This window comes from Campylobacter coli LMG 9860 (assembly GCF_000254135.1).
Lineage (GTDB): Bacteria > Campylobacterota > Campylobacteria > Campylobacterales > Campylobacteraceae > Campylobacter_D > Campylobacter_D coli.
On record NZ_AINS01000047.1, the window covers coordinates 1 to 44585 of the forward strand.

At 30.1% G+C, this 44585-nt stretch carries 44 protein-coding genes and 1 pseudogene; 19 read left to right on the forward strand and 26 right to left on the reverse strand.

From position 1 onward, the window contains the following. Positions 1–56: 56 nt before the first annotated feature. Both CCO88_RS10660 and metK read right to left on the reverse strand, forming a co-directional pair. Complete coding sequence (locus CCO88_RS10660) at positions 57–215, reverse strand: hypothetical protein (protein ID WP_002782163.1); 159 nt, start codon at positions 213–215, stop codon at positions 57–59. Positions 216–426: 211 nt separating this feature from the next. Continuing rightward, positions 427–1626: a methionine adenosyltransferase gene (metK, locus tag CCO88_RS06905; protein ID WP_002777165.1), complete on the reverse strand. Its 1200-nt coding sequence runs from the start codon at positions 1624–1626 to the stop codon at positions 427–429. Positions 1627–1777: 151 nt separating this feature from the next. On the opposite strand from metK, the gene sstT reads away from it, so the two are divergent. Genes sstT through aat form a run of 13 tightly spaced genes read left to right on the forward strand, consistent with a single transcriptional unit; the run spans position 1778 to position 14006 of the window. After that, entirely contained in the window at positions 1778–3001 is a 1224-nt protein-coding gene (sstT, locus tag CCO88_RS06910) for a serine/threonine transporter SstT (protein WP_002786260.1), read from the forward strand. A 5-nt stretch (positions 3002–3006) separates the two neighbouring features. Then, the gene (locus tag CCO88_RS06915; RefSeq protein ID WP_002777170.1) at positions 3007–3888 is read left to right on the forward strand and encodes an aspartate carbamoyltransferase catalytic subunit; all 882 of its coding nucleotides are present in this window, start codon (positions 3007–3009) and stop codon (positions 3886–3888) included. A 9-nt stretch (positions 3889–3897) separates the two neighbouring features. After that, positions 3898–5613 (forward strand): M3 family oligoendopeptidase, encoded by a 1716-nt coding sequence (locus CCO88_RS06920; RefSeq protein WP_002810209.1) that lies wholly within the window; start codon positions 3898–3900, stop codon positions 5611–5613. Further along, on the forward strand, positions 5613–6050 hold the full coding sequence (locus tag CCO88_RS06925) for a hypothetical protein (RefSeq protein WP_002786263.1): 438 nt from the start codon (positions 5613–5615) through the stop codon (positions 6048–6050). Before CCO88_RS06920 ends, CCO88_RS06925 begins: the two co-directional genes overlap by 1 nt. Further along, positions 6047–8107 carry an ATP-dependent helicase gene (locus CCO88_RS06930; protein WP_002782172.1) on the forward strand — a complete coding sequence of 687 codons (2061 nt, stop codon included), beginning with the start codon at positions 6047–6049 and terminating at the stop codon, positions 8105–8107. The genes CCO88_RS06925 and CCO88_RS06930 overlap by 4 nt, the downstream gene beginning before the upstream one ends. Next, entirely contained in the window at positions 8104–8922 is an 819-nt protein-coding gene (gene truB, locus CCO88_RS06935) for a tRNA pseudouridine(55) synthase TruB (RefSeq protein WP_002815033.1), read from the forward strand. Before CCO88_RS06930 ends, truB begins: the two co-directional genes overlap by 4 nt. Further along, on the forward strand, positions 8916–9143 hold the full coding sequence (csrA, locus tag CCO88_RS06940; RefSeq protein ID WP_002777178.1) for a carbon storage regulator CsrA: 228 nt from the start codon (positions 8916–8918) through the stop codon (positions 9141–9143). The genes truB and csrA overlap by 7 nt, the downstream gene beginning before the upstream one ends. Further along, positions 9140–9910, forward strand: a complete 771-nt coding sequence (locus CCO88_RS06945; protein WP_002839887.1) for a 4-(cytidine 5'-diphospho)-2-C-methyl-D-erythritol kinase — start codon at positions 9140–9142, stop codon at positions 9908–9910. The genes csrA and CCO88_RS06945 overlap by 4 nt, the downstream gene beginning before the upstream one ends. Beyond that, positions 9907–10359: an SsrA-binding protein SmpB gene (smpB, locus tag CCO88_RS06950; RefSeq protein WP_002839889.1), complete on the forward strand. Its 453-nt coding sequence runs from the start codon at positions 9907–9909 to the stop codon at positions 10357–10359. Before CCO88_RS06945 ends, smpB begins: the two co-directional genes overlap by 4 nt. 9 nt (positions 10360–10368) lie before the next feature. Next, the gene (locus tag CCO88_RS06955) at positions 10369–10974 is read left to right on the forward strand and encodes a TlpA disulfide reductase family protein (protein WP_002815035.1); all 606 of its coding nucleotides are present in this window, start codon (positions 10369–10371) and stop codon (positions 10972–10974) included. Then, complete coding sequence (locus CCO88_RS06960; protein WP_002777182.1) at positions 10974–11264, forward strand: ATP-dependent Clp protease adaptor ClpS; 291 nt, start codon at positions 10974–10976, stop codon at positions 11262–11264. The genes CCO88_RS06955 and CCO88_RS06960 overlap by 1 nt, the downstream gene beginning before the upstream one ends. Next, complete coding sequence (locus CCO88_RS06965) at positions 11261–13378, forward strand: AAA family ATPase (protein ID WP_002815038.1); 2118 nt, start codon at positions 11261–11263, stop codon at positions 13376–13378. The genes CCO88_RS06960 and CCO88_RS06965 overlap by 4 nt, the downstream gene beginning before the upstream one ends. Further along, positions 13353–14006: a leucyl/phenylalanyl-tRNA--protein transferase gene (gene aat, locus CCO88_RS06970; RefSeq protein WP_002787725.1), complete on the forward strand. Its 654-nt coding sequence runs from the start codon at positions 13353–13355 to the stop codon at positions 14004–14006. The genes CCO88_RS06965 and aat overlap by 26 nt, the downstream gene beginning before the upstream one ends. Before the next feature lie 85 nt (positions 14007–14091). On the opposite strand, the gene CCO88_RS06975 is transcribed toward aat, so the two are convergent. Further along, entirely contained in the window at positions 14092–14730 is a 639-nt protein-coding gene (locus CCO88_RS06975; RefSeq protein WP_002777185.1) for a MarC family protein, read from the reverse strand. A 3-nt stretch (positions 14731–14733) separates the two neighbouring features. Beyond that, positions 14734–15090 (reverse strand): methionine-R-sulfoxide reductase, encoded by a 357-nt coding sequence (locus CCO88_RS06980; protein WP_002782179.1) that lies wholly within the window; start codon positions 15088–15090, stop codon positions 14734–14736. A gap of 163 nt (positions 15091–15253) precedes the next feature. Between CCO88_RS06980 and CCO88_RS06985 the strand changes: the two genes are divergently transcribed. Then, entirely contained in the window at positions 15254–16051 is a 798-nt protein-coding gene (locus tag CCO88_RS06985; protein WP_002783701.1) for a ferritin-like domain-containing protein, read from the forward strand. Here the strand turns inward: CCO88_RS06985 and pssA are convergent. From pssA to CCO88_RS07070, 17 genes are all read right to left on the reverse strand, one after another. After that, the gene (gene pssA, locus CCO88_RS06990) at positions 16048–16773 is read right to left on the reverse strand and encodes a CDP-diacylglycerol--serine O-phosphatidyltransferase (protein ID WP_002777189.1); all 726 of its coding nucleotides are present in this window, start codon (positions 16771–16773) and stop codon (positions 16048–16050) included. The two genes, CCO88_RS06985 and pssA, sit on opposite strands and share 4 nt — an antisense overlap. Positions 16774–16782: 9 nt before the next feature. Beyond that, positions 16783–17397, reverse strand: coding sequence for a phosphatidylserine decarboxylase (locus CCO88_RS06995; protein ID WP_002780656.1), 615 nt, complete (start codon positions 17395–17397; stop codon positions 16783–16785). Beyond that, positions 17397–19343, reverse strand: a complete 1947-nt coding sequence (ftsH, locus tag CCO88_RS07000) for an ATP-dependent zinc metalloprotease FtsH (RefSeq protein ID WP_002812815.1) — start codon at positions 19341–19343, stop codon at positions 17397–17399. The genes CCO88_RS06995 and ftsH overlap by 1 nt, the downstream gene beginning before the upstream one ends. Next, positions 19343–20191 (reverse strand): 50S ribosomal protein L11 methyltransferase, encoded by an 849-nt coding sequence (locus CCO88_RS07005; RefSeq protein WP_002777195.1) that lies wholly within the window; start codon positions 20189–20191, stop codon positions 19343–19345. The genes ftsH and CCO88_RS07005 overlap by 1 nt, the downstream gene beginning before the upstream one ends. A 13-nt stretch (positions 20192–20204) precedes the next feature. Beyond that, complete coding sequence (locus CCO88_RS07010; RefSeq protein ID WP_002777196.1) at positions 20205–20597, reverse strand: chemotaxis response regulator CheY; 393 nt, start codon at positions 20595–20597, stop codon at positions 20205–20207. Between the two features lie 214 nt (positions 20598–20811). Beyond that, complete coding sequence (gene pglF, locus CCO88_RS07015) at positions 20812–22584, reverse strand: UDP-N-acetylglucosamine 4,6-dehydratase (configuration-retaining) (RefSeq protein WP_002839893.1); 1773 nt, start codon at positions 22582–22584, stop codon at positions 20812–20814. 2 nt (positions 22585–22586) lie between these two features. After that, entirely contained in the window at positions 22587–23747 is a 1161-nt protein-coding gene (gene pglE / locus CCO88_RS07020) for a UDP-N-acetylbacillosamine transaminase (protein WP_002780652.1), read from the reverse strand. A gap of 154 nt (positions 23748–23901) precedes the next feature. After that, a complete protein-coding gene (gene pglD, locus CCO88_RS07025; protein ID WP_002786288.1) occupies positions 23902–24489 on the reverse strand; it encodes a UDP-N-acetylbacillosamine N-acetyltransferase in 588 nt (195 codons plus the stop codon). After that, a complete protein-coding gene (gene pglC, locus CCO88_RS07030) occupies positions 24476–25078 on the reverse strand; it encodes an undecaprenyl phosphate N,N'-diacetylbacillosamine 1-phosphate transferase (RefSeq protein ID WP_002777206.1) in 603 nt (200 codons plus the stop codon). Before pglC ends, pglD begins: the two co-directional genes overlap by 14 nt. Then, complete coding sequence (gene pglA, locus CCO88_RS07035) at positions 25071–26201, reverse strand: N,N'-diacetylbacillosaminyl-diphospho-undecaprenol alpha-1,3-N-acetylgalactosaminyltransferase (protein ID WP_002839895.1); 1131 nt, start codon at positions 26199–26201, stop codon at positions 25071–25073. The genes pglC and pglA overlap by 8 nt, the downstream gene beginning before the upstream one ends. 11 nt (positions 26202–26212) lie before the next feature. After that, complete coding sequence (locus tag CCO88_RS07040; protein WP_002839896.1) at positions 26213–28357, reverse strand: STT3 domain-containing protein; 2145 nt, start codon at positions 28355–28357, stop codon at positions 26213–26215. 3 nt (positions 28358–28360) lie between these two features. Further along, positions 28361–29458 (reverse strand): N-acetylgalactosamine-N,N'-diacetylbacillosaminyl-diphospho-undecaprenol 4-alpha-N-acetylgalactosaminyltransferase, encoded by a 1098-nt coding sequence (pglJ, locus tag CCO88_RS07045; RefSeq protein WP_002780644.1) that lies wholly within the window; start codon positions 29456–29458, stop codon positions 28361–28363. Next, complete coding sequence (pglI, locus tag CCO88_RS07050; protein ID WP_002780643.1) at positions 29446–30375, reverse strand: GalNAc(5)-diNAcBac-PP-undecaprenol beta-1,3-glucosyltransferase; 930 nt, start codon at positions 30373–30375, stop codon at positions 29446–29448. Before pglI ends, pglJ begins: the two co-directional genes overlap by 13 nt. Then, positions 30368–31444: a GalNAc-alpha-(1->4)-GalNAc-alpha-(1->3)-diNAcBac-PP-undecaprenol alpha-1,4-N-acetyl-D-galactosaminyltransferase gene (gene pglH / locus CCO88_RS07055; RefSeq protein WP_002780642.1), complete on the reverse strand. Its 1077-nt coding sequence runs from the start codon at positions 31442–31444 to the stop codon at positions 30368–30370. The genes pglI and pglH overlap by 8 nt, the downstream gene beginning before the upstream one ends. After that, the gene (pglK, locus tag CCO88_RS07060; protein ID WP_002777215.1) at positions 31441–33141 is read right to left on the reverse strand and encodes a BC-type lipopolysaccharide transporter PglK; all 1701 of its coding nucleotides are present in this window, start codon (positions 33139–33141) and stop codon (positions 31441–31443) included. Before pglK ends, pglH begins: the two co-directional genes overlap by 4 nt. Continuing rightward, positions 33135–34121 carry a UDP-glucose 4-epimerase GalE gene (gene galE, locus CCO88_RS07065; RefSeq protein ID WP_002786297.1) on the reverse strand — a complete coding sequence of 329 codons (987 nt, stop codon included), beginning with the start codon at positions 34119–34121 and terminating at the stop codon, positions 33135–33137. Before galE ends, pglK begins: the two co-directional genes overlap by 7 nt. 56 nt (positions 34122–34177) lie before the next feature. Then, a complete protein-coding gene (locus tag CCO88_RS07070; RefSeq protein ID WP_025443299.1) occupies positions 34178–34969 on the reverse strand; it encodes a 3'-5' exonuclease in 792 nt (263 codons plus the stop codon). A gap of 64 nt (positions 34970–35033) precedes the next feature. Between CCO88_RS07070 and waaC the strand changes: the two genes are divergently transcribed. Genes waaC through CCO88_RS07090 form a run of 4 tightly spaced genes read left to right on the forward strand, consistent with a single transcriptional unit; the run spans position 35034 to position 39645 of the window. Further along, positions 35034–36062 (forward strand): lipopolysaccharide heptosyltransferase I, encoded by a 1029-nt coding sequence (waaC, locus tag CCO88_RS07075; protein WP_002786299.1) that lies wholly within the window; start codon positions 35034–35036, stop codon positions 36060–36062. Further along, the gene (locus CCO88_RS07080; protein ID WP_002839897.1) at positions 36055–36942 is read left to right on the forward strand and encodes a lipid A biosynthesis lauroyl acyltransferase; all 888 of its coding nucleotides are present in this window, start codon (positions 36055–36057) and stop codon (positions 36940–36942) included. Before waaC ends, CCO88_RS07080 begins: the two co-directional genes overlap by 8 nt. Next, complete coding sequence (locus CCO88_RS07085) at positions 36939–38486, forward strand: glycosyltransferase family 2 protein (RefSeq protein ID WP_002839898.1); 1548 nt, start codon at positions 36939–36941, stop codon at positions 38484–38486. Before CCO88_RS07080 ends, CCO88_RS07085 begins: the two co-directional genes overlap by 4 nt. A 1-nt stretch (position 38487) precedes the next feature. Continuing rightward, positions 38488–39645, forward strand: a complete 1158-nt coding sequence (locus CCO88_RS07090; protein ID WP_002839899.1) for a glycosyltransferase family 2 protein — start codon at positions 38488–38490, stop codon at positions 39643–39645. Here CCO88_RS07090 and CCO88_RS07095 read toward each other — a convergent pair. From CCO88_RS07095 to CCO88_RS07105, 3 genes are read right to left on the reverse strand one after another with little or no spacing between them, the layout of a single operon-like run. After that, a complete protein-coding gene (locus CCO88_RS07095; protein WP_002814732.1) occupies positions 39638–40618 on the reverse strand; it encodes a capsular polysaccharide synthesis protein in 981 nt (326 codons plus the stop codon). The two genes, CCO88_RS07090 and CCO88_RS07095, sit on opposite strands and share 8 nt — an antisense overlap. 19 nt (positions 40619–40637) lie before the next feature. Then, positions 40638–41168, reverse strand: a complete 531-nt coding sequence (locus tag CCO88_RS07100; RefSeq protein ID WP_002799664.1) for a DUF3226 domain-containing protein — start codon at positions 41166–41168, stop codon at positions 40638–40640. Between the two features lie 5 nt (positions 41169–41173). Continuing rightward, on the reverse strand, positions 41174–42211 hold the full coding sequence (locus CCO88_RS07105; RefSeq protein WP_002799665.1) for an AAA family ATPase: 1038 nt from the start codon (positions 42209–42211) through the stop codon (positions 41174–41176). Positions 42212–42338: 127 nt separating this feature from the next. Between CCO88_RS07105 and yibB the strand changes: the two genes are divergently transcribed. Next, the gene (gene yibB / locus CCO88_RS07110) at positions 42339–43262 is read left to right on the forward strand and encodes a protein YibB (RefSeq protein ID WP_002809986.1); all 924 of its coding nucleotides are present in this window, start codon (positions 42339–42341) and stop codon (positions 43260–43262) included. Between the two features lie 5 nt (positions 43263–43267). Here yibB and CCO88_RS07115 read toward each other — a convergent pair whose 3' ends face one another. Together CCO88_RS07115 and CCO88_RS11075 are read right to left on the reverse strand one after the other, a co-directional pair. After that, positions 43268–44362 (reverse strand): DegT/DnrJ/EryC1/StrS family aminotransferase, encoded by a 1095-nt coding sequence (locus CCO88_RS07115; RefSeq protein WP_002839900.1) that lies wholly within the window; start codon positions 44360–44362, stop codon positions 43268–43270. Positions 44363–44366: 4 nt separating this feature from the next. Then, positions 44367–44579: pseudogene (locus CCO88_RS11075) on the reverse strand (glycosyltransferase family 2 protein); the annotation flags it as partial. Between the last annotated feature and the right edge of the window lie 6 nt (positions 44580–44585).

Genomic DNA, 44585 nt, shown 5'->3' on the forward strand with positions numbered 1-44585 from the left:
GAATTTAATAAAATTCTTTCTTTAAACTCTGCACTAAAAAGCATAGATATTAAGGCTTAAGAATTATTTTTATCTATCAAGCCTTTTAATATCCCTTGCATTTTTTTAGAGTTTTCAACCATCTCACTATCAAGATAAAATAACTCTTCGGCTTTATCCTTTGCTTTTTGTAAAGCCTTTAAATCTTTAAAATCTCTTATTAGATATTTAAACAATCGCTTGTCTGTTTTTCTTTCTGCGATTATAAATAAGCTTTTTCTGTCTTTTTCATATTCATAAGAAATGGACTATCATACCTTGTATCGTGGATACTTTTGCCTATATATTCTTTTACAATCTCAATAAGTCTATTGATGAAGTTTGAATTTTAAATTGGTTTTATATTAAGATGAAATTTAAAGTATGATAAGCCTTGAAAAACAAGGCTTATTTAATTAAAGTCTTAAATTGATCTATAGCATCAAGTTTTTCCCAAGGATAATCCTTTTGTCCTACTTGTCCGCGAGCTGCTACATCAGCATAAAGAAAAGTGTCTTTGCTAGGTTTATCAAGACCAAATTTATCACGAATCCAATTTGGGGTTAAAGAGAAATTTTTCATTACAAAATCACTTAAAACATCATCATTTACCCCTGTATTGGTTCCTAAACAATCTACACTTACAGAAGTAGGTTTAGCAACACCTATGGCGTAACTGAGTTGAACTATACATTTTTTAGCAAGTCCTGCTGCGACTATATTTTTAGCAAGCCATCTGCCCGCATAAAGTCCACTTCTATCAACCTTGGTATAATCCTTGCTAGATTGCGCACCCCCTCCTATAGGAGCATATCCTCCAAAACTATCCACTATAAGTTTTCTTCCTGTTAAACCACTATCATGTAAAGAAGAGTGATTGACATATTTTCCTGTTGGATTGATCAAAATTCTAGTTTTTTCAGGATTAAAAAGTTCTTTTGGTAAATCACTTTCTAGGATCAATTTATTTACTAAAGCTCTTAAATCCTCTATTTTCATACTTTCAACGCAAGGTACAGAAACAACGATAGTATGAATACTTTGCGGTTTACAATTTTCAAAATTAGCTTTTGTACCATAATCAATAGTCACTTGAGTTTTAATATCTACACCCAACTCTTGCGGATGAGCTTTTGCATAAGCATAAACCTTATCACAAAGCGCTCTTGCGTAGCTTATAGCTGCTGGCATATACTCTTTAGCCTCACAACTTGCAAAACCAAACATAATACCTTGATCCCCAGCACCCGTTTCTCCATCTTCTTGATCTACACCTTGATTAATATCAGGGCTTTGCTCATTTAAAAATACCATAACATCAACTTCATCAGGATGCAAACATTGTTCTTTACTAAAATATCCTGCTCCATCATAGCCTATATTTTTCAAAACATCTTTAACTAAATTATCGTAATCAGCTTTACTAAGCTTGTGATTTGATTTGACTTCTCCTCCTATCACAACCTTATTTCCTGCGACAAAAACCTCACTCGCCACCCTTGAATTTTTGTCATTTTTCAAGAGTATATCCACTATTGTATCAGCGATTATATCAGCGCATTTATCTGGATGACCTGCGCTTACGACTTCTGAAGTGAATAGATACATAAAAAGTCCTTTCATAAAAAATGAGTTACAATTCTAACTCAAATAAATTTATTCAAGCTTAATGCTTTAAAAAATTCACTAAAATTAAGCAAAAGTTCGTTAAAATCAAGTCCGATATATTGCATCAAATTTCAAAATAATAAAGGTTCTTATGTTCTCAAAACTAGTTCAAAGCTACGCCAAAGGTAGTCTAATCCTTCAAATCTGCGCAGGTATAATTTTAGGCATACTCGTAGGAATAAGCTCTAAGGAAATAGCTGAAGTTGTCAATTTATTGGGAGTTTTATTTACCAATGCTTTAAAAGCTATAGCTCCTATTCTTGTCTTTATACTCATTTTAACTTCGATTTGTACGAGAGATTTTTCTCAAAGTAGTTCTAAGATAAGAAATATTGTCATTTTATATATTGTAGGAACTTTTTTAGCAGCAGCTTGTGCAGTGATTGCAAGTTTTATGTTTCCTGTGGAATTAGTCCTAGAAGGAGTTCAAAAAGCAGAAAATACTTCTCCTATGCATTTAAATGAAATTTTTAAGAATTTACTTTTAAATATAGTAGATAATCCTATCAATGCACTTTCAAGTGGAAATTATTTAGGAATTTTAGCTTGGGCAATAGGCGGTGGTATAGCTTTGAAAAATTGCTCGCAAGAAGCAAAACAAATTTTTGTAGATATCAATGAAGGGGTTTTAAAAATTGTTAAATTTATAGTAAAACTCGCTCCTTTTGGAATTTTTGGTTTGGTGGCTAATTCTGTGGCACAAACAGGAGCGCAAGGATTGTTAAGCTACGCAAAACTCTTAGTATTGCTTGTACTTACTATGCTTTTTGTTGCTTTTGTAATCAATGCCTTAATTGTTTTCATTTATACTAGAAAAAATCCTTTTCCTTTGATTTTTATCTGCTTAAGACACAGCGCTTTTTTTGCTTTTTTTACAAGAAGCTCAGCTGCAAATATTCCTGTAAATATGGCACTTTGTGCTAAACTTGGAATCAATAAAGAATTTTATAGTATCTCCATCCCTCTTGGAGCAACCATAAACATGGCAGGTGCAGCAGTAACCATAGCTATACTAAGCCTTAGCGCCGCACATAGCGTTGGCATACAAGTAAGTTTTTTGCAAGCCTTTTTATTAAGCATTATTGCTACTTTTGCAGCTTGTGGCGCAAGTGGCGTAGCGGGCGGTTCGCTTTTACTTATCCCTTTAGCTTGCTCTTTATTTAACATAGACTATGATATCGCTATGAAAGTAGTTGCAATAGGGTTTATCATAGGCGTAGTACAAGATAGTGTTGAAACGGCATTAAATAGCTCAACAGATGTTTTATTTAGTGCTATTTGTTCTAAAGATGAGTTAAATTACAATATAAGGTAAATACAATGAGGCATCTCATCACAACAAAAGATTTTACTAATGATGAAATAATGGAGCTTTTTGAAGAAGCAAGAAATTTTTTAGATGAAAAACCTAGAACCTTACTCGAAGGCAAAAGTGTTACAACGATATTCTTTGAAAATTCCACGCGTACACTCTCATCCTTTGAAAGTGCCGCAAGAAGACTAGGAGCTAGAATTTTACGCCTTGATGTTTCAAGATCGAGCTCTAGTAAAGGCGAAACACTCTATGATACAGCGACTAATTTAGACGCTATGAGTCCTAATGCTATCATAGTAAGACATGCAAATTCAGGAGTACCTCATATTTTAGCTTCTCATATGCATTGTCCTGTTGTAAATGGTGGAGATGGCAAACATGCACACCCTACTCAAGCCCTACTTGATCTTTTTACAATTTATGAACATTTTAAAGGTGATATCAAGGGTAGAAAAATCTTAATCGTAGGAGATATTAAAAATTCAAGAGTTGCCTCTTCAAATGCTGAGCTTCTAACAAGATTTGGTTTAGATATCACCTTTGTGGCACCGCCCCATTTTATGCCTCATTCACCTTTAAAAAAATCTTATTCTTTAAATGAAGATTTAATCTCAAAAACCGATATTATAATGAGCTTAAGAACACAAACAGAAAGACATAATAAAATCATTTATGGTTCTTTAAAAGATTATGCAAATGATTTTTGTATCAAGCTTGATTTGATTAAAGATAAAAAACTCATCTTGCTCCATCCTGGCCCTGTACATAGAAATATCGATATAAGCGATGAAGTGATGGATGATGAAAGAGCTTTAGTTTTAAAACAAGTTAAAAATGGCGTTGCTATCAGAATGGCTGTTTTAAAAAAATTGATTTTAGAAAGCTAAGGAGAAAATATGTTAACTTGGGATTTGGGAGTATTGTTTAAAAACGAAGATGAATTAGAAAACACAACGCAAAACTATATTCAACAATCTAAAGAATTCAAAAAAAATTATTCTACTACTTTAGATAAATTAAACCCTGATGATTTTCTAAACGCTTTAAAAGAATACGAACATTTACATTTAATACTCTCAAAAATTATGACTTATGCTTATTTATGCTTTGCTAAGGATAGCTCCAAGGGTTCTTTTTATGCTAAATATGAACAAGAATGTAAAAAAATAGAAGAAAATTTATTATTTTTTGAATTAGAATTTTGTGAACTTAGTGAAGAAAAAACTAAAGAATTGATTAAATTTTGCAAGGGCTATGATTTTTACTTGCAAAATCTTCTTCAAAATAAACGCTATAATCTAAGCCAAAAAGAAGAACGCATAATGCTTTATCTTTCAAACACAGGAGCTAATGCTTTTAGTAGATTATTTGATGAAAGCATGACTGCATTAAAAATTCCTTTCGAAGGCAATAAGCTTAGCGAGGAAGAAATTTTAAGCAAGCTTTACAATAATGACAGAAAAATAAGAAAAAAAGCCGCTAAAAAATTTACCAAAGCTCTTGATAAAAATTTAAATTTACTCACTTTTATTTTCAATATGATCAAAACAGAATTAAACAATATCTGCAAATTACGCGGATATGAAAGCGCAGAAACTCCAAGGCACTTGCAAAATCAAATCACCCAACAAAGTGTTGATTCGCTGATTCAAACCACGCAAAAACATTTTTACCTCGTATCTAATTTCTATAAAAGAAAAAAACAAATTTTAGGCTTTAACAAACTTAAAGATTATGATCGTTATGCACCCATTGGCAAAGAGGCAAAATTCAGTTTTGAGGAAAGTAAAAAAATCATTTTAAATGCTTTTTATGATTTTTCTCCTATTTTTGGAGATATTGCAAAAGAAGCATTTGAAAAGGGTTGGATAGATGTTTATCCACAAGATAAAAAACAAAGTGGTGCTTTTTCACATTCAGCTACCCCAGATACTCATCCTTTTATCTTGCTAAATTATACAGATGGAAGGCGCGATCTTTTTACGCTTGCTCATGAGTTAGGACACACCATACATCAAAAACTTTCTTATAATGTTTCTTTTTTAAATCAAAATACTCCTTTAACTACAGCTGAAACTGCTTCAGTGTTTGCTGAAATGTTGGTATTTGATTATGTTAAAAACAAGCTCAAAAAAGAAGAATTGTTAGCGCTTTATGCTGCAAAAATCGAAGATATTTTCGCCACTCTTTATAGACAGATTAATTTCACTTGTTTTGAAAGACGCATTCATGCTAATGAAAATGAGCTAAAAAGTGAAGAAATTTCTCAAATTTGGATGGAAGAATCTCAAAAAATGTTTGGTGAAAGCGTGGAACTAAGTAAAAATTATGCCCTTTGGTGGAGTTATATTCCTCATTTTATCCATAGCCCTTTTTATTGTTATGCTTATGCTTATGCCCAGCTTTTAGTACTCGCGCTTTATGGGCTTTACAAGAGCAATGCTTGTAGCAATTTTAAAGAACTTTATATCAAAATGCTCTCTCTTGGAGGAAGCGTGAGTCCAAAAGAACTTGTGGGAATGTTTGGATTTGATATAGAAGATAAAAGCTTTTGGGAAATAGGTATAGTAGAAATCAAAAAACTTATCGATGAATTTATGAGGCTAAAATAATGATAGAAAAAATTCTTGAAAATGAAAAATTCATTGCTTTAATGCAAAAAAATTGCTATGATTTACTTTCAATCTTAATCCAAGAAAATATAGAATTTTCTATAGTGGCTAATACAAATTTTATTGATTTTGATCCTGTGTTGCCTGAAAATTTGGATGTTAAACAAAATCCTTTTGCATTATTTGTCCTTGGAGGATATACTTTTGAGTCCATTCAATTAGAAAAAGATCATATACAATTTCATGCAGGTTTTGGTCCTGATGATTTTGCTAGCTATGTTAAAGTAGATCTTGGAGCAATTACTCAAATTCAAGTTGAAAATAGCGTTTTGTTTGTTAATTTTAGTTTTTACAAACGCAAAGATAATACAAAGTCACAAAAATCCAAAAATATCTTTTTAAACAACCCTAAAAACAAAGACATTTTCAAAAAATGAATTTATTTACAGGTTTAAACGAAAGTCAAAAAGAGGCTGCAAGTCATATCGATGGCCCTATGCTTATACTAGCAGGTGCGGGTAGTGGAAAAACCAAAACAATTACAACGCGTCTTGCCTATATGATTGGGGAAGTTGGAATTCCTGCTATCAATACCCTAACCCTAACCTTTACAAACAAGGCTGCAAGTGTGATGAAAAATAGAGCCTTAAGCCTTCTTAATAGCAATGAAAATCCTTTACTTTGCACTTTTCATAAATTTGGCTTATTGTTTTTAAAACTCCATATAGAAAGATTAGGAAGAAAAAATAATTTTATTATCATCGATAATGATGATTCTAAAAAAATTTTAAAAGAACTCATTAATGATGATAAAACTAGCCCTCATCAAATTCTTCAGTTTATATCACACTTTAAAAATGAAAGTAAAAGTGTTCAAGATGTATTTAATGATCTAGAATTGTTAAAAGATAATGAAATCAAACACCAAGCCTTGCAAAAAATTGCTATTTATTATCAAAACTATCAAGAATATTTACTCAAGCACAATTTCGTAGATTTTGATGATCTTTTACTTTTGACCAATATTCTTTTGGAAAATGATCAAAATTTCGCCAAAGAGCAAAGCTCTTTTTATCGTTATATCACAGTCGATGAATATCAAGATACCAATGCTTTACAATACAAAATTCTTAAAAATCTTTGCTGCGTTCATGAAAATATATGCGTTGTAGGTGATGATGATCAAAGCATTTATAGTTGGCGTGGTGCAAAGATAGAAAATATTTTAAATTTCCAAAGTGAATTTTCAAATGTAAAACTTGTTAAATTAGAGCAAAATTATCGTTCTGTGGGTATGATTTTAAAAGCTGCTAATAACCTAATATCACACAATAAAAAACGTCTTGGAAAAACCCTACTTTGCACAAAAGATGAGGGTGAAGATATTCAAATTCTAAGTTCAGATAATGAAAAAATCGAAAGTGCATTGGTGGCTAAAAAAATCAAAGAGCTTTTAAATTCGGGCATTTATGCTGGAGAAATTGCTGTTTTATTTCGTATCAATGCTCTTTCAAGATCCATAGAGGAAGCCTTTATGAAGGAAAAAATTCCTTATAAATTGCTAAGCGGAATGCGTTTTTATGAAAGACTTGAAATCAAAGATCTCATTTGCTATTTTAGAATTTTAATCAACCCTAATGATGATTTATCCTTTAAACGCATTATCAATAGGCCTAAAAGAAGCATAGGTGAAAAAGCTTTACAAAATTTAGAAGATTATGCACAAAAAAGAAAAATTTCACTCTTTGAAGCATTGTGCGAAAGCGATGGCGGTGTGGGAATTTTTTCTCTTAAAAAAGCACAAAATGAGGCAAAAAAATTCATACAAAATATTTACAAACTTAGAGAATATTCTGATTTAAAAAAAATGATTGAAAAATTTGAAGAACTTTTTGCTCTTAAAGAATTTTACGCTCTTCAAGAGGATGGCGATGAGCGCGTATTAAATATTGATGAATTTTATGCAAGCATCAAAGAAAAAATAAAAGAAGAACCACAAACAACCCTAGAAGATATTTTAAGTGAAATTTCACTGTTAAGCGATCAAGATGGGATTGAGGGAGAATGTGTATATCTTATGAGTGTGCATGCGAGCAAGGGTTTGGAATTTGATCATGTATTTATAGTAGGACTTGAAGAAGGATTTTTTCCTTTGAATGAAAGCGATATAGAAGAAGAAAGACGCCTTGCTTATGTGGCTATCACTCGCGCTAAAAAATGTCTATCGCTAAGCATTGCAAAATCTCGTTTTTACCGAGGAAGTCGCACGGAATTAGACTCTAGTCGTTTTTTAGAAGAAAGTCAATTAACAAAAAAAATCTCTATAAACAAAACCGAACAAGGATATCATAAAGGAGATCTAGTCAAACATAAAATTTTTGGCATAGGACGCGTTATTAGTGTCAATAAAAGCGCAAAAGAAGAAAAACTTACCATAAATTTTGGCGGGATAGAACGCATTATTATGGCAAGTTTTGTGGAAAAAGCCGTATGAATAAAATTTTTGTTGCTTTTAAACCCGCAGAAATGAGTTCTAATGCTTTTTTAGGTCAGATAAAAAAAAGATATAAAAATAAAAAGGCAGGTTATTCAGGAACCTTAGATCCCTTTGCCAAAGGGGTTTTAATAGTCGCCTTTGGGCAATACACTAAGCTTTTTAGATTTTTAAAAAAAACTCCAAAAACATACCAAGCAACACTTTGGCTTGGGGTTAAATCTCTAAGTCTTGATAATAAAAACATACAAGAAATAAAGCTTATAAAAGCTTTTGACATTAAACTCTTAGAACAAATCAAAATGGAACTTTTAGGAAAAATTTCTTATACTCCACCGCAATTTAGTGCTAAAAGAATAGAAGGTAAAAGAGCTTATGAATTTGCCAAAAGAGGTGAAAATATAGAGTTAAAATCTTGTATAATGGAAATTTTCTCTTGCAAAATCATACATTATACTCATCCCTTTTTACAGCTTGAATTAAGCGTTAGCGAAGGAGCTTATATAAGATCTTATTGTGAGCTTTTTGCTAAAAAATTAGGTATTAATGCCACTTTAAGTTCTCTTGAGCGCACCCGTGAGGGAGAATTTTTTTATAATCACGAAAAAAGCTTAAATGTGTTAGAATATCTAAATTTAAAGCCCAATTTCATTAAAGATTTAATAAAACTTGAAAATGGCACTAAAATATCCTTGGAAGAATTAAAATTTCAAGATGAGGGTTTTTATTATATAGAAAATAAAAAGTATTTTAGTATTATAAATATTAAAGAAAATAAAGTAGAATATCTTTTAAATAAGGTTGAAAAATGTTAATATTATCGCGAAAAGAAAATGAAAGTATTGTTATTGGTGAAGGAATTGAAATCAAAATCGTTCAAACTGGAAAAGGATATGCCAAAATAGGCATCGATGCTCCAAAATCTCTAATGATTTTAAGAAAAGAACTCCTTACTCAAATCAAAGATGAGAATTTACATTCTGTGGTAAAAAACGATGTTAAATTAGATGATTTAAGCAAAAAATTGATCCCATGAAAGCATATGCTAAAGCAAATATTTTTTTAAAACTTGTCGGATTTGATAAAAGACGATATCATCTTTTAGAATCTCGCTTTATACTTTTAAAAAACCTTTTTGATGAAATTCATATCGTTGAAAAAAGCTCTAATTCTCCTAAAGGTTTTGAAATCATTAGCAATTTTAATTGCGAGGATAATATCATCACAAAAGCTTATCATTTACTTTGTCAAAATGGCTATCAAAATAAATTAGAAGAATTTTTTAAAACCAAAAGCTTAAAATTAATCAAAAATATCCCCACATGTGCAGGACTTGGGGGAGGTAGTAGTGATTGCGCAAGTTTTTTAATGCTAATTAATGAAGAACTAAACTTAAAATTAAGCACTCAAAAACTTATAGAATTAAGCACTCAACTAGGCAGTGATATTGCTTTTTTCTTGAGTGGTTTTGAAAGTGCTAATGTAAGCGGATGTGGTGAAATCATAGAAGAATTTAATGATACTATACCGAGCCTAGAATGGGTTTTTCCTGAAGTATCTTGTCAAACTAAAAAAGTTTATGATGAATTTGATAAAAGGGAAATTGATTTTGAAAAAAACATTCTTGAAGCTAAAATTTACAAAGATTTAAACACGAAAGAACTTTTGGAAACTTTTAAAAATACCCAGCTTAATGATTTATTTACTCCTTGTGTAACTTTATATCCTAAAATGTTTCTTTTTTTAGAACAAGGTTTTTTCCTAAGTGGAAGCGGAAGTAGTGTTTTTAAGGTACATCAATGAAAGTCATTGCTAGAAATAAAAAAGCCTTATTTGATTATAGCATTATAGAATGCTTTGAATCAGGAGTGGTTTTAAAGGGTAGTGAAGTCGTGGCTTTACGCGCTGGAAGGGCAAATTTAAAAGACTCTTTTGTGCGTATTATTAAGGGTGAATTATTTTTGCTAAATGCTCATATATCGCACCTTAGCACTACGCATTCTTATTATAAACATGAAGAAAGAGCTGCTAGAAAACTTTTAATGCACCGCAAACAAATAGATAAGCTTTTAGGCAAAGTTAGTATTGAGGGATACACCTTGGTAGTCTTAGAACTCTATTTTAACCATAAAAACAAAGTTAAAGCCACGCTAGCCTTAGCCAAAGGAAAAAATCTGCACGATAAACGCGAAAGTTTAAAGAAAAAACAAGCAGATATGGAAGCAAGATCTGCTATGAAAAATTACAAATAAAGGACTAGTATGAAAAAGAAAACGATATTGTCATTTTTTATCATTATAGGTTTTTTTATAAGCGCTTGTTCGCACCAAGAAGACATACAAAATGATTTTATGTTTGAAGAATACAGCAAAGGCGATAAGATTGTATTAAATAGCGTAAATGGAGGAGCTAAAACCTTAATTCGAACCAATAAAGGCTTCATTGTTGAAGGCGAGGAAGATAAAGTGTTGATGATTGATTTTTTTGGAACTTTTTGCGCTCCTTGCAAAGAAGAAGCTTTAGAGCTTAGCAAACTTTGGAAAAATAACTCAAATAAATTTATTATCATGGGGCTAACACATTTTGAAGATGTAAGTGATGAAACGGTTAAAAAATTTGCTGATGATTATGGAGCTTATTATTTCTTAAGTAATGATTCGCAAAATGATCGTATTATTGCTCAAATTTTAAAAGATATAGATTATCAAAGCATGGAGCAATTGCCTTTTAAAGTAGTAATGAAAAATGGAATTTATCAAAATCTTAGCAATTATTGGGATAGTAACACTTCAACAAATTTTTATTTAGGTAAAATTCCAACAGATTTTATACAAGATGATTTAGATAAAATTTATAAAGAAAAATAATGCCAAAGTTAAAAGTATTAGAAAAAAGTAAGCTTAAAGAGCCTAAAATGTTTAAGGTTATATTATTAAACGATGATGTAACCACGATGGACTTTGTTATTGAAGTTTTAATCAATATTTTCTACCATGATTTTGAAACAGCTAATAAAATTATGTTAGAGGTTCATCTTAATGGCAGTGGAATTTGTGGAATTTACACTCAAGAAATTGCACTTTCAAAGCAAAAAAAAGTTTCTGATGCTGCTAAATTGGCAAATTTTCCTTTACAAACTAGAGTGGAAGAAGAATGAAATATCAAGAAAATTTACAAAAATACCTTGATAATGCTAAACATTTAAGCACTATCAATCGTCATGAATTTACAACTTGTGAGCATGTGCTTTTTGCTATATTAAAACTAAGTTCAGATTTTAAATCAATATTTGAAGAACTCGCAGATGCCGAATTTGAACTTTTAGAAAGTGAACTTAAAAATTATATAGCAGAAAAAAACCAAAGTTTGGATCAAGAAATCGAACCTGTTAATTCTATAGTTTTAGATGAAATTCTTAATCATAAAAATGAAATAAAAATCATTGATTTTTTAGAAAAACTCATCCAAGATGATAGAACATATTCGAGCTTTCTTTTACAAAAACATGGTATGAATTTAGAAAAAATTCAAGATTTTAAACAAAATAGCGAAATAGAAAATTTAAATTCTTACGCAAGCGACTTAACGCTTTTGGCGCAAAAAGGTAAAATAGACCCTTTAATAGGAAGAAAATTCGAGCTTGAGCGCATTATACAAATCCTATCAAGACGCAAGAAAAACAATCCTATTTTAATCGGAGAAGCTGGAGTTGGAAAAACTGCGATAGTTGAAGGACTTGCATTGGCCATTGCTGAAAAAAAAGTTCCAAAAAATTTGCAAAATGCTAAAATTTTTAGCCTAGATATAGCAGGATTGCTTTCAGGGACTAAATATCGTGGCGATTTTGAAAAACGAATCAAAGAAGTCTTAGAAGGACTTCAAAAACTTCCTAATGCTATCTTATTTATAGATGAAATTCACACCATAGTTGGAGCTGGAGCAACTGGAGAATCACATACAGATTTTTCTAATCTACTCAAGCCAGCCTTAAGCAATGGCACTTTAAAATGTATAGGTGCAACCACTTTTATGGAATATAAAAATACTTTTGATAAAAACAAAGCCTTAAGTCGCCGTTTTGCTAAAATCAATGTAGATGAACCAAGCCAAGAAGAAGCTTTTCAAATTTTACAAGGCTTAAAAAGCAAATATGAGGATTTTCATAAGATTAAAATTAGTGATGAAGTCCTTCAGCAAGCTGTTGTTTGGGGCAAGAAATTTTTCAGCGATAAATACCTTCCTGATAGTGCTATAGATCTTATCGATGAGCTTGGAGCTTCTTATGTTCTTAAGGCAAAAACTAAAAAAAATGCCGATATTAAAGATTTAGAACAAGTTTTAGCCAAAATGACTCATCATCATAAAATGTTTGAATTTGATCAAAATAAAGCCTTGATGAATCTAAGTCTTAATTTAAAGGCAAAAATATTTGGTCAAGATGAAGTGATTGACAAGCTTGTTGCGACCCTAAAACAAAGTTTTGCAGGATTTAAAAATTTAAATACCCCACGAGGAGTATTTTTATTTACAGGATCTAGCGGAGTTGGAAAAACTGAACTTTGCAAAGTTTTAGCAGAATTTTTAGGTTTAAATTTAGAGCGTTTTGATATGAGCGAATATGCAGAAAAACATAGCATAAGCAAACTCATAGGTTCTCCTGCAGGATATGTGGGATATGAAGATGGAGGACTTTTAAGCAATGCGGTTCGAAAAAATCCTTTCAGTCTTATCCTCTTTGATGAGATAGAAAAAGCTCATCCTGATTTAAGCAATACTTTCTTGCAAATCTTTGATAATGCAGAGCTTACAGACAATAGTGGCTTTAAAGCTGACTTTAAAAATACTATTATAATCATGACTTCAAATTTAGGACTAAAAGAAAGCAATGAGCTTGGATTCCTAAGCAAAAATGAAGAAAAAAGCAACCGTGCTATTAAAGATTTTTTTGCACCTGAATTTATCAATCGTATTGATAAAATTCTTCATTTTAACGATCTAGATGATACTGTGCTTGTTAAAATCATTCAAAAAGAATTAGATGAAATTTCTAAAAATCTTAAAAATATCCAATTAGTTGCTGATGAAAAAGCTAAGCTATACTTAGCGAAAAAAGCCTACAATAAAGAATTTGGAGTAAGATTATTAAAACGCATTATTTCCGAAGAAATCGGAGAAAAAATCAGTGATGAAATTTTATTTGGAAAACTTAAAAAAGGCGGGATAGCTAAAATCAAGCTTAATAAAAATGGAAAGCTCGATCTTATATTCTAAACTTATGGATGCGCCCAAAGACGCACCCGTTTTTTTAAGTCAAAAACTAGAACCTGATTTTATCTTAAAAGCCTATCGTTTTGGGCTTTTTCCATGGACTAACAAACCCGTTACTTGGTGGTGCCCTGATCCTAGATGTGTATTAAATCCCAGCGAAATTCATATCCAAAAAAATATGAAAAAATTTATCAATCTTTATCAAATTAAACTTGATTATGATTTTTTAAGCCTTATCCATTTGTGTCGCAACACGCGTCCTCAAAGTTGGATTGATGATGAGTTTATAGAAAATTACTATGAGCTTTTTAAGCAAGGATACGTTCATACTTTAGAACTTTATGAGGATAAAGAATTAATTGGGGGAATTTATGGACTGATTATAGGTAAGGTTTTTTTTGGAGAAAGTATGGTAAGCCTTAGAAAAAATGCTTCAAAAATAGCTTTAATCAAACTTTGCAAGCTTCTTAAACCCTATGATTTTGTCATAGATTGTCAAGTTTATAATAAACATTTAGAATTTATGGGAGCTAAAAATATCGAAAGAAAAACATTTTTAAATATTTTAAAAGAAAAATGTGATCAAGAAAGTGGATTTACAAATTTTAGCACCTTAATCAATCAAATATAACTTCTCTTCATTTTTATACTTATTTTTTAATTTTTGATTATCATTAGCTTGTGATTTGCATTCATATCAACTTTTTATTGTCTAATCAAATGTTAAATATATTTTTGATACCTATTATAATCATCTTACACCCCATCGCCACAATAAAAACCTGAGCGATACGCGAAAAGACATGTAAAATAAGCTTTCCAACAATTTTTTCAATCGTAGCAGCAAAATGAAAAAGTGCAAACATAAAAATAAAAGCTATTATCACACCTCCAAAAGCTATATCCAATCCACCATCCTCTGAAATCACTATCACACTAGCTAAGGTTCCAGGACCTACAAGCATTGGAAAAGCCATAGGTATTAAACTTTGGCGTAAAATTTCTTTCTCATTTGCTTCTTGATAAGAATCAAAACTTTGAGTTGCAAGCTTGGTTGAAAATAATAAATTTTTAATAGCCATTATAATTAAAACCAAACCCCCAGAAACTCTCAAATCATCTAAAGAAACCCTAAAAATATAATTCATAAACAAAGGTCCTGAAAATAAAAAAGCAAGCACAATAGCCAATGCTGTATAAAGTATAGTTCTAAAAAGTTTTTTTCTAAGGGCTAAAGGTAGGCCATCGCTCATGGCTAAAAATTGCGTTAAATTACCAAAAGGATTTAACACAGCCAATAATGTTATGCCCGCAAAAAACATTAAATAAAGCTCAGAGCCTACATTTGAAAACATTTATTATTCGCCTTTTACAAATTCTAAAGAGATGGAATTAACACAATGTCTAATATTTTTAGCAGAAAAACCCTCTCCCTCAAATACATGGCCTAAATGGCCATTGCAATTTGCACATACAATTTCCGTGCGAATGCCATCTTTATCAGGAAGTCTTTTAATAGCCCCTTTGATTTCATCATCAAAGCTTGGCCATCCACAACCTGACTTGAATTTATCTTCAGATCTATAAAGCTTAGACCCGCATTGCTTGCAAAGATAGATCCCTTTTTCGTAAAAATTATTATATTTACCACTAAAAGGAGCTTCAGTGCCCTTGTTTAAAATAACCCTAGCTTCTTCTTCGTTTAATTTTTTCATAGTTTATCCTTGATGAAATTGTTCTAAATTACTACTTAAGAATTATAGCAAATTTTATTTTTTATCAAAATGTATTTTCCAAAAAAGCTTTAGTTTGAATTTTTTATAGTAAAAATTTAGTTTTATATATTAAAATCAAAAAAATATTTTAGAAAGACTTAAAATGCAAAAAGAATTTTTTAATGAACTTGAAAAAATACTCTATGAGCAAAATCTTGATAACAAATTTGAAAATTTTGCTATATTTTATGATGATTTTAAAAGCCAAAAATTCATTTTTAATCACGAGCAAGGAAGTATTTTTAAGACAAATATTAACCCTGCTTTAAAATTATTGCACCCTACTCGCATTAGACGCCCTAAATTTGTAAATTCTACCCATTCTTTAGCAAAGATTGTTCATTCCATTGCGCATATAGAATTTAGTGCTATCAATTTAGCCTTAGATGCAAGTTATCGTTTTAAAAATCTGCCTCAACAATTTTATATCGATTGGCTAGAAGTTGCCGATGAAGAAATCAAACATTTCAAGCTTTTAAATGCAGCATTAGATGAACTAGGTTATAAATATGGGGATTTTGCTATTCATGATAACTTAGAAGCCGCGCTTGAAGCCACAAAAGATTGTTTGAGTTTAAGAATGGGAGTGGTTCACCGAGGGTTAGAAGCCAAGGGGCTTGATGCAAATCCTTTTGTAGTAGCAAAACTTGAAAGCTCAAACCATCCCATAAAAAGTCTTTTAAAAGATGTTTTGCATATTATCTTAAATGATGAAATAAAACATGTAAGCAAGGGTGATAACTGGTGGAAATTTTCCAATCAAAACAATTATGATTTTATAGAACTTTGTAAAATGTTTAATCAATTTTCCCTAGCAGGTAAAAAACTTAATATCGAAGCAAGAATAAAGGCTGGATTTAGCAAAGCAGAATGTGAGGCTATAGCTCAATTCTATGCTTAAGCTTTCATCTTAAATTTAGAAAAAATAAGGGTATAAATCGCTCTTATTATCCCATAAATCACATACAAACTTGCTAAGATTACTAAACTTTCAAGTGGATAAAGATATAAAAAAGAAAAAACAATAATTAAGATAATCAAAACCTTTAAAACACTTGATCTATTAAAATCTAGCTTTTTAAAACTTGGATAGCGTATATTGCTAACCATTAGCAAGCCTAAAATCGCTTGCAAGATTAAAAAAATGATTCCATATGCTCTTAAAAAATCATAATAATAATAACTATAAGTCCAAATAGCACTTACTACAGCAGCAGTAGGTATAGGAAGTCCTATAAAAACAGATGGTTCATAAGTTCCTGTAGTGACATTAAATCTTGCTAGGCGTATTGCTCCAAAAACAACAAAAAAAGCAGTTATTAAAGAGCCATATCTTCCAAATTCAGAGCCAATAACCATATAAAAAAATATGGCCGGTGCGGCGCCAAAGGCTATCAGATCGGCCAAAGAGTCAAATTCAATGCCAAATTTAGAAGTAGTCTTTGTAAGCCTTGCAACACGACCATCAAGACCATCACATATTAAAGAAAAAATAATATACAATAAAGCCATATAATAATTGCCTTGTATAGAGGCGATTATAGAAATTACACCCAAAAACGCTGAAGCTGCTGTAAAAAGATTGGGTAAAATATAAATAAATTGTGATTTATTATTGTTCATTTTTTATCCTTAAGCTAAGTAGCCTAATAAAGAACCTGATTTTAACTCGTCTCCAAGTCCTACATGAATTCGTGTATCTCTTGGCAATAAAATACTTATGGTTCCATTAATTAAAAAACCCATTTTATCTCCAACTGTCAAGCTATGAGATAAATTATCAAGCTTCAATTTTCTATCAAAAGAGCCTGCATATATCCGTAAAACAACATTAGATCCGTTACTTGAAGCAAAAATACTTACATTTTCATTCATTATTCTAGCGCTTTTTAATTCGCTGCATAAAAAAAGTCCATGCTTTAGCGCAATATCATTAATATCCATTTTAAAAGGAGTGTAAAAAGCTCCAGCATCATAAAAAGCATTTTTAATGCTTATTTCAACACTTTCACCTAAATATTTATCAAATGTATTTTCTATTCTAGTTATCCTGCCATCAATAGGTGATAATATAGCCTTACTATCATTGCATACCCTTACACGATTTGGGATTCTAAAAATAAACAAAAGTACCAATAAAAATAAAAAAAGAAGGACAGAAAAGCTATAAAATATCCAACAAATAACAAATAAGATAAAAACTATAGCTATAAACCAATGTCCTTCTTTAGCAATATATTTTCCCATTACTCTGCTTGTTTGCTTTCTTCTTTATGTTCTTCGTTTATTTCCTGCAAACGCGTAGGAAGATTGTTTTCATTTTCATAACTTTTGATAATATCTCTTACCTTAGCACCTTCTATGGTTTCTTCTTCATAAAGTGCTGCAACCATGGTTTCAATCGCACCCTTATAAGTATTTAAAGTGTCTTTAACATCTTTATAACGCTCATCCAAAGTCTTTTTAACATAATCATCTAAAGATTCAGCCATTTTTTCAGAATAATCTTTTATAGTTTGGCCACCTGTTAAAAAAGTATTTCTTTGCTTTTCAAGCACCATCAAGCCTGCAATTTCACTCATACCATACATTGAAATCATAGCCTTGATAATATCTGTTGCTCTTTCAAGGTCATTGCTTGCACCGGTAGAAATTTCGCCTATAAATACCTCTTCTGCAGCACGCCCGCCCAAAAGCACATCAACTTCGGCAATAAGCTCATGCTTTTGCATTAAAAATTTATTTTCTTCAGGCGTATTGAGTGTATAACCAAGTGCAGCAAGCCCTCTAGGAATCACAGAAACCTTACTAACGCGTTTTGCACCCTTTGTAGTTTCAGCAATTAAAGCATGTCCACATTCGTGATAAGTAATGATTTTCTTCTCTTTGTCGTTAATGCGACGTGATTTCTTTTCAAGGCCAGCTATAGCTCTTTCAACAGCTTCTACAAGATCATTTTGTTCTACATATTTTTTCGAATCCCTACCTGCTAAAAGCGCTGCTTCATTGATAATATTTGCAAGATCAGCTCCCGCAAGCCCTGCGGTTAAACGCGCTATATCTTCTACTTTAACCTTTGGAGAAATTTTCACATCTTTCATATGCACTTTTAAAATATCACATCTACCTTTAAAATCAGGCTTATCAACCAAAACTTGACGATCAAATCTTCCTGGTCTTAAAAGGGCCGCATCCAAAACTTCAGGTCTATTAGTAGCTGCTAAAACAATTACTGGAGAACTTTCAGTCCCAAAACCATCCATTTCAGCTAAAAGCTGATTTAAAGTTTGTTCTCTTTCATCATTGCCACCCATCATACCGCTTGCGGCACGACTTTTACCTATGGCATCAATTTCATCGATAAATATAATAGCCGGAGCTTCTTTTTTTGCATTTTCAAATAAATCCCTCACACGAGAAGCACCCACACCCACAAACATTTCTATAAAAGATGAACCCGAAACGCTAAAAAATGGCACATCAGCTTCACCCGCTACTGCTTTTGCTAATAATGTTTTTCCTGTGCCCGGAGGTCCTACAAGCAATAAACCTTTTGGAATTTTTGCACCAAGCTTAATGTATCTTTCTGGATATTTTAAAAAATCTACTATTTCCTTAACTTCTTCTTTTGCCTCTTCTACGCCCGCAACATCGTTAAATTTAACTTTTGGTTTTTCTGAATTTACAAGTTTTTTAGAGCTGCCTATACCAAGTATAGAACTTCCCATGTTTTTTTGCATACGACTTGCCAAAAACATCCAAATTCCAAAGAAAATAAATATAGGCAAAACCCAAGAAAATAAAATATCTGTAAACCAATTTGTTTCAGAATAAGCTCCATAAGCAATATTCTTACTATCAAGCAAGTTTACAAATTCAGGATCATTAACTTTTTTAGTAGTATAGACTGTATTTTGAGCACTAGAAACTGCTTTTATAGTAGTTTGTCCTATACTTACTTGATTGATCTGTCCACTTTCAATAAGTTTTTTGAGTTCAGAATAAGGTACATTTTTGCTAACCTCAGTTCCATTTAAAGCACCACCTAAAGATCCATTGCCATCAAAAAATCCCTTAAAGACAATTATCATAACAATAGCAAAAATCGCAAAAATAAAAATTGGATTCTTGTTGAAAAAGTTATTGCCCTGCGGATTACCCTTATTGTTAGGAGCATTGTTGTTATTATTCATCATTTTTCCTTTGTTTTATTTTTATATACCAAAGAGCACCATTCATTGATTTGCATTTCATCAATAAGCTCTAAATCCTGAAATTTTTCTTTTACTCTTGTTTTATACTTATCCAAAATTCCAGATAAGATAAGTATAGCATTATCTTCTAAATGCTTTTTAATATCTTTTTCTAAAATCAAAATCACATCAGCAATTATATTTGCAACCACCAAATCATATAATCCCTCTGCCTTATCTACAGAACCATGCCAAGCTTGTGCGAAATTTACATTATTTAACTTTGCATTGTCTAAGGCACTTTCAATAGCCAAATCATCAGTATCGCAAATTTCAACTTTGCATCCTAATTTTGCCATAACAATGGCTAAGATACCGCTTCCACAGCCTATATCTAAAGATCTTGAATTATTTTTAGCAAATTTTTGTAGAAATTTTACACAGCCATAAGTGCTTTCATGATGCCCAGAACCAAAAGCTAAAGCAGGATTGATTTTAATATTGAGATAATTTTCTTTTTCTTCTTGCCAAGTAGTATGAATATAAATATTATCAATTAAAATGGGCTTTATTCCTTTTTTATATTCTTCCACCCAGTCTTTATTTTCTTTTTTTTCAATGCTTTTATGAAGTATAATATTTTCTTTTAAATTGAATCTTTGACTTAATTTTTGGGCAAAAATTTCAATTGCCCAAGCAAGCTCTTCTAAATTTTCTTCCGAGCGTATATAAATACCATTATCTTTTTCTTCTATAGCGTCTACACCCAAATCGAAAACAAAATCAAGAAATAAATTTTTATACTGCTCTTGAATTTCAAGAAACAGTTCATAATAAAATTTTTGCATTAATTATTAAAAATTACTCAGCTTCAGAGTCTCCGTTGCCGGTACCTAAAACATCTTCAAGTTTTTCTTTTAATACTTGTGGAGTAAAAGGCTTAACTATATAATTGTTTACCCCTGCTTTTAAGGCAGTAATCACCTCAGCCTTGCCCCCTTCGGTAGTAACCATAATAATAGGCATATCTTCATATTTTTTTTCTGCTCTTACTTTTTTAACAAGCTCTAAGCCATTCATCTCAGGCATATTCCAATCAGTAATTAGAATTTTAATATCTTCGTTTTTTTCAAGTAAATCCCAAGCTTCAACTCCATGTTCAGCTTCAAGAACATCATTATGTCCGAGTCTTGTTAGGGTATTTTTTATAATCCTTCTCATAGTAGAACTGTCATCAACAACTAACAATTTCACAATTTCGTCCTTTCAAAATTTTCATAAATTTTATATATTGTATCCTTTTTAGCCTTATTAATCAAGTTTCTAAAAAATTTTAAAAGTGAATTATAGCATTTTTTACTATATTTTTCTTTAATTTTTTTTATAAAAATGATTGTTTTTTAATTTTTTAATCCAAAATTTCATAAAGAATTTCAGTAAAATCAAACTTTAATATATTAAAATAATATTAATTACCATCTTTATTATGATTAAATTCAGGAACTATTTCTTTTAAAATTTCAGCTATATTTTGGCAATCTTGCAATTTTTTAATATAATCATTTAAAATTTGAATATCCATCTTTTCATTTTTAGTAACAAAAATACTCTCATATTCTGTCTTTGCATCATTCTCATCGATTAGCAATTCTTCAAAAAGCTTTTCTCCACGTCTTAAACCTGTGATTTTTATCTCTAAGTCTTCTCGGTTGGATAGAATAAGCATTTTTTTAGCCAAGTCCATAATCTTAACCGGCTCGCCCATATCCAGCACAAAAAGCTCACCCCCTTTTGCGATAGCTCCAGCTTGCAAAACAAGCTGCACTGCTTCACTTACTAGCATAAAATAACGCACTATATCAGGGTGAGTTAAGGTTAATGGCTCATTATTTGCAATTTGAGCTTTAAATTTAGGTATCACACTTCCACTTGATCCTAAAACATTTCCAAAGCGCACACAAGAAACTTCAAAATTTTCATCACTCGAATTTAAGGTATAAAGCTCACATACTCTTTTAGTGCATCCCATGATATTTGTTGGACGTACCGCCTTATCTGTACTTATCATAACAAATTTTTTTACTTTATTTTTTTTAGCTACATCGCATAGAGTTTTAGTACCTACGATATTATTAAGCACAGCAGAATGCGGATTTTGCTCACAAAGAGGCACATGCTTATAAGCAGCTGCATGCAAGATCAATTCAGGCTTATACTCCTTAATAATCTCATCTAAACTTTGCTCGTCTAAAATACTAAGCAAAACAGGGGTAATTTTTTCTTTATATAAGCTTAAATCTTCATTAATCTTATAAAGATTAAATTCGCTATGATCAAGCATTATAAGATGTTTTGCACCAAATTTAATACACTGCTTACAAAGCTCACTTCCTATAGTTCCGCCTGCGCCACTTACCAAAACTACTTTATCTTTTAAAAATGAAGCCACAGCACTATCATCTAAATCTTTAGGTTTTCTAGCAAGCAAATCTTCTATGCTGATATCTCTTGCTTCATTTCTTGTAAAAGAAAAAATCTTAACATCACTGATTCCATAAGCAATAAGCTCTTCAAACAAAGCTTTAAGCTCAGCTTGATCTAGTTTTAAAGCTATAATAGCAGTTTTAACACCTTCATTGACATAATCTTTAATTTTACTTTTATCTTCAACGATAAATTTATCGCAATATGTTCCTATAAGCTCTCTTCTAGCATCTACAACACCCACAGGAAAAAGACCCAAAGAGCCTTCCTTTGCTCCCTTTAGCAAATGCAAAGCCTTTGAAGTAGCACCCACCACTATACAAGGAGTTTCTTCTTCTTTTGCGCGGGAAGGCTTAAAGTCTATAAGCATTCTTTTAGAAATTCTTAAAGTGCCTACAAACATATAAGAAAGAATAAGATCAATACCTATAACCGAACGCGGGAAAGGATTGAAAAAATCATCGTAAAAATAAAAGATCAACAAAAAACAAATTTCAGCCAAAACCAAAGCAAAAAATATCTTTCTTGCTTCACTTAAGGAAAAAAACCGCCATGCCACCTTATAAATTCTAAAAATAAATAAAAAAGCTATTTTTAAAACCAGTAAAATAAGTCCCGCTTTAATCATACCCTCATAAAAAATACTAGGAATTTCCCCGCTAAAACGCAAAGAAAAAGCTAAAAATATAGAGAGTATAAACAAAAATGCATCAAAACATAAGAAAAAAATCAGCCTTTTGCTTTTATAAAAATCCATCATCAAGCCTTTACGCTCTTGATAATAAGTTCTGAAATTTCACGCACATTGTCTTTACTCATCGCTGTGCCACTTGGCAAGCATATCCCTTTTTTAAAGAAGAACTCACTATTGCCATTTACATAAGCCTTGGCACCTTTGAAAACCTCTTGAGTATGCATAGCTTTCCAAAGTGGGCGTGTTTCAATTTGCTCTTTTTGCAAATCTGTTATAAGTTTTGAAATTTTTGGATGCAAAATCAAGTCTTTTTGCGAAATTTCTATACATTTTTGATAAGCATTCATTTCGTTTTTATCAAAATCAATCAAAGCCGTGCTTAACCAGCGATTGCTTCTTGAATTTTCAAGCTCATCTAAAAAGACAAAACTATCACCTAAAAATTCTTTATACCACTCATAAATTTCTCTTTTTTTTAGCACTCTTTGTTCTAAAACTTCCATTTGCGCCACGCCAATAGCGCCTAAAACATTACTCAAGCGGTAATTATAACCATAATCTAAATGTTCATAATGCAAACAATTTTCCCTTGCCTGAGTGCTGTAAAATCTCGCTCTTTCGATTTTTTGCTTATCTTTACCTATAAGCATACCACCGCCTGAAGTGGTGATGATTTTATTTCCATTATAAGAATAAGCTCCAAATTCTCCAAAAGTTCCTAAAGCCCTACCCTTGTAAAAACTTCCCAAAGCCTCGGCGGCATCTTCGATTAAAATAATATTTTCTTTTTCGCAAATTTGGACGATCTCATCCATTTTGGCCGCATTGCCATAAAGATGAGTTAAAATTAAGGCTTTTGGTTTTTTTTCGCTCTCTTTAATAGCAAGCTTTAATAGATCAATATCTATATTAAAAGTCTCATCACAATCAATAAAAACAGGTTTTGCCTTAAGATAGCAAATAGGAGCCACTGAAGCAATAAAAGTAAAAGATGAAGCTAAAACAATATCATCTTGCTCCACTCCTGCTACTCTTAAAGCCAAGTGCAAAGCGGCCGTAGCTGAATTTAGCGCCAAAGCATTTTCGCATTGAGCGTAATCTTTAACACTTTCTTCAAAACGATTTACAAATTCGCCCAAAGGAGCTATATAATTGCTTTTAAATACTTCTTCTATATATTTTAACTCATTGCCACCCATGTGCGGAGGAGAAAGAAAAAACCTCATTTTTTATCCTTTATTATAAACAGTGATTTTACTAAGATGATGTATTTTATCTAAAATAATTTACTAAGTATCAAACATTAAAAATTCTTTTGCAATCAAAGCTTATTTTTATTATATCTTAAGATTAAAAGTAATTTTTTAAGGATTAAAATATCTACATTCTTTTTGCAGGCACTCCCACAAAAACACCCTTTTCGCTTTGACTTTTCACTAAAGTCGCCCCACCCCCTAAAATGCTATCATCTGCCAAACTTAAATTTGGCAAAACACAAGAATTAATCCCTAAAAAACAATTTTTGCCAATTTTGACATTTCCTGCACACTTAGCCCCAACGCTTATATGGGAAAACTCACCCACCTCACATTCATGCTCTATCACGCTTGAAGTATTTAAAATCACGCCTTTTTTGATTTTTGCTTTTGCATTTACTACCACATAAGGCATTATTAAAATTCCAGCATCTTCTGTTATATCCGCACTTTGGCTAATAATCGCACTTTTGTGGATAAGATTTACGATCTTAAAGCCACTGTCTGAAATTTGGTTAAAAAGCTTTTTTCTTATTTCATTATTTCCAATAGCTATGAAAATATCATATTTTGGCAAAGAGCTTTCAAATTTTTTACCCTTAAAATCATCTAAAAAAATACATTCTTTATAGCCCAAATTCGTAGCGACATCAGCACAAACAAGCCCATGTCCGCTCGCACCATAAATGTAAATTTTTTCAGTTCTTGCCATTAAATTTCTCCGTTGTAACATGACCTTCTTTGCTTACTCCGCTTCTTTTTAAAACCTTTAAGGCTGTTAAGAACATGATTTTTAAATCTAGTAGAAAAGAAATATTTTTTACATAATACACATCAAGTTCAAATTTTTTTTGCCAAGAAATCGCATTTCTACCATTTACCTGTGCCCATCCTGTGATACCAGGACGCACTTTATGGCGGAGTTTTTGCTCTTCATTGTAAAGGGGTAAGTATTCTACTAAAAGAGGTCTTGGACCCACAAAACTCATATCACCCTTTAATACATTAAAAAGCTGTAAAAGCTCATCTAAGCTTAAACTTCTAACAATCTTCCCAAAAGCCTTCAAACGCAACTCATCACTTAAGAGCTCACCCTTTTCATCTCTTTCATCACTCATGGTTTTAAATTTATAAATTTTAAAAATTTTTTCATTTAAACCTGGACGATTTTGAGTAAAAATCACACTACCTTGAGTTATTTTTAAAAGCAAAGCAGTGATTAAAATAAGAGGCGAAAAAAGCACCAAAAGAAACAAAGCCAAAACAAAATCAAAAATTCTTTTTATCCATTTCTCATACATTTTTAATCACCCTATCATAAAGTTCTAAATAACGCTGCGCGATAACATTTTCATCGTATTGTAAAGCATCCTTAGCTGCATTTTTACCTAGATTGATTCTTAAACTTTCATCTTCTAATAAAACTTGTATTTTTTCTATTAAATCTTTACTATCTTTGGTCTTAGCCCAAAGCCCATCATAAGCATTTGAAATTGCCTCAACACAACCCTCACAATCACTTACTACAATAACTTTGCCACAAGCTTTCGCCTCTAAAACACTTACTGGAAATCCTTCTTTATAGCTTGGCAAAACAAAGATATCGCAATTTTGCAAAAGTTCTACTATATCACTTCTAGCACCCAAATAAAAAACCTTGCCTGAATTTAAAAATTCCAAACTCGCACAAGAAGGATTATCATCTCTTCCGCCCACTAAAACAAAATTTACCCTATCTTTTAAATACTCTGCACTTTCATAAAATTCTTTTACACCTTTATGCCACAAAGCCCTAGCTATCATCAAAACAATAGGCTTTTCATCAATTTTTAAATTTTGCCAAAAAGCTTTTTTAGCTTCTTGCTCCACTCTCATAGGAAAGAATTTTTTAAGATTGATACCCACGGATTTAATCACGCAAATTTTATTTTCCTTAAGTCCTAAATTTCGCATAAAATCCGCATTAGCTTGATTTACAAAGATGAAAGAATCAGCGATTTTAAAACTAAGTTTATAAAGAGTATTGATAACAAAACGCACTAAATTTGCTTTAAAACCCTTGTCTATATAAAAAGATCCAAGTCCCTCAACAAGACCGATTTTATAAGGAATTTTGGCATATTTTGCAGCTATTAAACCAAAGGTATTGCTCTTATGAGCTCCACTTTGCAAAAGATCCAAATTTAAGTTTTTTAAAACATTTTTAAGATGTAAAAAATTTTTAAAAACAATTAAAGGATTTAAACTCGCTCTTGAAAGCTCATAAACAACGATATTTAAATTTAAAGCCTTTAATTTTTCAGTATATTCATCTTGTGGCACTATGACAAAAACCTCATCTCCTCTTGCAATAAAAGCTTTAATTATAGGCAATCTAAAATGATATATACTTGCTCCTGCGTGAGTTAAAAAGCCTACTCTCATTGTAAAAACCTTTAAATTTTGAGTTTAAAAACTTTTGCATCTCTAGCATTAATCACTAAATCATACAAATTTTTATCATAATTTCCAAGGAAAAACATTTGCACATAAGCACTATTAAACATAGTTTTATCCATTAAAATAAACTGAGCATAAGGTATGGTGCTATCTTTAAGATAAAAAATATAAAATTGAGCCATATCATCAATAGGAGTGATTTTATATTCACCTTGTTTGATAGAATTAATCTCTATGATACTATTTACGGATATAGTACTATTATTTATTTTAAAACTTCTAAAATCATCACTTAATACAATACCATTGCTAAGATAAATTTCTCCATTTTTAACATCAAGTGGATAAGCTGCACTAAAAGTAAAAGGTTTATTTATCTCACCTGTCTCCAAATCCACAAAAGAAAAACTAGCCACAGTTGAAAAAATCAAAGACATTCTAGCTGGCATATAGATATACACATCGCGTGTTTTTGGCGTATTGATTTTAAAATCAGGCTTGGAAAGCGAAGCTAAAAACAAATCCACATTATTTTGATTATAATCTTTCATCATGGCTTGTAAAAGATCATTTTTTAAAATATCATTTAAAGGGGCGTAAAAACTTTTTTCTGTGTATTCTACACTAAGTCTTGCCATATTTGCAGCAGCCACTTGATCTTTACTTAGAACAAAAGATGGGAAAAAATTATCCTTGCCTAAATGCTTACCCCCATCAGCCAAAGTTTTAACATCGCTGTAATACCTAATAGGATATCCATAATCCCACCAAGCTACTACATAATCTTCTCTTTGTGCAATTTTTTTAAGCTCATCTAATTTCGTAGCCTCATTTTGAGAAAAAACAGTTGGTGCTTTATAATTGTTGATATGATAGAACATAGGAATTAAACTTAAAAAAGTAAAAATAAAAACGCCTATATTGGCCCACCAATAGGTATTATTGTTTTTTTGTTTTCTTTCTTGCAAAAGACTCATTAAAAAACCAAATCCAAGTGCTAAAACAGGTACTGCATAAATAGTAAAACGAAGTCCACTCTTAAGTGCTAAAAATCCTAAAGCTAACATCGGCAAAGCCAAAATCATACTTTTATGTTTTCTAACAAGGAAAATAAAGCCGATTAAAGATACAAAAAATACAAGCTCGCTTCCGCTAATCCTTTGCATAAAAATACTTAAATCTATACTTTCTACCTCTTGTATGGTTTGATTTACATTAAAATACATAAAACCTTGAGCCAAATTTGCACTCTCATCACTTCTAAAAATATAAAATTTAAGTTGATAGAGTATAGGATCAATTCCACCGCTTAGTATCAAAAATACCAAAGTTGCCAAACCTAAAATTCCAAGCAAAGCAAAGCTAAAACGCTTATTTTGCAAAACAAAAAGACTAAAAAGTATGACAATGATGGCGCTTTGATAAAACCAAGGTATATTTGAAAGTGTGATAGAAGCTAGGATAATAGCCATATAAAGTGTTTTTTCTTTTATATGAAAAACCAAGGTATAAATAAAGAAAAGTCCTAGTAAAGCAACATTTAAAGTATAGCTTGATGGATACCACCAAAGATAAATTCCTACAAACAAAGGCAGTGCTATTAAAGATAATAAATCTTTTTTCAAAATCAGCCTTATCATAAAGAAAACTATCATCATTGCAAGAACTATAACAAGCATATCAGTATCATAATATCCGCTCATCGTGCGATTATAATAGCTATTAGCTATACTGGCTAGCAATGCTGCAACAAACCCCATTAAAGGGCGTTTGTATTCATTAGCAATCAAAATCAAAGGTATAACCACCAAAGAAGATAAAAAAGTACTGATATATATAAAAATGCTTTCTAAAGAAAAAGGAGTTATTTTATAAAACCAATATGTGAGCGTTGAAAGCGAAGAACCATAATAACTCAAATCATTAGGTTGATGAAAACCCGCTATCATATCTCTTGCACCCTCTGCAAAAGCATATCCATCATTTGAGATAATCATAAGCTCGTTATTGAAAAAATATTCATTAAACTCACTTGCCCAAAAAATCCAATAAAACCTACATAAAACACTAAAGACATACGCTAAAATTATAAAAGCCAATAAAATAAAAGTTGGGTTTTTAAAGTATTCTTTTTTTAACATATCTTATCCTAATAAATATTTTAAAGCATTGCGTGCGATTTTTGCTTTATCAAAATCAAGAGCCCTATCCTTGGCCTTTTTCTTATAAGCTTTTCTTAAATTTTCATCCTCGAGCATTGTTTTTAAGCCCATAAACATAGAATTTTCATTATTTACTTCTACTAAAAGTCCAAATTCATCATCTCCAAAAAGCTCTCTTGCACCACTTCTATGATCAGTGCAAACCACCGCACAGCCACAAGCTAGACTTTCGATTAAAACATTTGAAAAACCCTCAAACACAGAAGCAAAAGCAAAAAATTCACACTTAGACATATATTTGTAAGGATTATTATCAAAGCCCAAAAGCAAAACTTTATCTTCTAAATTCAAGTCTTTAATCAAAGCCAAAAGCTCATCTTTTAGCACCCCCTCGCCTAAAATCACAAGCTTTAAATCTGTTTTTAATCTCGCATAAGCACGGATAAGCAAGGCATGATTTTTACCCTCATCAAGCCTTCCCACGCTTAAAATAAATTTATCCTTTAAGCTTATATCTTCAAGTGCTTTTTGTTCTATTTTTTCCAAATCTATAGCATTGTATAAAATTTCACATTTTGCTTTGTCAATTTTAAAATTACACAATAAATCTTCTAAATTTCCCTTAGAATTAGGCAAAATCAAATCAGCCCTTGGGTAAAGCAAAGTAATCAAAAGTTTATTGGCTAAAGAATTGAAATTGTTTTTAGCATACATCACGCTTGGAGTGGTACATTCGTTGATTACAAGGCGAGTTTTGTTGCCAAATATTTTTGCCATCAATGCAATATAATTAGGCCTATTTAAAAAAACAAATTCTGTATCGATATTTAATTTTTGGCAAAGTTTTTTATATTTTAAAGCTAAAAAAGGAAGTTTTAAAAATTTTAAAATAGGATTTTCACTAGGTTTTGAACGCTCTAAAAAATGGATTTTGCATTCAGAAATTTCATAAGAAATTTTATCATTCATTAAAATCAAATACACTTCAAATTTCAAACTTAAAATCGGAAGTAAAGTTGCCACTACTCTTTCAGCACCCCCACTTCCTAAAGAATAAATAAAAATCGCTAATTTTTGCATAAAGCCACCCGAATTTTTGATAGTTTTTCAATCATTTTACTTGGAATTATACTTAAAGTAAGTAATATCAAAGCAGGAGCATTGATTTTAATGCTCAAACTTTTAAACAAACAATGATAAAGTGCTTTATAATTTGCACTTAATTTTGCATAATACGCTGCCATTTTATAATAACTCGCACAAGTTTTTCTATAATCATCATCCCCAGAAGCTTTTAACTCATTTTCTAAAATTTTCGCAAGCTCTAAATACCCCAAATGCACCCTATGAGCATTTTTACTCGCTCCTAGCGTGACACTATCTTTTCTAAAAACACGATAAATTCTAAAAGCTTTATGGATATAAAAACTTTTTTCTTCGTATAAATTCACCCAAAGCGTAGCTTCGTTGCCATAAAATTCCTCGTTAAAACGCTTATTTTTAAGCAAAGAAGCCTTAAAAACAGAAAAAAATTCCCCACTAAAACGCTGCATTAAAAAATCTTTCTTAGAAATTTCATCCTCTTTTTGCAAACCTTTACCGCTAAACTCATCACTTAAAATTCCTTCTTTTTCTATAACGCAATTTCCAAAAACATGAGAATAACCCTCATCTACTTTTTGCATTAAAACACCCAAAGCATAGGGTAAAAGCTCATCATCATCATCTAAAAAGGTTATAAATTCACCACTTGCTTTATCCAAGCCATTGTTTTTATTGCCATTAGGGCCTTGTTTGTAGTTTTGATTTAAAAAATACTTAATGCGTTTATCACTTTTTTGCAAATTCTCTACAACGCTTTTAGTATCATCACTAGAATTATCATCGCTTATAATGATTTCTAAGTCTTTAAAGTCTTGATTTAAGATACTCTGAACTGCCTTTTGAAGTAATGAAGAACGATTAAAAGTAGGAACTATAACAGAAAGTTTAGGCATTTTTAACCTCATCAATAAGCTCAAGCCATTGCTTTTTAATATGAGAAATTTCAAAATCTTCACATCTTTTTTTAGCATTTATAACGATATTTTTTCTTAGTTGCTCATCTTTTAATACAAGCTCAAGCTTTCTAGCCAAAGCTATTTCATCATCACAACCCACTAAAAATCCATCCTTATTATCGTTAATTAAGTCCTTAGCTCCATTATAATAAGAAGTTGAAATTCTACACACTTCAAAATACAAACTCTCGATCAAAACCGTTGGCAAACCCTCAACAAAAGAACAAAGACAAAGTACTTTAGCCTTTTCATAGAGCGCTTTTACATTTTCAACACGCCCTAAAAACTTCACTCTTATGCCTAAAGATTTTGCCTTATATTCAAGCTCTTGTCTTAATTCCCCATCACCAGCCACAACAAATTCATAATCCTCTTGCAATTTTTTATCTAAATGCGCTATGGCTTTTAAAAACATTTGAGGGTTTTTATTTTGATCTAAACGACCTATAAAAAGCACCGAATTTTCTTTTTCAAAATGCTCATTTAAAGAAATTTCTGTGCTAAAATGACAAGGATTAGGCAAAAGTTTTACCCTTTTTACAAATTTTTCATAATAAATTTTATCACTACTTCCAAGCACGGTCAAAGCATCGCAAAAAGGATAACTCAAGCGTCTTAAAAAACGCCAAATTTTAGATTTTAAATAAGCTTCATTACTATGTTCACTTATGATTAATGGGGTTTTTAATCCTATCTTAGCAAAAATACAAGCAATATTTGTCGTATCTAAAAAAGAGATAAAAACATCGCTTTCATTTTCTTTTAAAGCTTTTCTTAATGCCAGATATTTTTTAAAACGGCTTGCGATTTTATGATATAAAGTGTCAAATCTAAATTGCTCTAAAGTTATAAGTTTGATATTTTCTTCAAGTTTATAAAAAGAATCGCCCACATGAAATTTGATGATACTTACTTCATGCTGAGTGCAAAGCGCATTTGCTAAAGTCGCTAAAACACGCTCAGCACCTCCTGAATTTAAAGTGGCTATGATAAAAGTTATTTTCACTTTTTATCCTCCTTAAAAAGTTTGCCATGTTCTAAACGATAGATGCTATCACAACGCGTGATGGTTGAAAGACGGTGCGCAATAATAATCATGGTTTTGTCTTTAGAAATCTTATAAATTTCATCCATAATCCTTGCTTCGCTTTCAGTATCAAGCGCAGAAGTAGCCTCATCAAGAACTAGAATTTCAGGATCTAGGTACAAAGCTCTTGCGATGGCTATGCGTTGCTTTTGTCCACCGCTTAAATTACTCCCACCATCGCCTACTTTTGTTTGCACTCCTTGGGGTAAATTTTTCACAAAATGTTCTAAATTAGCTTGCTTAATCACCCTTTGAAGTTTTTCTTCATCTACTTCATCTCCAAAGCTGATATTTTTAGCAATGCTGTCATTAAAAAGATAGATATTTTGCGGGATATAACCTATTTTTTGGCGATAATTCTTAACATTTTTCATATTTAATTCATTTTTATCTACAAGCACCCTACCCTCTCTAGGACTTAAAAGTCCTATGATTATATCCACTAAAGTGCTTTTTCCACAACCACTTTCTCCTATAAATGCGATCTTTTCGCCTTTTTTTATACTTAAATTTAAACAAGTAAATAAATTCTTTTTGTCTTTATATCCAAAACTTAAATTTTCTAGTCTTAATTCTTTATCAAAATCAATTTTTTCTTCACCCAAACTCTCTTCTTTTTGCTTTAAAATTTGATAAATAATATCTAAAGAAGAGCGATAATAAAGTAAATCATGATAGCTTGTAATGATACGATTTGCACTTGGCATCAAGCGATAAAGCGCTAAAACAAAAATGGAAATAGTCGCTAAAATTCCGGATATATCGCTTTGATTTTTAAATACTAAAAAAACCACTATAAAAACAAGTACACAAAAGCCAACCCCTTCAAGATAAATTCTTGGCATGGCACTTACGCTTTCATTGGTGATATTTGCCTTAGCAAAAATCTCGCTTTGAGTTTTAAAAAGATTTAAAACGCCATCTTCTTTGGTTTTGAGCTTTATTAATTTAAAATTATTTAAATTTATATTAAGAATTTCAAAAAAATTCTTCATCGCTTCTTCGCGTTTAAGACCTGCTTTTTTAACGATAGGACTAAGAACTTTGATCAAGATAAAAGCATTTATAATCATAAAAAGACTTAAAAATAAAGTGATTTTATAATTTACTAAAAGCATGAGAGTGTAAAGTAAAAGCACGACAAAAATTTCACTCATCATCAGCAAAAATGATGAAATCATAGTGCTTAGATTGTAAACTTCTCCGGTAATAGACTTTAGAATTTCGGATTGATTTTTTTGAGTAAAATTTTCATAATCTGTATTTAAAAATTTTGCAAAAACTTTATAAGCGATAGCATGATACCTACCCTTTGAAAAGCGGGCTAAGAGGTGAAAATAATAACTATTTAACAAAGCGCGCAAAACATAAAAGACAATAAGCACAACACCAAAATAAACTATAATCTCAAAAACAGGTAAAGCAAGATAGTCTTTAAGCTGGATTAAATACTTATTTCTATCAAAATAAGAAAAATCACTAGCCAAAGTAATAAAAGGCATCACTAAAGAAATAGCAAAACTTTCTATAAAAGAAATAAAAACCGAAAAAAGCAGTAAAGAGAATAAAAATTTTTTATCCTCTTTACTCAAAATAAAAAATATTTTTTTTAGCACTGCTTTTCCCAATCAAATGCAGATTTGCAAATAAGATCCAAATCATCAAATTTAGGCTGCCAAGAAGTAAGATTTCTAATCTTGCTTGCATCAGAAATCAAAACTGAAGGATCACCTGCACGGCGTGGGGCAAGCTCGACTTTAAAATCCACCCCACTTACTCTTTTCATCGCATCAATAACCTCTTTTACACTAAAACCATGACCATAGCCCACATTAAAAATATTGCTTTCATTATTTTCTAGATAATCCAATGCCGCCAAATGAGCACTTGAAATATCATCTACATGGATAAAATCTCTTATACAAGTGCCATCTTTTGTATCATAATCATCACCAAATATAAAAAGCTTATCGCGTTTTCCTGCTGCGCATTCTGCTGCTACTTTGATAAGCAAAGTCGCTTTAGGATAGCGCTGTCCTAATTTATAATCCATACAAGCACCTGCAACATTAAAATATCTTAAAATACAGTATTTAAATTCAGGATGAGCCATATTTGCATCACGCAAAACCTCTTCACTCATAAGCTTGCTGCGTCCATAAGGATTGATAGGTGCTAAAGGACTATTCTCGCTTACAACAGGGGTTGTAGGTTCGCCATAAGTAGCTGCTGTAGAAGAAAAGATAAATTTACCCACCCCTGTTTGGATACAAGTTTGGATTAAATTGGTTGTATTAATCGTGTTATTCATATAGTATTTTAAAGGATTTTGCATGCTTTCAAACACTTCAATACTCGCTGCAAAATGCACCACTGCATCAAATTTTTCCCTTTCAAAAAGTGCTTTTACGCCTTCAAAATCACTTAAATCTTGCTCAAAAAATTTAAATTCTCTTATATTTTGCAAATCTTCTATTGCGATTTTAGAACCCTTAGAAAGATTATCTAAAACGCAAATTTCATGATTTGTTTTTAAAAACTGCCTTAAAGTATGAGAGCCGATGTAACCTGCACCACCACTAATAAGAATTTTCATTTTTTACCTCGATGATTTAAAATTAGAAATCAATTTTAATATATTTATTTTAACGATTAAATTTTCATCTTAGAAATTTCATTTTCACAAGCTTTACAAAAAATTTCCACATAGGCACGATTTGCTTTTTTTGCTTTTAAAAATTCACTCATAGAATTTAAAAAATAAGCATAATCCTCATCGCTTACATTACCCTTGATCAATTCGTATTTTAAAAAAAGCATATAGGTGTTTAAAACATCACTTTCGCAATACTCGTGAATTTTTTCAATCTTATCTTCATAATAAAGCTTCATCACCTCATCGCCATGCACATCGTATTTACCTGGTAAATCTGCCATAGCACAAATCGTATCAAGCTTTAAACCCCTTGTCGAACCAAAACTTTCAAACAAATCACAATGTTTTAATTCTGAAAATCTAGTTTTATAATTATTCCACTTATCACTTTGTGTATCAAGATAATTAGCCGCTTTGATATTGTATTTTAAAGCCCTTAAAACAAGTAAAGGCATATCATAATTTTTACCATTAAAACTGACTAATTTTGGCTCGTATTTTTCAATGAAAGCAAAAAAATTATGGATCATTTCTTTTTCATTTTCTCCATCGATTTTATTTACTTTTATAAATTTTCCATAATGATCGCTAATAACTGCGCAAATGCTTACGATCTTATGATAAGGCAAGGGTAAAAACTCACTTCCGCTTTGCTCTTTTTGCCACTCTAGCGCTTTTAAGCTTACTTCTAAATCTTCTCCTTCAAAAGCCAAAGTTTTGCGAATTAAATCCGTATCTGGGATGCTTTCACAATCAAAAATGCAAATATAACCTTCATTTTTCATCATTTTTAACCTTTTTTCAAATAATTTTGCTAAAATCATAGCAAAAATTTAAAAATTTTAGGTTTTAATGAAAATAGCAATCATTCGTTTATCAGCCCTTGGGGATATTATCCAAAGTGCTGTGGTTTTACAATTTATCAAAAAATTTAAAAAAGATATAGAAATTCATTGGTTTGTGGATGAAAAATTTGAAGGCATACTCAAAAATCATCCCCTAATCGATAAACTTTATGCTTTGCCTCTAAAGGACAAAAAAATCATTCAAAGTTTAAAAATACTTTTAGAGGCTAGAAAAAATAATTATAATGCGGTTATGGATCTTCAAGGGCTTGTAAAATCGGCTATTGTGAGTAGAATTTTAAGTAGAAATAATTTTGGTTTTGATAAAAACAGCCTTAAAGAAAGCTTTGCGCATAATTTTTACAACCAAAAATTAAACATAGATTATAATGAAAATGTTTTTGTAAGATATCTGGGTCTAACTTCTTTCATGCTGAATAAGTATTTTGATCCTAAAGATCTAGCTTTTAAAGAAGATGTTTTTAGCGTGGATGAAAAATTAAAACAACTCTTAAGCGAAAAAATGCAACTTACAAAAAATAAAAAAAACATACTCATCCATGTGGGATCAAGTGAAGAAAATAAAATCTATCCTAAAACCAAGCTTGCACTACTTTGCAAACTCATCATCAAAGAATTTCCTGAAATAAAAATTTTCTTAGGCTGGGGCAATCTTAAAGAATATGAATTTGCTAAAGAAGTCATAGAGCTAGGCGCTATAAGTCAAGACAATATAGAAATAGCTCCTAAATTTAGTCTTGAAGAATTGATAGTTTTTACAAAATCCATGGATTTAATCATAGGAAATGATAGCGGCCCAACGCATCTAGCTTTTGCTTTAAATAGGCCTTCTATAACCATCTTTGGTGCAACGCCAAGCTACCGCAATGCTTTTAAAACCAATATTAATAAAATTATCGATACAGGTAAAAAAATCACAAATGCAAAACATCTTGATAAAAGCGACTTTTGTATAAGTACTATCGAAGAAGAGGATATCTTAAAACTTGTCAAGGAGCTTTTGGGGGATGAATAAAGATTATCTTTACCTTAGTGCTTATTATATACTTAAATTTTTAGTCTATACTATGCCTCATTTTATTTTAAATTTCCTTGCTTTTTGTGTTTCAAAGATCGTTTTTAAACTCGATAAAAAACATAGAAAAATCATAGATATAAATTTAAAACTTTGCTTTCCCTATAAAGATGAAAATGAAAGAAAAGAACTTGCTTTTAAAATTTATAATAATTTTGCCAAATTTGGATTAGATTGCATTAAAAACCAAAACACAAGTAAAGAAAAAATTTTAGCTAAAGTCGTCTTTGACAATGAAGAAATTTTAACCCAAGCCTTAAAGGAGCAAAAAGGGGTGATTTTCGCTACTGCTCATTATGGAAATTGGGAGCTTTTAAGTCTTGCTTATGCTGCTAAATTTGGAGCGATTTCCATAGTGGGTAAACAACTCAAAAGTCAAAGAATGACCGAACTTTTAGCTAAAAATCGCACTCAATTTGACATAGAACTTATCGATAAAAAAGGTGGACTTAGAAAAATGCTAAGTGCTATTAAAAACAAGCGCGCACTTGGTATACTTACAGATCAAAATTGCACTGATAATGAAGGAATTAAGCTTGATTTTTTTGATAAAAGAGTAAATTATCAAGCAGGAGCTAGTATCTTAGCCAAAAAAACAGGAGCTTTGATCATACCTGCTTATATTTATCAAGGAGAGGATAAAAAATTTCATATTAAATTTTTCAAAACCCTTGATCCTTTAAATTCTAGCCTAGAAGAACTTACAAAATATCAAGCAAAAACTTGCGAAGAAATGATCCGATTTAAACCTGATGAGTATTTTTTCTTTCATCGTCGCTTTGCAAGTTATGATGAAAAACTTTACAAAGGTATCAAATGAATCTTGAAAAAATAAGCGTTATCATCATAGTTAAAAATGCTCAAAATACCCTGTGTGAATGTTTAAACTCTTTAAAAGAATTTGGAGAAATCATACTTTTAAACAATGAAAGCACTGACGATACCTTAAAAATCGCTAAAGAATTTCAAAAAGAATTTGCGCATTTATACATTTACGAAAGCAAATTTATAGGCTTTGGAGCTCTTAAAAATCTTGCTTTAAGTCATGCTAAAAATGAGTGGATTTTAAATATAGACGCGGATGAAATTTTAGAAAACGAAGCCAAAGAAGAATTAAAAAAACTTGAATTTAGAGAACAAAACATCCTAGCTCTACCACGCAAGAACCTTTATAAAGAAGAGTGGATAAAAGCTTGTGGCTGGTGGCCTGATCATGTTTTAAGAGTGTTTAATAAAAAACATACAAAATTTAATGAAAACTTAGTCCATGAGAGTTTGATCTTACATACAAATACTCAAAAGGTTTATCTTAAAAATGGACTAAAGCATTTTGCTTTTGAAAGTATTGATGACTTGCTTGACAAACTTCAAAAATACTCCAAACTTTGGGCTTTACAAAATTTACACAAAGAAAGTGGAATTTGCAAGGCTTTAGTGCGTGGATTTTGGACTTTTTTTAGAAATTATGTCTTAAAAAAAGGAATTTTTTATGGATATAAAGGTTTTATCATAAGTACATGTAATGGTTTAGGAGCTTTTTTTAAATATATGAAATTATATGAGCTAAAAAAACAAAAACCAAAAACTTGCGCCCTAATCATCACAACTTATAATCAACCCAAACGCCTTGCTTTAGTACTCGGTAGTGTAAAAAATTTAGATCCTTCGCCTAATGAGGTTTTAATAGCAGATGATGGAAGCAAAGAAGATACAGCAAAGCTTATACAAGAATATCAAAAAAATTTTCCTTGTGTCTTAAAACATATTTGGCAAGAAGATGATGGGTTTAGATTAAGCCAAATTAGAAATAAAGCCATACAAGCATCTAAAAGTGAATATATCATCGTCATTGATGGAGATATGATTTTGGAAAAAAATTTTATCGCCGATCATTTAAATTTTTCACAAAAAAAGATATTTTTACAAGGTTCTAGAATAATTTTAAACCAAAAAGAAACTCAAGAGCTTTTAGATGTAAATGACTTTAATTTGGCATTTAAGAAAAAAGATTTTAAAAATCAAAGAAATATTTTTTTAGCCAAATATACATATAAGTTTTCAAAACTTGATAAGAAAATTTTTAAAAAAACACAACTTATTAAAGGCATAAGAGGATGTAATATGAGCTTTTATAAAAGTGATTTTGAAGCCATTGAAGGATTTAATGAAAAATTTGTTGGTTGGGGTAGAGAAGATAGTGAATTTGTAGCTAGATTTTTATTTAATAATGGCTTATTTAGACGCCTTAAGTTTAATGCTTTAGCTTATCATATATATCACGAAGAAAATAGCAAAAATATGCTAGAAAGCAATCATCAAATTTATCTAGATACTATAAAAAATAAAAAAGCGACTTGGAGATAATATGAAAACTGTAGGCATAGTAATCCCTATCTATAATGTAGAAAAATACTTAAGAGAATGCTTAGAAAGCGTCATCAATCAAACTTATGTTAATTTAGAAATTATACTTGTAAATGATGGTAGCACCGATGAGAATTCATTGAATATAGCTAAGGAATATGCCTTAAAAGACAAAAGAATTACTTTATTTGATAAAGAAAATGGGGGACTAAGTTCAGCTAGAAACACAGGGATAGAATTCTTTTACAAAGAGTATGAAACTCATTTTTCAAATGAAATTGATGGTTTTTACACCTTTACCGTTGCAAATGAAAATCCGCAAAATGTTTATAAAATTTACAAAAATAAAAATACTTTTATAGAAAAAAATCTAGAAGCTCCTGATATTGATTATTTAATTTTCTTAGATTCTGATAATTCTTGGGAATTAAACTGCATTGAAGAATGTGTCAAACGAATGCAAGACGTTGATGTATTGTGGTTTGATCATCTGTGTGTTTATGAAAAAGGTATTGAAGATAAAGGACAAAAAACAAGAATGCAAATTTTCTCCTATAAAGAAGAATGCATTATAAACCCAAAAGATTATGCTAAAAGAGCTTTAGAGGTTGGGTCAAGAGATATTTCTTTTAGTTGGGGTGGGATGATTGATTTTAATTTTTTAAAGAAAATTAAACTTAAATTTGTAAATTATATCATCAATGAAGATATACATTTTGGTATGATTCTTTTTGCAAGCGCCAATAAGATTTATGTTCTACCAAAAAGACTTTATAAATGCTTACTTAGATCAAATAGTATTTCAAACCATGATAAAAAAGTAACAAAGGCTAACATTTCTCATTATTTTAAAAATATTTATGAAGCTTTTGATGAAGATGCGAAGTCAGCTAAAGAATATTTAAGACTAGCAAGTAGGGTAATTACTGTTTTAAAACTTATAGACTTTTTTCAAGGTAAAAAAGAAAATGAAAACAGCAAGGCTATAAAAGAAATCTTTCTACCGTTTTATGCCAAAAAAGCATTAAAATTTAAAAAAGTTAATAAAGATCCTTTAAATCTTAAAAATGAACTGGATAAAATCAAGCCCTTTGTAAAAAATATTTTACCCTACGATGCTTGGAAAATCCTTCAGAAAATAAAAAATATCTTTAGTTAATTCCTTGTATAATAATTTTATCTATCATGGAATCTTTTTTAATAGTCCTAAAATGCGTAAGCTTGTGTAAAAAACTTTGTTGTTGAATCTCTTGCCAAAGCTTACTATCAAATTTATTTTTGGCATAAAATTGCAATAAATGGCATTCTATATCACTCATATTTTTATAAGTATTGTTTGAATAACCATACTTTTTTAAAAGCTCGAATATAACATGCAATACAAAATAATAATGATTGGTTATATTTTTTTCTTTTTGCCAATAATTTATTAAAATATCTCGCAATGCTGAAATAAAATGGGAATTGCTCTTAGCAATTATAAAACTACTAAGCATTTTAACCATAAAATCTTCATTCCAATTAAAATAACCATAAGAAAAATATGGACTTTTTATAATTCTTTTTAATTTTTCTCTACTAGGTCTATTTCTTGCCCTTTCAAAAGCAAAAAATTCCCTTGCTCTTAAATTTAGTGGAATTTTATCACTTAAAAATATGCTCGCATCACACCAAATTCCACCGTAAGTTGCTAGCAAAGACACTCTTAAAAGATCAGAAAAAAATACTATAGTTTTTTCTCCAAAAGTTTTTTGTTTGATTTTTTCTAATACAAAATCTGGGAAATCTAAATAATCTTTTATATTTTCTTCGTTTAAAATAATAATCTTATATTCATCTCCCATTTGTCTTTGCACTGATTTAAAACATTGTCTTATCATATCACTTGCATTTTCTTCACCTTGAAACCATAGTTGCCATATGATTTTATCATCTTTAAAATCTTGCTTTTTTTTAAAAATAAATGGAGCAATTTCACCTTTTAAAAAGGGTTGTATATAATTTTCATTTAAATATTTACTTACTTTTGGATGCTCTATTTTGTAAGCTATATGAGCTCTTAATTTTCTTCTTAAAGGTTTTATAGGGATTAGATTGCTCAACTTATATGTTGTATTGTTATATAAATTCATAGTTTTAAACCTTTTTTTGTTATGCTTTCAAAAAATCAATCAAAGGTTTTATGTATTCATGATCTAAATCATAATGATCTAAACATATCTCTTTTGTTCCACTTCCGCAAGCTTGATTGTAAGCATATATGAGATTTTTATTCAATTCTTTTTCATTCAAGATTGTCCCTTTATCCTTAAGACACTTACTATATTCTTTAAAACAAGTGATAAAATGAGGATATTTTGCTATTTTTGTTAATAAAATTTCAATTTCTTTATTGTCTTTATTGTTTGGAAATAAAAATATTTTTATTTTTTCATTTTGTAAATTTTTTAATTGTTGTTGCAAATTTTCTTTAGTTTTTTGATAATCATCATCCGCATCAAAAATTATACAAATCTTTTCGATTCTCATATCACTTATATCTTCTTTAATTGATTTTAAATCAGAAGAAGAGAGATTATTGCCTCCTATTGGGATGGTTTCAAATTCATCTATTTTAAGATTTTTACATAATAAATCCAAAAAAATTTTATCACTTTTTCCTTCTACATAAATTTTAATCACTTGTTTTACCTTCTAAGCTCTATGCCATTATTTAGCAAATCTTTTAATTGTTCCGATTGATAGTGCTTGCAATAAACATTTTCTTTATATCTATATATATTAAATACACCTAAATCTTTAAATTCTTTTTCATTTGCCACTTTTTCAACACTGGATAAAAACTCTAAACTATGAGTAGATATAAACATTTGAATATTATTCTTTCTACTAAGTTCTATCAAAGATTCTATAAGTTTCTTGGTCGTTTTATAATGCAAACCATTTTCTATTTCATCTATAAGAATATAATTTGCTTCATTAGAAACTAAAGCACATATGTAATTAAAAAATTTTATAAAACCATAACCAAATATTTTAAGTGGAACTTTTTGATTAAAATCTAAACTTTTTATGAGAATTTCTCCATTGATTTCTTCTACATCTTTTATATTTTCATCAAAAATCTGTAAATATTTAACTAATTTTTCTTCTTTATTAGCCATACGGATATTTCTTAAAAAATAAATAGACTCAAAAGAAAATATATTAACTGGAAAATAAATAGCGTTGCTTTTATTGACATATTCTTTAGCTTGATATTGTCTTTCAACAACTCCTGTTTTTTCCTCTATATTTTTAATTTCTCTTATTGTTAAAATATTTTCTTGCTCGTTTTTTTGACATTTATGATTAAAATGTATTGTTATATCTTTATTTTCATTTAAATTATCTGATATTGAAACAATAGATGATTGCATCAAGGATATTTTTAAGGACAACAAGATGTCTTTATTTAGTCTTGTAAATATATTTATCTTTTTATTTAAATCAAAATTATTAAATACAAATTGAATATTTTTTTTATTTAATGGAAAATTTCTAAATACATCATAACTATAAATGAAATTTTTTATGTAATCTTGTGATAAAAGCAAATAAATAGCTTCTAAAATACTTGATTTACCACAATTATTTTCACCTGTAAATATATTGATATTTTTAAATTTATCAATTTCTAATTCTTTTATAAGTTTATAATTTTGAATTTTGATATTATCGATCATAAATTATTCTACCTTAAAAATCAATGTTTTATACTTTTATTTTAGTACTTAATTAATTTGTTATTGATATGATATCAAATGATATTATTATGATATCATATCATAAAAAATATTAAGGTTTATATAAATGGAAGAGTTAACCATCGTTACTGCTTTTTATAATGTAGGTAGAACCACAAGAAGCAATGAACAATACTTGTCTTATTTTGATTTTTGGGCGGGTTTAAAAAACAAAGTAATCATTTATACTACGGATGATATGAAAGAATCTATTTTAGAGATTAGAAAAAAACACAATCTAGAAGATAAAACCATCATCATTACAAAAGATTTGAAAGAATTTGATGAGCAAAGCCTTGAAAAAATCAAAGACACTTTCAACAAATATGATCAAACTCTAAATAGAAAAAATCCAAGAAATATCGAGTGCAACAATCCATTATATTGCTATTTAATGTATTTAAAACCTTTTTTTGTTGTTGATGCCATAGAAAGAAATTTAACCGGCGAAAATGTAATGTGGCTTGATTTCGGATTTAATCATGGAGATGAATTTTTCACAAACAGAGCACAATTTAATTTTTTACTAGAAAAACAAGAAATTATCAATGAAGAAAAAATTAACTTTTTTTCCGTTAAGGAAGAGGAATATAAAAATATTGCTAATGTATATTTCAATATGGAACCTTTTATAATGGGGGGGCTGATTTTTACTAAAAGTAAAAATTGGTATATTTTCAAAGAACATATGAAAAATGCCTTAAATGCTTTTTTATCTTTTGGAATGGTTGACGATGATCAAATTATGTATTTATGGTGCACAAGAAATCACTCGAATAACTACAAAATAATACGATCTTATGAGTGGTTTGACGCTTTGTTTAATTTTATCCCAATTAAAATTAAACAAAAATTAAGCTTCAAAAGAAAAAATAGTAAATATTATAAAATCATCAAAGAGGAAATCAAAAATTCTAAAAATAAAAATTTGATATACAAAATACAATTATATATCAAATATATCTATTATAAATTTATAAATAAAAAATGATAAAACTATAATTTTTTCCAACTATTTATAATTTTTGCTGTTTCGCTAATTTCATCTTGCGTCATTACGGGTGAAATTGGCAAAGATAAAACTTCAACATGAATCTGCTCTGTTATTGGGAAATTTAAATGATTGTATTCTTTATAACACTCTTGTTTATGTGGCGGTATGGGATAATGAATTAAAGTTTGCACCCCATTTTTCATCAAATACTCTTGTAAATCATTGCGATTTTTGGTACGAATAACAAAAAGATGCCAAACATGATTTTCTTCTTCTTCATAAAAAGGCAAAATTATATCTTTATGTTTTATATTTTCTAAATAATATTTAGCAATCTTTCTTCTTTTTCGATTGTCCTCATCTAAATATTTTAATTTGATATCTAAAATTCCTGCTTGAATTTCATCAAGTCTTGAATTTAAACCTGTATAAAGATTTTCATATTTTTTATGAGAACCATAATTTGCTAAAGCTCTAATTTTTAAAATAAGTTTTTCATCATTACTCACTACACATCCACCATCTCCTAGTGCACCTAAATTTTTACCAGGATAAAATGAAAAAGCTGCCGCATCACCTAAATTTCCAACTCTTTTTTTATCATACACCGCCCCATGTGCTTGAGCGCAATCTTCTATGATTTTAAGATTATATTTTTTGGCTATTTTTTGTATTTTAGACATATCTGTTGCTAAGCCATAAAGATGCACCACCATAATAGCCTTTGTTTTAGAAGTGATTTTTTCCTCAATCAAATCAGGGTTTATATTATAAGTATTTATATCAGGCTCTACAAAAATAGGCTTGCAACCATTATCGGTTATCGCTAAAACAGAAGCAATATAGGTATTTGCAGGAACTATAATTTCATCCTCATTGCCAAATCCATAAGCTTTGATAATAAGTCTTAAAGCATCAAGTCCATTTGCAACACCGACACAACCCTTCACGCCGCAATATGCAGAGAAATTCTCTTCAAAAATTTTATTTTGCTCGCCTAATATATACCAACCACTATTAATAACTTCATTTATTTTATCTTTTATTTCATTTTCAAATCTTGTATTAATTTTGCGTAGATCTAAAAAATTAATCATATTGTTATCCTAGTAATAAAATACTTATAAACACCATAATAATTATACTTGAAAATATAAGAGAATAATTAAAAAGTTTTTTATATTTTCTATATTTTTCTATTGTTTTATCTTGTTTAATATATTTTGCAATATCAACATAATCTTTGAAGCTAAAATTATATCTTTCTCTTAATATTTTAATATTTTTTTTATTATTATAAAAATTCATTATTTTCTAATA

What these genes read in the sequence shown, in the direction of transcription:
- CCO88_RS07085 (WP_002839898.1), top strand. Translation starts at nt 36,939, where the DNA reads ATGAATCTTGAAAAAATAAGCGTTATCATCATAGTTAAAAATGCTCAA.
- truB (WP_002815033.1), top strand. Translation starts at nt 8,104, where the DNA reads ATGAATAAAATTTTTGTTGCTTTTAAACCCGCAGAAATGAGTTCTAAT.
- CCO88_RS07040 (WP_002839896.1), bottom strand. Translation starts at nt 28,357, where the DNA reads ATGTTAAAAAAAGAATACTTTAAAAACCCAACTTTTATTTTATTGGCT.
- CCO88_RS06985 (WP_002783701.1), top strand. Translation starts at nt 15,254, where the DNA reads ATGCAAAAAGAATTTTTTAATGAACTTGAAAAAATACTCTATGAGCAA.
- metK (WP_002777165.1), bottom strand. Translation starts at nt 1,626, where the DNA reads ATGTATCTATTCACTTCAGAAGTCGTAAGCGCAGGTCATCCAGATAAA.
- sstT (WP_002786260.1), top strand. Translation starts at nt 1,778, where the DNA reads ATGTTCTCAAAACTAGTTCAAAGCTACGCCAAAGGTAGTCTAATCCTT.
- CCO88_RS07105 (WP_002799665.1), bottom strand. Translation starts at nt 42,211, where the DNA reads ATGATCGATAATATCAAAATTCAAAATTATAAACTTATAAAAGAATTA.
- CCO88_RS07005 (WP_002777195.1), bottom strand. Translation starts at nt 20,191, where the DNA reads ATGCAAAAATTTTATTATGAACTGTTTCTTGAAATTCAAGAGCAGTAT.
- pglE (WP_002780652.1), bottom strand. Translation starts at nt 23,747, where the DNA reads ATGAGGTTTTTTCTTTCTCCTCCGCACATGGGTGGCAATGAGTTAAAA.
- CCO88_RS06945 (WP_002839887.1), top strand. Translation starts at nt 9,140, where the DNA reads ATGAAAGCATATGCTAAAGCAAATATTTTTTTAAAACTTGTCGGATTT.
- pglD (WP_002786288.1), bottom strand. Translation starts at nt 24,489, where the DNA reads ATGGCAAGAACTGAAAAAATTTACATTTATGGTGCGAGCGGACATGGG.
- pglJ (WP_002780644.1), bottom strand. Translation starts at nt 29,458, where the DNA reads ATGCAAAAATTAGCGATTTTTATTTATTCTTTAGGAAGTGGGGGTGCT.
- CCO88_RS06965 (WP_002815038.1), top strand. Translation starts at nt 11,261, where the DNA reads ATGAAATATCAAGAAAATTTACAAAAATACCTTGATAATGCTAAACAT.
- CCO88_RS06915 (WP_002777170.1), top strand. Translation starts at nt 3,007, where the DNA reads ATGAGGCATCTCATCACAACAAAAGATTTTACTAATGATGAAATAATG.
- CCO88_RS06960 (WP_002777182.1), top strand. Translation starts at nt 10,974, where the DNA reads ATGCCAAAGTTAAAAGTATTAGAAAAAAGTAAGCTTAAAGAGCCTAAA.
- csrA (WP_002777178.1), top strand. Translation starts at nt 8,916, where the DNA reads ATGTTAATATTATCGCGAAAAGAAAATGAAAGTATTGTTATTGGTGAA.
- pglC (WP_002777206.1), bottom strand. Translation starts at nt 25,078, where the DNA reads ATGTATGAGAAATGGATAAAAAGAATTTTTGATTTTGTTTTGGCTTTG.
- CCO88_RS06920 (WP_002810209.1), top strand. Translation starts at nt 3,898, where the DNA reads ATGTTAACTTGGGATTTGGGAGTATTGTTTAAAAACGAAGATGAATTA.
- aat (WP_002787725.1), top strand. Translation starts at nt 13,353, where the DNA reads ATGGAAAGCTCGATCTTATATTCTAAACTTATGGATGCGCCCAAAGAC.
- smpB (WP_002839889.1), top strand. Translation starts at nt 9,907, where the DNA reads ATGAAAGTCATTGCTAGAAATAAAAAAGCCTTATTTGATTATAGCATT.
- CCO88_RS07115 (WP_002839900.1), bottom strand. Translation starts at nt 44,362, where the DNA reads ATGATTAATTTTTTAGATCTACGCAAAATTAATACAAGATTTGAAAAT.
- CCO88_RS06995 (WP_002780656.1), bottom strand. Translation starts at nt 17,397, where the DNA reads ATGGGAAAATATATTGCTAAAGAAGGACATTGGTTTATAGCTATAGTT.
- CCO88_RS06980 (WP_002782179.1), bottom strand. Translation starts at nt 15,090, where the DNA reads ATGAAAAAATTAAACGAAGAAGAAGCTAGGGTTATTTTAAACAAGGGC.
- CCO88_RS07090 (WP_002839899.1), top strand. Translation starts at nt 38,488, where the DNA reads ATGAAAACTGTAGGCATAGTAATCCCTATCTATAATGTAGAAAAATAC.
- waaC (WP_002786299.1), top strand. Translation starts at nt 35,034, where the DNA reads ATGAAAATAGCAATCATTCGTTTATCAGCCCTTGGGGATATTATCCAA.
- CCO88_RS06930 (WP_002782172.1), top strand. Translation starts at nt 6,047, where the DNA reads ATGAATTTATTTACAGGTTTAAACGAAAGTCAAAAAGAGGCTGCAAGT.
- CCO88_RS06925 (WP_002786263.1), top strand. Translation starts at nt 5,613, where the DNA reads ATGATAGAAAAAATTCTTGAAAATGAAAAATTCATTGCTTTAATGCAA.
- CCO88_RS06955 (WP_002815035.1), top strand. Translation starts at nt 10,369, where the DNA reads ATGAAAAAGAAAACGATATTGTCATTTTTTATCATTATAGGTTTTTTT.
- CCO88_RS06975 (WP_002777185.1), bottom strand. Translation starts at nt 14,730, where the DNA reads ATGTTTTCAAATGTAGGCTCTGAGCTTTATTTAATGTTTTTTGCGGGC.
- galE (WP_002786297.1), bottom strand. Translation starts at nt 34,121, where the DNA reads ATGAAAATTCTTATTAGTGGTGGTGCAGGTTACATCGGCTCTCATACT.
- CCO88_RS07080 (WP_002839897.1), top strand. Translation starts at nt 36,055, where the DNA reads ATGAATAAAGATTATCTTTACCTTAGTGCTTATTATATACTTAAATTT.
- pglA (WP_002839895.1), bottom strand. Translation starts at nt 26,201, where the DNA reads ATGAGAGTAGGCTTTTTAACTCACGCAGGAGCAAGTATATATCATTTT.
- yibB (WP_002809986.1), top strand. Translation starts at nt 42,339, where the DNA reads ATGGAAGAGTTAACCATCGTTACTGCTTTTTATAATGTAGGTAGAACC.
- CCO88_RS07070 (WP_025443299.1), bottom strand. Translation starts at nt 34,969, where the DNA reads ATGATGAAAAATGAAGGTTATATTTGCATTTTTGATTGTGAAAGCATC.
- pssA (WP_002777189.1), bottom strand. Translation starts at nt 16,773, where the DNA reads ATGAACAATAATAAATCACAATTTATTTATATTTTACCCAATCTTTTT.
- pglI (WP_002780643.1), bottom strand. Translation starts at nt 30,375, where the DNA reads ATGCCTAAACTTTCTGTTATAGTTCCTACTTTTAATCGTTCTTCATTA.
- CCO88_RS07095 (WP_002814732.1), bottom strand. Translation starts at nt 40,618, where the DNA reads ATGAATTTATATAACAATACAACATATAAGTTGAGCAATCTAATCCCT.
- pglF (WP_002839893.1), bottom strand. Translation starts at nt 22,584, where the DNA reads ATGGATTTTTATAAAAGCAAAAGGCTGATTTTTTTCTTATGTTTTGAT.
- ftsH (WP_002812815.1), bottom strand. Translation starts at nt 19,343, where the DNA reads ATGAATAATAACAACAATGCTCCTAACAATAAGGGTAATCCGCAGGGC.